The sequence below is a fragment of the Comamonas humi genome, assembly GCF_054782535.1.
In genome coordinates, this window is sequence record NZ_BAAGSH010000013.1 from 112026 (window position 1) to 166650 (window position 54625).

At 68.5% G+C, this 54625-nt stretch carries 55 protein-coding genes (1 of these 55 running past the window's edge); 23 read left to right on the forward strand and 32 right to left on the reverse strand.

Annotated elements, in window-relative coordinates:
- Positions 1 to 129 precede the first annotated feature (129 nt).
- Positions 130 to 2523, reverse strand: coding sequence for a phosphoenolpyruvate synthase (gene ppsA, locus ACYVKR_RS14615; protein ID WP_460481646.1), 2394 nt, complete (start codon positions 2521 to 2523; stop codon positions 130 to 132).
- Positions 2524 to 2718: 195 nt separating this feature from the next.
- Between ppsA and ppsR the strand changes: the two genes are divergently transcribed.
- From ppsR to ACYVKR_RS14645, 6 genes are all read left to right on the forward strand, one after another.
- Positions 2719 to 3540 carry a pyruvate, water dikinase regulatory protein gene (gene ppsR / locus ACYVKR_RS14620; protein WP_460481647.1) on the forward strand — a complete coding sequence of 274 codons (822 nt, stop codon included), beginning with the start codon at positions 2719 to 2721 and terminating at the stop codon, positions 3538 to 3540.
- Entirely contained in the window at positions 3540 to 3989 is a 450-nt protein-coding gene (locus ACYVKR_RS14625; RefSeq protein WP_460481648.1) for a hypothetical protein, read from the forward strand. The genes ppsR and ACYVKR_RS14625 overlap by 1 nt, the downstream gene beginning before the upstream one ends.
- A gap of 122 nt (positions 3990 to 4111) precedes the next feature.
- Complete coding sequence (locus tag ACYVKR_RS14630) at positions 4112 to 4915, forward strand: Clp protease/crotonase-like domain-containing protein (RefSeq protein ID WP_460481649.1); 804 nt, start codon at positions 4112 to 4114, stop codon at positions 4913 to 4915.
- Between the two features lie 2 nt (positions 4916 to 4917).
- A complete protein-coding gene (locus tag ACYVKR_RS14635) occupies positions 4918 to 6054 on the forward strand; it encodes a CaiB/BaiF CoA transferase family protein (protein WP_460481650.1) in 1137 nt (378 codons plus the stop codon).
- The gene (locus ACYVKR_RS14640) at positions 6051 to 6971 is read left to right on the forward strand and encodes a LysR family transcriptional regulator (protein WP_460481651.1); all 921 of its coding nucleotides are present in this window, start codon (positions 6051 to 6053) and stop codon (positions 6969 to 6971) included. The genes ACYVKR_RS14635 and ACYVKR_RS14640 overlap by 4 nt, the downstream gene beginning before the upstream one ends.
- A 99-nt stretch (positions 6972 to 7070) precedes the next feature.
- The gene (locus ACYVKR_RS14645; protein WP_460481652.1) at positions 7071 to 8054 is read left to right on the forward strand and encodes a Bug family tripartite tricarboxylate transporter substrate binding protein; all 984 of its coding nucleotides are present in this window, start codon (positions 7071 to 7073) and stop codon (positions 8052 to 8054) included.
- Positions 8055 to 8138: 84 nt separating this feature from the next.
- Here the strand turns inward: ACYVKR_RS14645 and ACYVKR_RS14650 are convergent, their stop codons facing one another.
- The gene (locus ACYVKR_RS14650; protein ID WP_460481653.1) at positions 8139 to 9071 is read right to left on the reverse strand and encodes a LysR family transcriptional regulator; all 933 of its coding nucleotides are present in this window, start codon (positions 9069 to 9071) and stop codon (positions 8139 to 8141) included.
- Positions 9072 to 9172: 101 nt separating this feature from the next.
- On the opposite strand from ACYVKR_RS14650, the gene ilvD reads away from it, so the two are divergent.
- Positions 9173 to 11029, forward strand: a complete 1857-nt coding sequence (gene ilvD / locus ACYVKR_RS14655) for a dihydroxy-acid dehydratase (RefSeq protein WP_460481654.1) — start codon at positions 9173 to 9175, stop codon at positions 11027 to 11029.
- A gap of 94 nt (positions 11030 to 11123) precedes the next feature.
- On the opposite strand, the gene ACYVKR_RS14660 is transcribed toward ilvD, so the two are convergent.
- On the reverse strand, positions 11124 to 11363 hold the full coding sequence (locus ACYVKR_RS14660; protein WP_460481655.1) for a TIGR04438 family Trp-rich protein: 240 nt from the start codon (positions 11361 to 11363) through the stop codon (positions 11124 to 11126).
- 96 nt (positions 11364 to 11459) lie between these two features.
- Between ACYVKR_RS14660 and ACYVKR_RS14665 the strand changes: the two genes are divergently transcribed.
- Positions 11460 to 11765: a c-type cytochrome gene (locus ACYVKR_RS14665; protein WP_460481656.1), complete on the forward strand. Its 306-nt coding sequence runs from the start codon at positions 11460 to 11462 to the stop codon at positions 11763 to 11765.
- 73 nt (positions 11766 to 11838) lie between these two features.
- Here the strand turns inward: ACYVKR_RS14665 and ACYVKR_RS14670 are convergent, their stop codons facing one another.
- From ACYVKR_RS14670 to coaBC, 5 genes are all read right to left on the reverse strand, one after another.
- Positions 11839 to 12618 carry a type 2 periplasmic-binding domain-containing protein gene (locus tag ACYVKR_RS14670; protein ID WP_460481657.1) on the reverse strand — a complete coding sequence of 260 codons (780 nt, stop codon included), beginning with the start codon at positions 12616 to 12618 and terminating at the stop codon, positions 11839 to 11841.
- A 59-nt stretch (positions 12619 to 12677) separates the two neighbouring features.
- Positions 12678 to 13235: a glycine zipper 2TM domain-containing protein gene (locus ACYVKR_RS14675; protein WP_460481658.1), complete on the reverse strand. Its 558-nt coding sequence runs from the start codon at positions 13233 to 13235 to the stop codon at positions 12678 to 12680.
- A gap of 58 nt (positions 13236 to 13293) precedes the next feature.
- The gene (gene dut / locus ACYVKR_RS14680; protein WP_460481659.1) at positions 13294 to 13743 is read right to left on the reverse strand and encodes a dUTP diphosphatase; all 450 of its coding nucleotides are present in this window, start codon (positions 13741 to 13743) and stop codon (positions 13294 to 13296) included.
- Between the two features lie 154 nt (positions 13744 to 13897).
- On the reverse strand, positions 13898 to 14344 hold the full coding sequence (locus ACYVKR_RS14685; RefSeq protein ID WP_460481660.1) for a hypothetical protein: 447 nt from the start codon (positions 14342 to 14344) through the stop codon (positions 13898 to 13900).
- Positions 14345 to 14346: 2 nt separating this feature from the next.
- The gene (gene coaBC / locus ACYVKR_RS14690) at positions 14347 to 15573 is read right to left on the reverse strand and encodes a bifunctional phosphopantothenoylcysteine decarboxylase/phosphopantothenate synthase (RefSeq protein WP_460481661.1); all 1227 of its coding nucleotides are present in this window, start codon (positions 15571 to 15573) and stop codon (positions 14347 to 14349) included.
- A 109-nt stretch (positions 15574 to 15682) separates the two neighbouring features.
- Here coaBC and ACYVKR_RS14695 point away from each other — a divergent pair, with 109 nt between their 5' ends.
- The 5 genes from ACYVKR_RS14695 to ACYVKR_RS14715 all read left to right on the forward strand — a co-directional run bounded on the left by ACYVKR_RS14695 (position 15683) and on the right by ACYVKR_RS14715 (position 20711).
- Positions 15683 to 17341, forward strand: a complete 1659-nt coding sequence (locus ACYVKR_RS14695) for a CTP synthase (RefSeq protein ID WP_460481662.1) — start codon at positions 15683 to 15685, stop codon at positions 17339 to 17341.
- A 115-nt stretch (positions 17342 to 17456) separates the two neighbouring features.
- Positions 17457 to 18314, forward strand: coding sequence for a 3-deoxy-8-phosphooctulonate synthase (gene kdsA, locus ACYVKR_RS14700; RefSeq protein WP_460481663.1), 858 nt, complete (start codon positions 17457 to 17459; stop codon positions 18312 to 18314).
- Positions 18315 to 18565: 251 nt separating this feature from the next.
- A complete protein-coding gene (eno, locus tag ACYVKR_RS14705) occupies positions 18566 to 19852 on the forward strand; it encodes a phosphopyruvate hydratase (protein WP_460481664.1) in 1287 nt (428 codons plus the stop codon).
- A 31-nt stretch (positions 19853 to 19883) separates the two neighbouring features.
- Positions 19884 to 20162, forward strand: coding sequence for an FtsB family cell division protein (locus ACYVKR_RS14710; RefSeq protein WP_460481665.1), 279 nt, complete (start codon positions 19884 to 19886; stop codon positions 20160 to 20162).
- A 69-nt stretch (positions 20163 to 20231) separates the two neighbouring features.
- Positions 20232 to 20711, forward strand: coding sequence for a hypothetical protein (locus tag ACYVKR_RS14715; RefSeq protein ID WP_460481666.1), 480 nt, complete (start codon positions 20232 to 20234; stop codon positions 20709 to 20711).
- Here ACYVKR_RS14715 and ACYVKR_RS14720 read toward each other — a convergent pair.
- From ACYVKR_RS14720 to ACYVKR_RS14735, 4 genes are read right to left on the reverse strand one after another with little or no spacing between them, the layout of a single operon-like run.
- Positions 20708 to 21178 (reverse strand): GNAT family N-acetyltransferase, encoded by a 471-nt coding sequence (locus ACYVKR_RS14720; RefSeq protein WP_460481667.1) that lies wholly within the window; start codon positions 21176 to 21178, stop codon positions 20708 to 20710. The two genes, ACYVKR_RS14715 and ACYVKR_RS14720, sit on opposite strands and share 4 nt — an antisense overlap.
- Positions 21175 to 21840 (reverse strand): VOC family protein, encoded by a 666-nt coding sequence (locus tag ACYVKR_RS14725; protein ID WP_460481668.1) that lies wholly within the window; start codon positions 21838 to 21840, stop codon positions 21175 to 21177. The genes ACYVKR_RS14720 and ACYVKR_RS14725 overlap by 4 nt, the downstream gene beginning before the upstream one ends.
- 5 nt (positions 21841 to 21845) lie before the next feature.
- On the reverse strand, positions 21846 to 22172 hold the full coding sequence (locus ACYVKR_RS14730) for an antibiotic biosynthesis monooxygenase family protein (RefSeq protein ID WP_460481669.1): 327 nt from the start codon (positions 22170 to 22172) through the stop codon (positions 21846 to 21848).
- Positions 22173 to 22217: 45 nt separating this feature from the next.
- Positions 22218 to 22634, reverse strand: coding sequence for a hypothetical protein (locus ACYVKR_RS14735; RefSeq protein WP_460481670.1), 417 nt, complete (start codon positions 22632 to 22634; stop codon positions 22218 to 22220).
- Positions 22635 to 22743: 109 nt separating this feature from the next.
- Here ACYVKR_RS14735 and ACYVKR_RS14740 point away from each other — a divergent pair, with 109 nt between their 5' ends.
- Positions 22744 to 23997, forward strand: coding sequence for an MFS transporter (locus ACYVKR_RS14740; RefSeq protein ID WP_460481671.1), 1254 nt, complete (start codon positions 22744 to 22746; stop codon positions 23995 to 23997).
- Between the two features lie 37 nt (positions 23998 to 24034).
- On the opposite strand, the gene folK is transcribed toward ACYVKR_RS14740, so the two are convergent.
- Genes folK through hda form a run of 4 tightly spaced genes read right to left on the reverse strand, consistent with a single transcriptional unit; the run spans position 24035 to position 27646 of the window.
- Entirely contained in the window at positions 24035 to 24610 is a 576-nt protein-coding gene (gene folK, locus ACYVKR_RS14745) for a 2-amino-4-hydroxy-6-hydroxymethyldihydropteridine diphosphokinase (RefSeq protein ID WP_460481672.1), read from the reverse strand.
- Positions 24607 to 26235: a polynucleotide adenylyltransferase PcnB gene (gene pcnB / locus ACYVKR_RS14750; RefSeq protein ID WP_460481673.1), complete on the reverse strand. Its 1629-nt coding sequence runs from the start codon at positions 26233 to 26235 to the stop codon at positions 24607 to 24609. The genes folK and pcnB overlap by 4 nt, the downstream gene beginning before the upstream one ends.
- Positions 26232 to 26933, reverse strand: coding sequence for an HAD family hydrolase (locus tag ACYVKR_RS14755; RefSeq protein ID WP_460481674.1), 702 nt, complete (start codon positions 26931 to 26933; stop codon positions 26232 to 26234). The genes pcnB and ACYVKR_RS14755 overlap by 4 nt, the downstream gene beginning before the upstream one ends.
- Before the next feature lie 17 nt (positions 26934 to 26950).
- The gene (gene hda, locus ACYVKR_RS14760) at positions 26951 to 27646 is read right to left on the reverse strand and encodes a DnaA regulatory inactivator Hda (RefSeq protein ID WP_460481675.1); all 696 of its coding nucleotides are present in this window, start codon (positions 27644 to 27646) and stop codon (positions 26951 to 26953) included.
- Positions 27647 to 27999: 353 nt separating this feature from the next.
- On the opposite strand from hda, the gene ACYVKR_RS14765 reads away from it, so the two are divergent.
- The 3 genes from ACYVKR_RS14765 (at position 28000) to ACYVKR_RS14775 (ending at position 32312) form a co-directional block, all read left to right on the forward strand.
- Positions 28000 to 29967 carry a gamma-glutamyltransferase family protein gene (locus ACYVKR_RS14765; protein ID WP_460481676.1) on the forward strand — a complete coding sequence of 656 codons (1968 nt, stop codon included), beginning with the start codon at positions 28000 to 28002 and terminating at the stop codon, positions 29965 to 29967.
- Between the two features lie 121 nt (positions 29968 to 30088).
- Positions 30089 to 31138, forward strand: a complete 1050-nt coding sequence (purM, locus tag ACYVKR_RS14770; protein ID WP_460481677.1) for a phosphoribosylformylglycinamidine cyclo-ligase — start codon at positions 30089 to 30091, stop codon at positions 31136 to 31138.
- A gap of 58 nt (positions 31139 to 31196) precedes the next feature.
- Positions 31197 to 32312 carry an AI-2E family transporter gene (locus ACYVKR_RS14775; protein ID WP_460481678.1) on the forward strand — a complete coding sequence of 372 codons (1116 nt, stop codon included), beginning with the start codon at positions 31197 to 31199 and terminating at the stop codon, positions 32310 to 32312.
- A gap of 13 nt (positions 32313 to 32325) precedes the next feature.
- Here ACYVKR_RS14775 and ACYVKR_RS14780 read toward each other — a convergent pair whose 3' ends face one another.
- Entirely contained in the window at positions 32326 to 33258 is a 933-nt protein-coding gene (locus ACYVKR_RS14780; protein ID WP_460481679.1) for a DMT family transporter, read from the reverse strand.
- Between the two features lie 118 nt (positions 33259 to 33376).
- Between ACYVKR_RS14780 and ACYVKR_RS14785 the strand changes: the two genes are divergently transcribed.
- The 3 genes from ACYVKR_RS14785 (at position 33377) to chrA (ending at position 37179) form a co-directional block, all read left to right on the forward strand.
- Complete coding sequence (locus ACYVKR_RS14785) at positions 33377 to 34309, forward strand: LysR family transcriptional regulator (protein WP_460481680.1); 933 nt, start codon at positions 33377 to 33379, stop codon at positions 34307 to 34309.
- A gap of 35 nt (positions 34310 to 34344) precedes the next feature.
- Complete coding sequence (gene cls / locus ACYVKR_RS14790; protein ID WP_460481681.1) at positions 34345 to 35802, forward strand: phospholipase D-like domain-containing protein; 1458 nt, start codon at positions 34345 to 34347, stop codon at positions 35800 to 35802.
- Between the two features lie 180 nt (positions 35803 to 35982).
- Entirely contained in the window at positions 35983 to 37179 is a 1197-nt protein-coding gene (gene chrA, locus ACYVKR_RS14795) for a chromate transporter (protein WP_460481682.1), read from the forward strand.
- 333 nt (positions 37180 to 37512) lie between these two features.
- Here the strand turns inward: chrA and ACYVKR_RS14800 are convergent, their stop codons facing one another.
- The 3 genes from ACYVKR_RS14800 to ACYVKR_RS14810 are packed head-to-tail and all read right to left on the reverse strand — an operon-like array spanning position 37513 to position 40615.
- Positions 37513 to 38769: an NAD(P)/FAD-dependent oxidoreductase gene (locus tag ACYVKR_RS14800; protein WP_460481683.1), complete on the reverse strand. Its 1257-nt coding sequence runs from the start codon at positions 38767 to 38769 to the stop codon at positions 37513 to 37515.
- Between the two features lie 20 nt (positions 38770 to 38789).
- Positions 38790 to 39626, reverse strand: a complete 837-nt coding sequence (locus tag ACYVKR_RS14805) for an NUDIX hydrolase (RefSeq protein ID WP_460481684.1) — start codon at positions 39624 to 39626, stop codon at positions 38790 to 38792.
- A gap of 8 nt (positions 39627 to 39634) precedes the next feature.
- Positions 39635 to 40615, reverse strand: a complete 981-nt coding sequence (locus ACYVKR_RS14810) for a quinone oxidoreductase family protein (protein WP_460481685.1) — start codon at positions 40613 to 40615, stop codon at positions 39635 to 39637.
- Positions 40616 to 40725: 110 nt separating this feature from the next.
- Between ACYVKR_RS14810 and ACYVKR_RS14815 the strand changes: the two genes are divergently transcribed.
- A complete protein-coding gene (locus tag ACYVKR_RS14815) occupies positions 40726 to 41619 on the forward strand; it encodes a DMT family transporter (protein ID WP_460481686.1) in 894 nt (297 codons plus the stop codon).
- Positions 41620 to 41733: 114 nt separating this feature from the next.
- On the opposite strand, the gene ACYVKR_RS14820 is transcribed toward ACYVKR_RS14815, so the two are convergent.
- The 8 genes from ACYVKR_RS14820 to ACYVKR_RS14855 form a co-directional block, all read right to left on the reverse strand.
- A complete protein-coding gene (locus ACYVKR_RS14820) occupies positions 41734 to 42561 on the reverse strand; it encodes an SDR family oxidoreductase (RefSeq protein WP_460481688.1) in 828 nt (275 codons plus the stop codon).
- A gap of 49 nt (positions 42562 to 42610) precedes the next feature.
- Positions 42611 to 43528 carry a DMT family transporter gene (locus ACYVKR_RS14825; protein WP_460481689.1) on the reverse strand — a complete coding sequence of 306 codons (918 nt, stop codon included), beginning with the start codon at positions 43526 to 43528 and terminating at the stop codon, positions 42611 to 42613.
- A gap of 77 nt (positions 43529 to 43605) precedes the next feature.
- Complete coding sequence (locus ACYVKR_RS14830) at positions 43606 to 44907, reverse strand: DUF3422 family protein (RefSeq protein WP_460481690.1); 1302 nt, start codon at positions 44905 to 44907, stop codon at positions 43606 to 43608.
- A 168-nt stretch (positions 44908 to 45075) separates the two neighbouring features.
- Positions 45076 to 46587: a tripartite tricarboxylate transporter permease gene (locus ACYVKR_RS14835; protein ID WP_460481691.1), complete on the reverse strand. Its 1512-nt coding sequence runs from the start codon at positions 46585 to 46587 to the stop codon at positions 45076 to 45078.
- Positions 46588 to 46606: 19 nt separating this feature from the next.
- Positions 46607 to 47095, reverse strand: a complete 489-nt coding sequence (locus ACYVKR_RS14840) for a tripartite tricarboxylate transporter TctB family protein (protein ID WP_460481692.1) — start codon at positions 47093 to 47095, stop codon at positions 46607 to 46609.
- Between the two features lie 145 nt (positions 47096 to 47240).
- Positions 47241 to 49085 (reverse strand): GspE/PulE family protein, encoded by a 1845-nt coding sequence (locus ACYVKR_RS14845; RefSeq protein WP_460481693.1) that lies wholly within the window; start codon positions 49083 to 49085, stop codon positions 47241 to 47243.
- 50 nt (positions 49086 to 49135) lie between these two features.
- A complete protein-coding gene (locus ACYVKR_RS14850) occupies positions 49136 to 49909 on the reverse strand; it encodes a class I SAM-dependent methyltransferase (RefSeq protein ID WP_460481694.1) in 774 nt (257 codons plus the stop codon).
- A 9-nt stretch (positions 49910 to 49918) separates the two neighbouring features.
- On the reverse strand, positions 49919 to 50821 hold the full coding sequence (locus ACYVKR_RS14855) for a LysR family transcriptional regulator (RefSeq protein ID WP_460481695.1): 903 nt from the start codon (positions 50819 to 50821) through the stop codon (positions 49919 to 49921).
- A 99-nt stretch (positions 50822 to 50920) separates the two neighbouring features.
- On the opposite strand from ACYVKR_RS14855, the gene ACYVKR_RS14860 reads away from it, so the two are divergent.
- Entirely contained in the window at positions 50921 to 51181 is a 261-nt protein-coding gene (locus tag ACYVKR_RS14860) for a DUF2798 domain-containing protein (RefSeq protein WP_460481696.1), read from the forward strand.
- A gap of 4 nt (positions 51182 to 51185) precedes the next feature.
- Here ACYVKR_RS14860 and ACYVKR_RS14865 read toward each other — a convergent pair whose 3' ends face one another.
- The 4 genes from ACYVKR_RS14865 to ACYVKR_RS14880 form a co-directional block, all read right to left on the reverse strand.
- Positions 51186 to 51689 carry a DNA-deoxyinosine glycosylase gene (locus ACYVKR_RS14865; protein ID WP_460481697.1) on the reverse strand — a complete coding sequence of 168 codons (504 nt, stop codon included), beginning with the start codon at positions 51687 to 51689 and terminating at the stop codon, positions 51186 to 51188.
- Positions 51679 to 52503, reverse strand: coding sequence for a TatD family hydrolase (locus ACYVKR_RS14870; protein ID WP_460481698.1), 825 nt, complete (start codon positions 52501 to 52503; stop codon positions 51679 to 51681). The genes ACYVKR_RS14865 and ACYVKR_RS14870 overlap by 11 nt, the downstream gene beginning before the upstream one ends.
- 104 nt (positions 52504 to 52607) lie before the next feature.
- Positions 52608 to 53291 (reverse strand): ABC transporter ATP-binding protein, encoded by a 684-nt coding sequence (gene lolD, locus ACYVKR_RS14875; RefSeq protein ID WP_460481699.1) that lies wholly within the window; start codon positions 53289 to 53291, stop codon positions 52608 to 52610.
- Positions 53284 to 54540, reverse strand: a complete 1257-nt coding sequence (locus tag ACYVKR_RS14880) for an ABC transporter permease (RefSeq protein WP_460481700.1) — start codon at positions 54538 to 54540, stop codon at positions 53284 to 53286. The genes lolD and ACYVKR_RS14880 overlap by 8 nt, the downstream gene beginning before the upstream one ends.
- A gap of 34 nt (positions 54541 to 54574) precedes the next feature.
- Here ACYVKR_RS14880 and ACYVKR_RS14885 point away from each other — a divergent pair, with 34 nt between their 5' ends.
- Positions 54575 to 54625, forward strand: partial view of a phosphoglycerate mutase gene (locus ACYVKR_RS14885; RefSeq protein ID WP_460481701.1) — the beginning only. The gene runs 882 nt beyond the window's last position; only the first 51 of its 933 coding nucleotides appear in the window; the start codon lies at positions 54575 to 54577; its stop codon lies off the right edge, out of view.

A 54625-nucleotide genomic window follows, 5' to 3' on the forward strand; every position in this document is an offset into this window, starting at 1 on the left:
GATATTCCTTGGTTTCAAATATATTTCATATTGAAACTCATACAAAACAAGCGCTAGCAGCTCTTTTTTCAGGAGCAAAAAAGCCCGCTTCGCAGCGGGCTTTGTGTTTGTTGGCTCAGCCTCTCGGCATCACTGCGCCGCGAGGCGCTGCCAGGTGTCGATCACGCTGTCGGGGTTCAGCGAGATCGACGAGATGCCCTGCTCGGCCAGCCACAGCGCGAAGTCGGGGTGGTCCGACGGGCCCTGACCGCAGATGCCCACGTACTTGCCCTGGTCGCGGCAGGCCTGGATAGCGCGCGACAGCATCTTCTTGACGGCGGGGTCGCGCTCGTCGAAGTCGGCCGCCAGCAGCTCCAGGCCCGAGTCGCGGTCCAGGCCCAGCGTGAGCTGGGTCAGGTCGTTCGAGCCGACCGAGAAGCCGTCGAAGTACTCGAGGAACTCATCGGCCAGGATGGCGTTGGACGGCACCTCGCACATCATGATCAGCTCCAGCCCGTTCTCGCCGCGCTTGAGGCCGTTGGCCGCCAGCAGTTCGGTCACGCGCTTGGCCTGGCCCAGCGTGCGCACGAACGGGATCATGATCTTGACGTTGGACAGGCCCATCTCGCCGCGCACACGCTTGAGCGCCTCGCACTCCATCTTGAAGGCCTCGCCGAACTCGGCCGAGATGTAGCGCGCCGCGCCGCGGAAGCCCAGCATCGGGTTCTCTTCCTCGGGCTCGTAGCGGCTGCCGCCGATCAGCTTGCGGTACTCGTTCGACTTGAAGTCGGACATGCGCACGATCACCGGCTTGGGGTAGAACGCCGCGGCGATCGTGGCCACGCCTTCGGTGATCTTGTCGACGTAGAAGGCGCGGGGCGATGCATGGCCGCGCGCCACCGACTCGACCGCCTTCTTCAGGTCGGCATCGACGGCCGGGTAGTCCAGGATGGCCTTGGGGTGCACGCCGATGTTGTTGTTGATGATGAACTCCAGGCGGGCCAGGCCCACGCCTTCGTTCGGCAGCTGGGCGAAGTCGAAGGCCAGCTGCGGGTTGCCCACGTTCATCATGATCTTGGTGGCGATCTCGGGCATGGTGCCGCGCTGCACCTCGGTGACCTCGGTTTCCAGCAGGCCGTCGTAGATGCGGCCGGTGTCGCCCTCGGCGCAGCTCACCGTCACCAGCGTGCCGTCCTTCAGGCGGCTGGTGGCGTCGCCGCAGCCCACCACGGCCGGGATGCCCAGCTCGCGCGCGATGATGGCCGCATGGCAGGTACGGCCGCCGCGGTTGGTGACGATGGCGCTGGCGCGCTTCATCACCGGCTCCCAGTTCGGGTCGGTCATGTCGGTGACCAGCACGTCGCCGGGCTGCACCTGGTCCATCTCGCTGATGTTGTGCACCAGGCGCACCGGGCCGGTGCCGATCTTCTGGCCGATGGCGCGGCCCTCGGCCAGCACCTGGCCTTCGCCCTTGAGCTTGTAGCGCTGCTCGGCCTGGCCCTTAGACTGGCTCTTCACCGTCTCGGGGCGGGCCTGCAGGATGTAGAGCTGGCCATCGGTGCCGTCGCGGCCCCATTCGATGTCCATCGGGCGGGCGTAGTGCTGCTCGATCACCAGCGCGTAGCGCGCCAGCTCCTGCACCTCGGCGTCGGTCAGCGAGTAGCGGTTGCGCAGCTCGGGGCTCACGTCGATGGTCTTGACCAGCTTGCCGGAGGCCGCCTTCTCCTCGGGCGTGGCGAACACCATCTGGATCAGCTTGGAGCCGAGGTTGCGGCGGATCAGCGCCTTCTTGCCGGCCTGCAGCATGGGCTTGTGCACGTAGAACTCGTCCGGGTTCACGGCGCCCTGCACCACTGTCTCGCCCAGGCCGTAGCTGGAGGTGATGAAGACCACCTGGTCGAAGCCCGATTCGGTGTCGATGGTGAACATCACGCCGGCCGCGCCCAGGTCGGAGCGCACCATGCGCTGCACGCCGGCGGACAGCGCCACCACGTCGTGCGCGAAGCCCTTGTGCACGCGGTACGAGATCGCGCGGTCGTTGTACAGCGACGCGAACACTTCCTTCATCTTGTGCAGCACGTCCTCGATGCCGACGACGTTCAGGAAGGTTTCCTGCTGGCCGGCGAACGAGGCGTCGGGCAGGTCTTCGGCGGTGGCCGACGAGCGGACGGCGAAGCTGGCCTGGGCATTGCCCGCCGACAGCGTGGCAAAGGCGTCGCGCACGCCCTGCTCCAGATCGGCCGGGAAGGGCTGGGCCTCGATCCAGCCGCGGATTTCGGCGCCGGCCACGGCCAGCGCGCGCACGTCCTCGATGTCCAGTGCGGCCAGGCGCTGGCTGATGCGCTCGGACAGGCCTTCGTGGGCCAGGAACTGGCGGAAGGCATGGGCGGTGGTGGCGAAGCCCGTGGGCACGCGCACCCCCTGCGGCAGCTGCGAGATCATTTCGCCGAGCGAGGCGTTCTTGCCGCCCACGACCTCGACGTCGCTCATTCTCAGGTTCTCAAACGGTACGACCAGGGCGGTCGGGCTGTAGAGGTTGGACATGTCAAAGCTCCGGAAGTTAAAAACTGGCCCGTGCGTCCATCCCCCTGCAGGCGATGGCACGCGCGCAGACACTCCTTCTGGCTTTGGATTTGTGGTTGTAGGCCGGAGTGCATGCTGGAAATTGGGAATAATGGGCGCCATTGTAGGCGCGGCAATCCCCGATTGCTTGTTTCTCGGTTAACCCCCTCTTTTCCCATGCACCAGCGCACGATTTTCTTCATCTCCGACGGCACCGGCATCACGGCGGAAACCTTTGGCCGCGCCATCATGAAGCAGTTCGACATCACCACCCGAGCGGTGCGCATGCCCTTCATCGACACCGAGGACAAGGCCCACCAGGCGGTGCGCCAGATCAACCACGTGGCCGACATCGAGGGCAAGCGGCCCATCGTCTTCACCACCCTGGTCAGCCCCGAGATCATGCAGGTGGTGCAGGACCACTGCAAGGCCAAGCTGCTGGACATGTTCGGCACCTTCGTGCAGCCGCTGGAGGAAGAGCTGGGCGAGAAATCGCTGCACCGCGTGGGGCGCTTCTCCGACATCAGCGAGAGCAAGGAATACTTCGACCGCATCGAGGCCATCAACTTCAGCCTGGCGCACGACGACGGCCAGACCAACCACGACCTGGCGGGCGCCGACGTGATCCTGGTGGGCGTGAGCCGCAGTGGCAAGACGCCGACCAGCCTGTACCTGGCCATGCAGTTCGGCCTGAAGGTGGCCAACTACCCGCTGATCCCCGAGGATTTCGAGCGCCAGCAGCTGCCGCCGGCGCTGGTGCCGCACCGCAAGAAGATCTTCGGCCTGACCATCCAGCCCGAGCGGCTCTCGCAGATCCGCAACGAGCGCCGGCCCGACTCGCGCTACGCCAGCCTGGCCAACTGCCGCATGGAAGTCTCCGAGGCCGAGGCGATGATGCGCCGCGCCGGCATCCAGTGGCTGTCCACCACGCACAAGTCCATCGAGGAGATCGCCACCGTGATCCTGCAGGACATCAAGCCCGAGGCTTCCAGCTATTGATGACCAAGACCGCCACCCATCGCCTGATCGCCATCGCCCTGCTCCTGGGGAGCGCCGCCGCAGCCCATGCGGCGCAGCCGGGTGCCTTCGAGGTGACCGAAACCCGCAGCGCGCTGGGCTCGGCCCAGCCCAAGCCGCCGCGCACCAAGAACCGCTGCATCGGCCCGGCGCTGATCGACAGGCAGGGCTTTCTGTACCCCGACCAACTGCTGGCCGCGCATTTCAAGAGCTGCAAGGTCACGCGCAGCAAGGCCAATGGCAAGCAGAGCAAGGAATGGACCGTGGCCTGCGGCCGCAGCCTCACGGCCGAGGCCGCGCAGGTCAACCGCGGGGCGAACTTCGACCTGACGGTGGATGCGAAGCTGTTCGGCTCGCTCAAGCAGACCCTGCGCTACCAGGCCCGCTCGCTGGGCCGCGCCTGCACCGAAGACGACTCGCCGCTGGAGTGAGGCGCGGTGGCGGGGGCGCCACTCATTCCATTTCAGACTGACTCCATGAAAATTATGCGTTTGTCGTGATCAATGTGCGGCGCTAGCATGCAGGTTTGTCCCCCTGCAGGAGCCTGCCCGAGATGACCGCCGCCCCTATCCCCAGTATTCCCGCCTTCGCCCACAGCCTCGTCACCCGCGACGCGCGCGGCGTCTACACCCTGCAGATCCACGATGCCAAGAGCCTGAACATTCTGGCCACGCCCGTCACCCGGGGGCTGACCGAGGCCGTGCGCTGGATCGCCGCACAGCCCGATGCGCGCGCCGTGGTGATCCGCGGCGCCGGCGACAAGGCCTTCGTGGGCGGCGCCAACATCTACGAGATGGCCGAGCTCGATCCCCAGGGCGGCCGCGAGTTCATCACCAACCTGCGCCGCCTGTGCGAGGCGGTGGCCGACATCCCGGTGCCGACGATCGCCCGCCTGTGCGGCTTCTGCCTAGGCGCCGGCATGGAGCTGGCCGCCGCCTGCGACATCCGCCTGGGCTCGCGCGACGCGGTCTTCGGCATGCCCGAGGTGCGCGTGGGCATCCCTTCGGTGATCCACGCCGTGCTGCTGCCCGCACTGATCGGGCCGGGCGCGACCAACTGGCTGCTGCTGACGGGCGAGAACGTGGATGCCGAGCAGGCGCTGCGCTGGGGCTACCTGCAGTTTGCCTGCGAGCCAGGCGAGCTGGACGCGCTGCTGGAGCGCACGCTGGCCCCCATCGTCCACAGCGGCCCGCGCGCCGTGCGCGCCCAGAAGGCGCTGCTGCGCTACTGGAGCCAGGCGACGGAAGAGGCCGGCCTGGACCGCAGCGTGGAGGTATTCGGCGATGCCTTCACCACCGCCGAGCCCCGCGAGTACATGGCGCCGTTCCTGGCTCGCCGCCACGCCAAGGGAGGCTGACCATGCCCGGTCCGCTGCAAGGCGTGCGCGTGGTTGACATGACCTCGGTGGGCATGGGCCCCTACGCGACGCAGATCCTCGGCGACATGGGCGCCGAGGTATTCAAGATCGAGCCGCCCGAGGGCGATGTGTTCCGCAGCTCCGCGCCCGCACGCCACGCGGGCATGGGCCATGCCTTCCTCAACCTCAACCGCAACAAGCGCGGCGTCACGCTGGATGCCAAGCAGCCCGAAGACCATGCCCGGCTGCTGGCGCTGATCGCCGATGCCGATGTCTTCGTCACCAACGTCCGCCCCAAGGCGCTCGCCCGGCTGGGGCTGGACGCGGACACCCTGTGCGCGCGCCATCCGCGCCTGGTCTATTGCTCGGCCGTCGGTTTCGGGCAGGACGGCCCGTATGCCGCCCAGCCCGCGTTCGACGACATCATTCAGGCCATGAGCGGGCTGGCCGACCTGCAGGGCCGCAACGCGGGTGCGCCCGCCTATGTGAACACCATCCTCGCGGACAAGGTGGCCGGGCTCACGCTGGCCTATGCCATTCCGATGGCGCTGTACGAGCGCGAGAAATCCGGGCGCGGCCAGGCGCTCGAGGTGCCGATGTTCGAGACCCTGGTGTCCTTCACCCTCGTCGAGCACCTGGGCGGGCACAGCTTCGTGCCGCCGCTCGGCCCCATGGGCTACAGCCGCGTGCTCTCGCCGCAACGGCGGCCCTACCGCACGCGCGACGGTTTCCTGGCGCTGCTGCCCTATACCGACGCGCAATGGCAGCGCTTCTTTGCGCTCGCGCAGCGCGAGGACCTGGCCCGGGATGCGCGCTACGCCACGGCCGCGGCACGCGCCGGGCACTTCGATGCGCTGTACCAGGACCTGGCCGACATCGTCGCGCTGCGCGGCACCCAGGAATGGCTGGACCTGCTGGCGCCGGCCGACATCCCGCACTCGCGCGTGAATGCGCCCGAGGACCTGTTCGACGACCCGCACCTGCAGGCCACCGGCTTCTTCCAGCAGGTCGAGCACCCGACGGAGGGCACGCTGCGCATGCCGTCCATTCCGGTGCGCTTCTCGCGCACGCCCGGGGCCATAGCCCGGCTGGCGCCGGCGCAGGATGCCGGCCCGGCCGCGCCCGGCACGGACCCGTGAAGAACCTCACGCTCAAGCAGCTGCGCGTGTTCTGCGCGCTCTACGAGCTGCGCAGCTTCACCGCCGCGGCGCGGGCGGCATTCGTTACCCAGTCCGCCGTCAGCAAGCTGGTGGCCGAGCTGGAGTCCGAAGTGGGCCAGCCCCTGTTCGAGCGCTCCACGCGCAGCGTCACGCCCTGCGAGGGCGCGGCGGACTTCTATGCCTATGCGCAGGAGATCCTGGGCACCGTTCGCGCCGCCGAGCGCAGCATGTCGGGCCTGCGCTCGCTGGAGCGCGGCACCGTGGGCGTCGCGGCATCGCCGCTGATGATGGTCGGCCTGCTGGGCGACGTGGTGGCTGCCTTCCACCGTGCGCACCCCAAGGTGCAGCTGGAGCTGTTCGAGCTGTCCACCGACGACACCATCGCCCACGTGCGCCACGGCCGCGCCGATTTCGGCATCGTCTCGCACCACCAGGCCGTGGAAGACCTTTCCGCACGGGTGATCTACCGCGACACCATGTTCGCGGCCTGCGCCCCTGGCCACGAACTGGCCGCACGCCAAGCCGTGCGCTGGGCCGACGTGGCCGCGCAGGACCTGATCATGCTGCGCAACGTCTACAGCGTGCGCAGCAGCCTCGACCGGGTTGCCCACGACCGCGGGCTGCGCTTTCGCTACCGCATCGAGGCCGGCATGCTGCTGTCCGTGCTGCAACTGGTGGGCGCGAACCTGGGCATCACCGTGGTGCCGGGCTATGCCTGCGCGCTCGCGCGCCAGCTGGGCCTGCAGGTGCTGCCCATCGGCGATGCGGACCGGCAGGGGCACGAGCTGCTGCTCATCCAGCGGCACACCGCGCGCCTGTCGCGGGCCGCCGCAGTGTTCGTGCAGCTCGCGGAGGCGCAGCTGCGCGCACGCGAGGCGCAGGACCAGCCGCATTGATCCGATTCCGGAATGGGTTCATGAATATTCATCCCTTGTTGGCATGAGCACCCCGGCGCATCATCCGGCCCCATCCCCGCCCCGCAGGAGACGAACCCCATGACCCAGCCATCCTTTCTTTCGCGCCGCGATGTACTGGCCGCCGGCACCCTGGCCGCGCTGGGTGCGCTGTCCGGCAGCGCCGCTGCCCAGTCGCCCTGGCCGAGCAAGCCCATCACCATCGTCGTGCCCTTCTCGCCGGGCAGCGCCACCGACACCAGCGCGCGCCTCATCGCCGAGAAGCTGGGCCCGCGGCTGAACGTGCCGGTCATCGTCGACAACAAGCCCGGCGCCTCGGGCACCATAGGCTCGCAGTTCGCCGCCCGCGCCCAGCCCGACGGCTACACGCTGATCCTCACCAGCAGCTCCACCCATTCGGCCACGCCCGCGTTGTTCCGCAAGCTCTCGTTCGACCCGACGGGCGACTTCGTCCACGTGATACGGATCGCCACCATCCCGATGATGCTGGTCGTGCGCAGCGAGGCGCCCTACCGCCAGCTGCAGGACTTGGTCGAGGCCTCGCGGACCAAACCGCTGGCCTACGCCTACGGTTCGCCGACGAGCCAGATCGCCGGCGCCACCTTCAACCGCCTGACCGGCGGCGACGCCAACGCCGTGCCCTACAAGAGCCAGCCGCCGGCGGTGACGGACCTGCTCGGCGGCCAGGTGGACTATTTGTTCGCCGACCTGTCGGTGGTCACCTCGTTCATGCAGGCCGGGCGCCTGCGCGGCCTGGCGTTCACCGGCAAGACGCGCGCCAAGGGCTTTCCCGCCGTGCCCACGCTGGAGGAGCTGGGCCACCAGAACTTCGACCTCGTGGTCTGGGTCGGCGTGGCCGTGCCCGCGAAGACGCCCGACGCCATCACCCAGCGCCTGAACCATGAAGTTGCCGCGATCCTGCGCGAGCCCGACGTGCTGCAACGCCTGGAGTCGCTGGGCATGCAGGTGGCGCCGAACACGCTGGCCGAGCATGCGGACTTCACCCAGGCCCAGCGCAGGATCTGGACCCAGCGCGCGATCGACGCCAGGATCGAGCCACAGTGAGCCTCGGCCCACTATAGAAAAAAGAGCTATTGGCGCTTGACTGGCGGGCGCTGGATGCCAATTTGACTCCAAATTCCTGTAGCCCTATCCATCCACGGCCTGCACCACCTGCAGCCAGCGCCGCAGCACCGGCGCGTCGTGGCCGGCCTGCCACATCACGCTGGTCTCGCAGACGGGCATGGCGGGCGCGCCCGGCGACTCCTTGAGCTCGCGGTAGACCACGCCGGCACGCTGCAACCGGCTCACACTTTGCAATACCCAGGCCAGGCCCAGCTCGGCCGACACGAGGTTGACGATGGTCTGCATCTGGATCGCCTCCTGCGCCACGTTCAGCGCCCGACCGGCCGCCGCGTAGCGGGCCTGCAGGCCGTCGTGCACGGCAGGCAGGATGGCGCGCGGGAACAGCACCAGCGGCTCGTCGCAGACCTGCTCGAAACGCAGCGCGCGCGCCTTGGCCTGCGCATTCACCAGCGGGTGCCGCTCGGGCAGCGCCAGCCACAACGGCTCCTGGCCGATCACCTGCCGCACCATGCCGGGCGGCGCAGGTTCGTCCCGGGCATGCAGCACGATGCCGGCGTCGATGCTGCCCTCGCGCAGCCATTGCAGCTGCACATCGCTGGTGGCCTCGGTCAGCTCCAGGCGCACGCCGGGGCTGGCGGCGCGAAAGGCCCGCACCCACTGCGGCAGCCCGCCAAAGCCCACGGTGGAGACAAAGGCCAGGCGCAGCCGCCCCACCTCGCCGGCGGCGGCGGCGCGCGCCTGCTCAGGCAGGGCCAGCGCGCGGGCGATCAGGTCCTGCGCCTGCGGCAGCAGCGCCGCGCCGGCCGGCGTGAGCTGCACGCTGCGCTTGTTGCGATCAAACAGGCGCACGCCGAGCTGCCGCTCCAGGCCGGCGATGGCCTGGGTCAGCGGCGGCTGGGTGATGTTCAGGCGCTGCGCCGCGCGGCCGAAGTGCAATTCCTCGGCCACCATGGCGAACTGGCGCCAGGCGCGGATGTCGATGAAGGGCTGACTCATATGCAAAACATATTAATCAAGAATTTGAAAGGTATTGGATCAAATTACACCAGCGTCGCATACTAGGAGCTGCTGTTTTTTACAACCATTCGAGACCCACGATGCCCGCCTACCGTTCCAAGACCTCCACCGCCGGCCGCAACATGGCCGGCGCCCGCTCGCTGTGGCGCGCCACCGGCATGAAGGACGACGACTTCTCCAAGCCCATCATCGCGGTGGTCAACTCCTTCACCCAGTTCGTGCCCGGCCACGTGCACCTGAAGGACCTGGGCCAGCTCGTCGCCCGCGAGATCGAGGCCGCCGGCGGCGTGGCCAAGGAGTTCAACACCATCGCGGTGGACGACGGCATCGCCATGGGCCACGACGGCATGCTGTACTCGCTGCCCAGCCGCGAGATCATCGCCGACAGCGTGGAATACATGGTCAACGCGCACTGCGCCGACGCCATGGTCTGCATCAGCAACTGCGACAAGATCACCCCCGGCATGCTGATGGCCGCGATGCGCCTGAACATTCCGGTGGTCTTCGTCTCGGGCGGCCCGATGGAGGCCGGCAAGGTGCGCCTGGCCGTGCCCGGCACCTCCACCATCCAGATCAAGAAGCTCGACCTGATCGACGCCATGGTGATGGCCGCCGACGACAAGGTCAGCGACGCCGACGTGGCCGAGGTGGAGCGCTCCGCCTGCCCCACCTGCGGTTCCTGCTCGGGCATGTTCACCGCCAACTCGATGAACTGCCTGGCCGAGGCGCTGGGCCTGGCGCTGCCGGGCAACGGCACCGTGGTGGCCACGCACGCCGACCGCGAGCAGCTCTTCAAGCGCGCCGGCCGCCGCATCGTCGAGCTGGCCCGCCAGTACTATGAGCAGGAAGACGCACGCGTGCTGCCGCGCTCGGTGGGCTTCAAGGCCTTCGAGAACGCGATCACGCTGGACATCGCCATGGGCGGCTCGACCAACACCATCCTGCACCTGCTGGCGATCGCGCAGGAAGCCGAGATCGACTTCGGCATGACCGACATCGACCGCCTCTCGCGCACCGTGCCGCAGCTGTGCAAGGTGGCCCCCAACACCAACAAGTACCACATCGAAGACGTGCACCGCGCCGGCGGCATCATGGCCATCCTGGGTGAGCTGGAGCGCGCCGGCAAGCTGCACACCGACGTGCCCACCGTGCATGCCGCCACGCTGGGCGACGCGCTGAACCAGTGGGACATCACCCGCACCAGCGACGAGGCCGTGAAGACCTTCTACATGGCAGGTCCCGCAGGCATCCCCACGCAGGTGGCCTTCAGCCAGAACACGCGCTGGCCCAGCCTGGACCTGGACCGTGCCGAGGGCTGCATCCGCTCGTACGACCACGCCTTCAGCAAGGAAGGCGGCCTGGCCGTGCTCACCGGCAACATCGCCAAGGACGGCTGCGTGGTCAAGACCGCGGGCGTGGACGACTCCATCCTGGTGTTCGAGGGCCCGGCCCATGTGGTCGAGTCGCAGGACGAGGCCGTGGAGAACATCCTGGCCGACAAGGTCAAGGCAGGCGACGTGGTCGTCGTGCGCTACGAAGGCCCCAAGGGCGGCCCCGGCATGCAGGAAATGCTCTACCCCACGAGCTACATCAAGTCCAAGGGCCTGGGCAAGGCCTGCGCGCTGCTGACCGACGGCCGCTTCTCGGGCGGCACCTCGGGCCTGTCGATCGGCCACTGCTCGCCCGAGGCGGCAGCCGGCGGCGCGATCGGCCTGGTGAAGAATGGCGACCGCATCCGCATCGACATCCCCAATCGCACCATCGACGTGCTGGTGAGCGACGAGGAACTGGCCAAGCGCCGCGAAGAGCAGAACGCCAAGGGCTGGAAGCCGGCCCAGCCGCGCCCACGCAAGGTATCGGCCGCGCTCAAGGCCTACGCCAAGCTGGTGATGTCGGCCGACAAGGGCGCGGTGCGCGACCTGTCGCTGCTGGACTGATGGCCGGCGGCTGACCGCCCCCACCGAAAACGCCAGCCCGCGGGCTGGCGTTTTTTATGGGCGAGGCGCCCGCCCGGCCGGAATAACAGATATCTCAGCGGCGGCGCACGCCCTGCCCCAGCGCCTTCTTGCTGCGGTCTATGCGCGCGGCCTTCTTGGCGTCTTCCTTTTCCATGGCACGGCGCTTGGTGTAGCCCGACCAGTCGGCCCAGGCCCACCACAGCGCGGCCAACGCGAACGGCACCAGCACGGCCACCCACGACCACTGCGCCACCGGTCCGAATTCCAGGACCTTCATCAGCAGCAACACCACTCCCAGACCCAGCAAATACATGGGCATCCTCCCTGTTTTCGACCGGTGCGCCTGCGCCACACCGGTCCGTTTGATGACGGTAGAATGCAATGTAACCCAAGCATAGGAGAACACACGATGAAGCGTATTTTGGTTGCCTCGGTTCTGGCCATTGCCGCATCGGCGCCCGCATGGGCCGACCAAGCCCTGGCGCAATCGAAGAACTGCATGGCCTGCCACGCGGTGGACAAGAAGGTGGTGGGTCCGTCCTACAAGGATGTGGCCGCCAAGTACGCCGGCCAGAAGGACGCCGTCGACAAGCTGGCCCAGAAGATCCTGAAGGGCAGTTCCGGCGTCTGGGGCCCGGTGCCCATGCCTGCCAATGCGCAGGTGAACGAAGCCGATGCGAAGAAGCTCGCCACCTGGGTGCTGACGCAGAAGTAAGCAGCAATGGAAGGCCCGCCGGCCTGCATGAAAAATGGCGCCTCGGCGCCATTTTTTTATGCCCTGAACCGCTTCATTTCAGCCACTGCTGCGCGGCCTTGCGCAGCTCGCCGCGGCTGTCCTGCAGGCCCCAGGCGAACTGCATCACGCGGGTGTAGTCCGCATCGTCCTTGGGCAGCATGAAGCCCAGCTGGTTGACCGGCGTGAGCGGCTGCTCGACGAAGGCCGCGGCCAGGCGCGGATCGGCCTTGCTGTAGTGCAGCGCCTCGTAGGTTTCGGTGATCATCACGTCGCCCTTGCCCTCGGCGATCAAGCCGGGGATCTCGGCGTTCTTGTCGTGCGTGCTGACCTGGGCGCTCTTGAGGTTCTCGAGCACATAGGCCTCATTGGTACCGCCGGGGTTCTTGATGACGCGCACGCCCGGCTGGTTCAGGCTTTGCGCCGTGGCGAACTTGTCCTTGTCGGCGGCGCGCACCAGCGCCACCTTGCCGAACGGCGCATAGCCCGGCAGCATCTCGGCCTTGGCGATGCGCGCCACGTTGCGCGTGATGCCGCCCACGGCCACATCAAACTTATCGGCCTGCAGGTCTTCCATCAGCTTGGGCCACGAGGTGTCCACGTACTGCACCTTCACGCCCATGTCCTTGGCCATGCGCTCGATCAGGTCGATGTCGTGGCCGCTGTAGGCGCCGTTGGCCTTGATGGCGAAGGGCCGGTAGTCACCCGGCGTACCCACGCGCAGCACCTTGGTCTCGAGGATGCGGTCAAGCCGCGGCCCGGCTTGCGCTGGCGCGGCCATCGCCATGACCACGGTTGCCACGGCCAGCGCCGCCCCTGCCATTTTTGCTTTCATCGTTTGCCTCCAAAAGCATCCATGGTAGCGGCGAACCCGGACAGCGCGGCGTGGCAGCGTCAGTAGCGCGAGATCTGGCCCTGATTGATCTGCACGCGGTCGCCCTGGCGCAGATCGCCCGGATGGGGCACGTCGTAGATGCGCTGGCCGCCGTTCTGCAGGTTGATGACGATGCGGTAGCCCTGTTGCTGCTGGTAGCGCGGGGTCTGCGACTGCTCGATGGCATTGCCCGCCACCGCGCCGCCCACGGCGCCCGCAGCGGTGGCCGCGGCACGGCCGAAACCGCCGCCGATCTGGTTGCCGACGACGCCGCCCACCACGGCACCCAGGATCGCCCCGATGCCGCTGCTGCCGCCGCGCGGGGCCTGGGCATTCAGCACCTCGATATTGGCCACATAGCCGTACTCAACACCCTGCGGCGCTTGCGCGGATGGCGGGTACGAGGGGTAGCCGGGCTGCCCCTGCTGCGGGTACTGCTGCTGCGGATAGTTGGGGTAGCTCTGCGGCTGGTTGGGATAGCCGCCAGGATATTGCTGGCGCGGCGCCTGCACGCAGGCGCTGAGGGCGGCGGCCAGCCCCAATGCGGCCACCAGGCGGGCGCTGCGTTTTGCTTGCATGTTATGGATCATCTTCTTCTCCTGTGCGATGCCTAAATGGGTTGGAAAGGCGCCGGGCCTACTTGGTTCCGGTGGAACCGTAACCGCCCTCGCCGCGCGCGGACACGTCGTCGAAGTCCTCGACCAGGTTGAAGCGCGCCTGCACCACCGGCACGATCACCATCTGCGCCAGCCGCTCCATGGGCTGCAGCACATAGGTCTCGGGGCTGCGGTTCCAGGCGCTCACCATCAACTGGCCCTGGTAGTCGCTGTCGATCAGCCCCACCAGGTTGCCCAGCACGATGCCGTGCTTGTGGCCCAGGCCCGAGCGCGGCAGGATCATGGCCGCGTAGCCCGGGTCGCGCAGGTGCATGGCCAAGCCCGTGGGCACCAGCTGCCAGGCGCCGGGCGCCAGCGTGAGCGGGGCATCCAGGCAGGCGCGCAGGTCCAGGCCGGCGCTGCCGGGGGTGGCGTACTGGGGCAGTTGGTCGCGCATGCGCGCATCCAGCACCTTGATATCAACGATCATGGATTTCTCTTGCTTTTAGGTTCAATCAAACAGACAACGCGCGAAGGCCGCGCCGCGTGCACGCAATGCTAGGGGCAATGCGGCAAGGCACCGCCGCACAGCCCCACTTTTACCGGTGCTTACGCCTGTGCGCGGCGCGCTTCACGCGCGCTTTTCACTTCTTCGCCGCGCGCAGGTGCTTGCCGACGAAGTGCAGGATCAGCAGGATGCCCACGGGCGGCAGTGCAATCGCCAGGCCCAGCATGAACAGCCAGCCCAGCAGCTTGGCCCAGTTGAACGATCCTGCGGGCGCCTGCGCCACGGGCTCGCGGCCCCACACCTCGGTGCGCGGCTTGCCTGCAGCCTCCTTGGCCTTGGCGGCCTGCTTGAGCCGCTCCAGCAGCTGCGTGGCCGCATCCACCGTGCTGCCGGCCTGCGGCTGGCGGATGGCGCCGGGCGACCGGGCGGCGGCAGGCAGCGATGGCAGCGTGGCCACCACACCCGCCTTGCGCGCATTGTCCGCCAGCAGCTGGTCCACATAGCGCACAAAGTCGCCGTTCTTCGGGCCCTCGTACATCCTGCCGATGACGGTGGAGGAATGGTTGTGCACGACCATGTTCATGCTCAGGCTCCCGCGCCACCCTTCAGCCGGGCGGCAATCTCCTGCACCAGCTGCTGCGCCAGCGCCTGCTTGCTGGCGCGCGGCAGCTCGCGGTGGCCATGCTCATCCACCAGCAGCAGCGCGTTGTCGTCCTGGCCGAAAGTGGCCGGGCCGATGTTGCCCACCAGCAGCGGCACTTGCTTGCGCCTGCGCTTGGCATCGGCGTTCGCCAGCAGGTCCTGGCTTTCGGCGGCGAAGCCCACGCAGTACAGCTCGCCGCTTTGCGCGCGGGGCAGCCGCGCCACGCCGGCGAGGATGTCGGGGTTCTCCACGAAGGCCAGCTGCGGCACCTGGCCGCTGCCGTCCTTCTTGATCTTGTGCTCGGCGGCGTTGGCGGGGCGCCAGTCGGCGACCGCAGCGGTGGCGATGAAGATGGTCGCCGCCGGCGCCTGCTGCATCACGGCGTCGTGCATGTCCTGCGCCGAGCGCACGTTGATGCGGCGCACGCCGCGCGGCGTGGGCAGATGCACCGGCCCGGCGACCAGGGTGACCTCGGCGCCCGCGGCGCTGGCGGCCTGCGCGATGGCGAAGCCCATCTTGCCGCTGGAAAGATTCGTGATGCCGCGCACCGGGTCGATGGCCTCGAACGTGGGGCCGGCCGTGACCAGCACCTGCTGGCCGCGCAACAGCTTGGGAGCGAAGAAGCGCTGCAGCTCCTCCTCGATCTCGGCGGCCTCGAGCATGCGGCCGTCGCCGGTCTCGCCGCAGGCCTGGTCGCCGTTGGCCACGCCCAGCACCTGCGCGCCGTCGGCCTGCACCTGGCGCAGGTTGCGCTGGGTGGCGGGGTGGGCCCACATCTCGCGGTTCATCGCCGGCGCCAGCAGCAGCGGCACGCGCTCGATGGGCCGGGCCAGGCACAGCAGGCTCAGCAGCTCGTCGGCGCGGCCCTGCACCAGCCGCGCGATGAAATCGGCGCTGCACGGCGCGATGACAATGGCGTCGGCCTCGCGGCTGAGGTTGATGTGCGGCATGTTGTTGGGCTCGCGCGTGTCCCACTGCGACAGGTAGACCGGCCGCCCGGACAGCGCCTGCATGGTCACCGGCGTCATGAACTGCTGGGCCGACTCGGTCATCACCACCTGCACCGTGGCGCCTGCCTTGATGAGGCGCCGGCACAGTTCGGCCGACTTGAATGCCGCCACGCCGCCGCTGAGGCCGAGAACGATGTGTTTGCCGCTGAGCTGGTTCATGGCGCCGAATGTAGCAGACGCCGAGAGGCCTTCCGGCCGCCACATGCCCCCGAGGCATGCGGGTGATCGGCGGGCATCTATAATCGCAATTTCCCACCACCTCAAAGACATGACCAAATTTGTCTTCGTTACCGGCGGTGTGGTGTCTTCCCTGGGCAAGGGAATCGCCTCTGCCTCGCTCGCCGCGATCCTCGAATCGCGCGGCCTCAAAGTCACCCTCATCAAGCTGGATCCGTACATCAACGTCGATCCCGGCACCATGTCCCCCTTCCAGCACGGCGAGGTGTTCGTCACCGACGACGGCGCCGAGACGGACCTGGACCTGGGCCACTACGAGCGTTTCATCGAAACGCGGATGAAGCAGTCCAACAACTTCACCACGGGCCGCATCTACCAAAGCGTGCTCGAGAAGGAGCGCCGCGGCGACTACCTGGGCAAGACGGTGCAGGTGATCCCGCACGTCACCAACGAGATCCAGGAGTACATCAAGCGCGGCGCCGGCCTCGGCACGCCCGATGCCGTGGACGTGGCCATCTGCGAGGTGGGCGGCACGGTGGGCGACATCGAGTCGCTGCCCTTCCTGGAGGCCGTGCGCCAGCTGGCGCTCAAGCACGGCCCGAACAACTCGGCCTTCGTGCACCTGACCTACCTGCCCTACATCGAGGCGGCCGGCGAGCTCAAGACCAAGCCCACGCAGCACACGGTGCAGAAGCTGCGCGAGATCGGCATCCAGCCCGATGCGCTGCTGTGCCGCGCCAAGCATGCCGTGCCGGGCGACGAGCGCGACAAGATCTCGCTGTTCACCAACGTGCCGGCCTGGGGCGTGATCTCCATGTGGGACGTGGACACGATCTACAAGGTGCCGCGCATGCTGCACGAGCAGGGCCTGGACGGCCTGATCTGCGACAAGCTGCGTCTGAACACCCCGCCCGCCAGCCTCAAGCGCTGGGACGACCTGGTCTACGAGACCGAGCACCCGCAGGGCGAGGTGCAGATCGCCATGGTGGGCAAGTACGTCGAGCTGTCGGACGCCTACAAGTCGGTCAACGAGGCGCTCAAGCACGCCGGCATGCAGAGCCATGTGCGCGTGAAGATCACGCACGTGGACTCGGAGACCATCTCCGACGCCAATGCCCGGGAGCAGCTGTCGAAGTACGACGCCATCCTGGTGCCCGGCGGCTTCGGCAGCCGCGGCGTGGAAGGCAAGATCTCCACCGCCCGCTACGCCCGCGAGCAGAAGATTCCCTACCTGGGCATCTGCCTGGGCATGCAGGTGGCGACCATCGAGTATGCCCGCCACGTGGCCGGTCTGGACGGCGCCAACTCCACCGAGTTCGATGCGCGCTGCAAGCACCCGGTCATCGCCCTCATCACCGAGTGGAAGGACGAGGACGGCACGATCAAGACGCGCAACGAGAACTCCGACCTGGGCGGCACCATGCGCCTGGGCGCGCAGTCCTCGGATGTGCAAAAGGACACGCTGGCCCACAGCATCTACGGCGACGTGGTGACCGAGCGCCACCGCCACCGCTACGAGGCCAACACCCAGTACCTGGACCAGCTGCGCGAAGCCGGCCTGGTGATCTCGGCGCTGACCCAGCGCGAGCACCTGACCGAGATCGTCGAGCTGCCGCAGGCCGTGCACCCCTGGTACATCGGCGTGCAGTTCCACCCCGAGTTCAAGTCCACGCCCTGGAGCGGCCACCCGCTGTTCAACGCCTTCGTGAAGGCGGCGGTACAACACCACAAGGCCGGTAAAAAAGCCTGAAAAAAGTGAGCTGCCAGCGCTTGTATTGCAAAGGTTTCCAATACTTTTCATATTGAAACCCTCCAACAGCAATCGCCAGCAGCTATTATTTTTTTAATCTCCCGAGGAACCCACCATGAAACTCTGCGGCTTCGACGTCGGCCTCGACCGGCGCTTTTTCCTGATCGCCGGACCCTGCGTCGTCGAGTCCGAGCAGCTCCAGATGGACGTGGCCGGCCAGCTCAAGGAGATGACGGCGGCGCTCGGCATCAACTTCATCTTCAAGAGCAGCTACGACAAGGCCAACCGCAGCTCGGGCACGAGCTTCCGTGGCCCGGGCATGGACAAGGGGCTGGAGATCCTCGCCAAGGTCAAGAAGGAACTGCAGGTGCCCATCCTCACCGATGTGCACACCGAGTCCGAGATCCCGGCCGTGGCCGCCGTGGTCGACGTGCTGCAGACCCCCGCCTTCCTGTGCCGCCAGACCGACTTCATCCGCGCCGTGGCGCAGTCGGGCAAGCCGGTCAACATCAAGAAGGGCCAGTTCCTCGCGCCGCACGACATGAAGAACGTGATCGACAAGGCGCGCGCGGCCGCCAAGGAGGCTGGCCTGCCCGAGGACAGCTTCATGGCCTGCGAGCGCGGCGCGAGCTTCGGCTACAACAACCTGGTCTCCGACATGCGCAGCCTCTCCATCATGCGCGAGACCGGTGCGCCGGTGGTGTTCGACGCCACCCACAGCGTGCAGCTGCCCGGCGGCAACGGCACCAGCAGCGGCGGCATGCGCGAGATGGTGCCGGTGCTGGCCCGCGCGGCCATCGCCGTGGGCGTGGCCGGCGTGTTCATGGAAACGCACCCCAACCCGCCCTGCGCGCTGTCCGACGGCCCCAACGCCGTGCCGCTCAGGCACATGAAGGCGCTGCTCGAAACCCTGGTGGCGCTGGACGACGTGACCAAGAAGAACGGCTTCCTCGAAAACGACTTCCAACCCTGAGAGCAACGACCATGCCGTCCGCCTTCGCCCGCCATCCCGGGCCGCACCCGGACTGCGCCGGAGGCGCACATAAGTTTTATAACCCGCCGGAATGCACCAAGGCATGCTCCACAAGGGAAGGTGCCGCTATCATGCGCATGGTTCCGGTCGAGGGCCCGCAAACCCGTTTTCAGCCCTGATCCCATCGCTTTCCGTTGACCCGGCCGTGGTGTGCACGGCGCTCCCGTTTTCAAAACTCTGAAAGGCTCAAAGTGAGTGCAATCGTTGATATCGTAGGTCGTGAAGTCCTGGACAGCCGCGGCAACCCGACCGTGGAATGTGACGTGCTGCTGGAATCCGGCGTGATGGGCCGCGCCGCCGTGCCGTCGGGCGCCTCCACCGGTTCGCGCGAAGCCATCGAGCTGCGCGACGGCGACAAGAGCCGCTACCTGGGCAAGGGCGTGCTCAAGGCCGTCGAGCACATCAACACCGAGATCTCCGAAGCCATCCTGGGCCTGGACGCCGCCGAGCAGGCCTTCCTGGACAAGACCCTGATCGACCTGGACGGCACCGACAACAAGAGCCGCCTGGGTGCCAACGCCATGTTGGCCGTCTCCATGGCCGTGGCCCGCGCCGCCGCTGAAGAAGCCGGCCTGCCGCTGTACCGCTACTTCGGCGGCATGGGTGGCGTGCAACTGCCCGTGCCCATGATGAACGTCATCAATGGCGGCGCCCACGCCAACAACAGCCTGGACCTGCAGGAATTCATGATCGTGCCCGTGGGCGCGCCGAGCTTCCGCGAAGCGCTGCGCTGGGGTGCCGAGGTGTTCCACGCGCTCAAGAAGATCATCGACAGCCGCGGCATGCCCACCGCCGTGGGTGACGAGGGCGGGTTCGCTCCGTCCGTCGAGAACCACGAAGCCGCGATCCAGCTGATCCTCGAAGCCATCGACAAGGCCGGCTACACCGCCGGCGAGCAGATCGCCCTGGCCCTGGACTGCGCCGCGAGCGAGTTCTACAAGGACGGCCAGTACGTGCTGGAAGGCGAAGGCGGCATCAAGCTCAGCGCCGAGCAGTGGACCGACATGCTGGCCGCCTGGTGCGACAAGTACCCGATCATCTCGATCGAAGACGGCATGCACGAAGGCGACTGGGACGGCTGGAAGGTGCTGACCGAGCGCCTGGGCAACAAGGTGCAACTGGTGGGCGACGACCTGTTCGTCACCAACACCAAGATCCTGAAGGAAGGCATCGACAAGAAGATCGCCAACTCCATCCTGATCAAGATCAACCAGATCGGCACGCTGAGCGAGACCTTCGCCGCCATCGAGATGGCCAAGCGCGCCGGCTACACCGCCGTGATCTCGCACCGCTCGGGCGAAACCGAGGACAACACCATCGCCGACATCGCGGTGGGCCTGAACGCCGGCCAGATCAAGACCGGCTCGCTGTCGCGCTCGGACCGCATGTCCAAGTACAACCAGCTGCTGCGCATCGAGGAAGACCTGGGCGACGTGGCCGTGTACCCCGGCCGCGCGGCGTTCTACAATCTGCGCTGATTGATTTAGCAAATCGCCCTGACCGCTTCCCATGACTTCGCGCATCGTCCCCTTCGTGCTGCTGGCTCTGCTGGTGACGGTGCACGCGCAACTGTGGAGCGGCCGCGGCAGCGTCCCCTACGTCCACGACCTGAAACAGCAGATCGCCGAGCAGAAGACCTCCAACGAGGCCGCCAAGCGCGAAAATGCGCGCCTGGAGACCGAGGTGCAGGACCTGAAGCAAGGCATGGACATGGTGGAGGCCAAGGCCCGCGCCGAGCTGGGCATGGTCAAGCCCAACGAGGTTTTTGTGCAATACACGCGAAAATAAGCATCATTTTCGCCAACAGCCCAATAACTACCAGCGCCAAACGCTCCTGAATCAGGAGCGTTTTTTCATATGCACAGCCCACCCGCCGTCTTTCTTCTCGGAGCCAGCCCCGGCCCGCTGCAGGCCTTTGCCGCCGGCGTGCGCACGCACCTGGCAAGCGGGCGGCAGGCGCAGCTGCACTGCACTGCCGAAGCGGCGCAGGTCGCTCCCCAACCCGGCGCTCTGTACCTGCTGCTGGGCCAGGCGCTGCGCCCCGGTGCGGCATCTGCCGAAGCCGCCCGCGACCTGGCGCTGCGCGCAGCGCTGCAGCGGCACGGCCTGGGTTTCCAGGTGATCCACGCCGCGCCGCCGGAACGGCAGCTGCACCAGGCGCTGTCGGTCATTGCGCAGCAGCTGGGTGCCGACTGGGTGCAATCCTGGCCCGCGCAGCCGCAGGCCGAAGCGCCCCGACGGCGCTGGACCGGCCCCTGCGAGAAATGCAGCGACCCCGACTGCGAGCACCAGCTCTTCCAATCGCTGCTGAAGGAGCGGCCGCCGGCCGGCGGCTAGCCTCCGAGATCGAGCGCCAGAAACTGCGTGCCCGGCACCGGGTTGTGGCTGACCGGCTCGGCCGGCACAAAGCCCAGCGACGCATACAGCGCGCGGGCGGCCGTGAACTCCGGCAGTACATCCAGGCACATGCGGCGGTAGCCCGCGGCCCTGGCCTCCTGCAGCATGCGCTCGACCAGTTGGCGGCCCGCCTGGTGGCCGCGCGCCGCCGGCCGCACATACACCCGCTTGAGCTCACAACGCTGTTCATCCACGCGCCGCAGGGCCGCGCAGCCCACGACCTGCCCGCCCAGCCAGGCCAGCAGCAGCCGGCCCTGGGGCTCGGCGTACTTGCCGGGCAGCGCGGCGAACTCGGTTTCGTAATCCTGGAAGCCCAGGTCGGCCGTCGGGCTCAGCACGTATTCGCGGAAGATCGAGACGACCTCGGGCAGGTCGTCGGGGATGCGGGCGGATTGGATGGCAATCATGGATAGGGAGCCAGGGCGGAATCTGTGGAGAGCACCCGCAGCCCCTGGGGCGTACGGATATGTGCACGCAAGCGGACGCCGCCCTGCGGCGCAGCAGCCTGCACCGTCACCGGCGCATCCAGATGAAGCGACGCCAACAGCTGGGAGACACGCTGGGGGTCCGGGTGCAGGATTTCCAGGTGGTCCAGCGACAGGCCCTGGTCCTTCAGGCCTGCAGCGGGATGTTGATCGGTCTGCCATTCGATCAATGCCGGACCCGCGCCATTCAAGGCAATAGTCCCGTCAGAAGGAAAACCCATCAGCCAGCGAAGATTGCCCCGGCTCACCGGCACCATGGCGCCCAGTGGCTCGGATGCCGCCGCCATGGATGCCTGCATATCGGTGGTGCGAACCACCCAGGTGGAAAGCGATGCGGGTGAGCCCGGTTTCAAATCGTCCAACGCAAACCAGCGGGGCCGCGCAGGAGGCGGCATGGTCGGATGCGGCGCAATGACCTCCAGGAACATGGCATCACCCAGGCGCAACAGGAGGTTGTGGGTGGCCATGCTGGGATGCTCGCCTCCCACCTGCGGGGTAGCGCCCAGGGTTTCGCGCAGCAAGGCGGCTCCGGCATCCAGCGAGAACGCGGTCACCGTGATGTGATCGAGAAACGAGTGCTGCATCGTCTCTATCCGCCGGCCCGATTAGACAAAGGCAGCCCGGTGAGCCTGCCGTCACCATAGGTCTTGAGGATCTGCGAGATCACCACCTGGTAGCCGGCCAGCCACTCGCCCTGGCGGGCCTTGGCCTCCAGGTGCCGCGGGTGCTGCATCAGCGCCTGCAGGGCTTCGAGGCTGTCCCAGTAGTACACATTGGAGACCAGCCCGGCGCTCTCCCAGGCCTCTTCGCCCAGGTAGCCGGGAATGAGCCGGGCCACCTCGGCAATGGCCTGGTCCAGGCGGTGGAAGTCGTCGTCGTACTGTTTCTTGGCAAAGATGAAGGTCGAGGAGTACATGCAGTCCCTGAAAATCAAATAGCGGTGCCTGGCTCGCCGCGGCGCTCAATACGAACGCAGGGCAATGCCCCAGGTGCCCTGGCTGCGGACCACGATCCACAGATTGGTGTGGCGGCTCAGCTCCTCGCCCTGCTGCGAGCGGCGCGTGTAGCTGACCACCAGGTGCACCTTGTCCGCGCTCGCCAGCACCGGCACGCGGGATTCGTAGCGGGTGGAGGCCCAGCCGGTGCTGCGCAGCTGCTCGAAGAAATCCAGCGGATGGCAGCCCGCCTGCGGCCACACCAGCGACCCGGCACCCGAGAGCATGGTGTGGGGAAAGTGCAGTTGCGCGTCCATGCCGGCCAGGTCCTGCGCATTGAAGGCTGCGGTGAAGCGGTCCAGACAGGCCAGCGCCTGCTCGACGCTGCCGGCATGGTCTGTGCCGCTGCCCTGGGGGCTGACAAAGGCGAGAAGCGAATCCATGGATGCAGTATGCCCGCCCTTGCTCGCCATTGGTTCACCACGTGCTCGCCCATTCGACCGCAAAAAACGGGATGAACGCGCCGCGCCGCCCTGCCACACTGCCGGCACCATGCAAGCCCCCCATCCCCTTCCCAGCAGCTTCCGTCCCCTGGCCTGGTCGAATCTGGCCGCGCAGTCCGCTGAGCAGCTGGGCCTGGCGGCCGCGCCGCTGATCGCGGTGCTGGCCTTGGGCGCGGGCGCCGGCGGGATCGGCGTGCTGGCCGCGCTGCAGACCCTGCCCTTCCTGCTGCTGGCGCTGCCGCTGGGCGTGCTGGCCGACCGGCTGCCGCGCCGCCGGCTGATGCTCTGGGGCGAAGGGCTGCGCCTGGCCTCGCTGCTGGCCATGCTGCTGTTGCTGCAGACCGGGACGCTGGGCATGGGCGGGCTGGCGGCGCTAGGCTTTCTGGGGGCCGTGGGCACCGTGGGCTTCAGCGTGTCGGCGCCGGGCCTGGTGCCGTCGCTGGTGCCGCGCGAGTTGCTGGCGCGGGCCAATGCCCGGCTGGAGCTGGCGCGCAGCGCGGCCTATGCCGGCGGCCCGGCGGTGGCGGGGGCGCTGGTATCGTGGGCCGGCGCCTCGGCGGCCTTTGTGCTCGCGGCGATGCTGTCGGCCGGCGCCATCGCGCTGCTGCTGCGGCTGCAATTGCCGGCCACAGAGCCCACCGCCCCGGTGCGGCGGCATCCGCTGCGCGAGATGGCCGACGGCGCGGGCTTTGTCTGGCGCAGTGCGCTGCTGCGCCCCATCCTGCTGACCGGCGTGGTCTTCAACCTCGCCTGGTTCGTGCTGCAGGCGGCCTATGTGCCCTATGCGATACGCACGCTGGGGCTGGATGCCGCGGCCGTCGGCACCACGCTGGCGCTGTATGGCGCGGGCATGGTCGCGGGGGCGCTGCTCAGCGCGCGCATCGCGGCGGCGCTGCCGCTGGGGCGCGCCATCCAGATCGGCCCGGTGGCCGGCGTGCTGGCTGCCGCCAGCCTGGCGGCCACGCTGGTATGGCCCGGCGCCTGGCTGGCGGGGCTGTGCTTTGCGCTGCTGGGCGCCGGCCCCATGGTCTGGACCATCACCACGACCACGCTGCGCCAGAGCATGACGCCCGCGCCGCTGCTGGGCCGGGTGTCCGCGGTGTTCCTCTGCGCCAATGCCGGGGCGCGCCCGCTGGGTGCGGCGCTGGGCGCGTGGATAGGCGCGGGCTGGGGAGAAGCGGCTTGCTTGCTGGCGGCGCTGGCCGGCTTCCTGCTGCAGGCGGTGCTGATCCTGGGGGCCGGCAGCGTGTCCGGGCTGCGGCGCCTGCCGGAACAGATGCCGGCAGATATTCAAAAAATATAGCTACTAGCGCTTACTGCATAAGCGCTAGAGGCCATTTTCACTGCAAAATCTGCGCCACCGTACCATCCCATACGCCATCGCGCACCTGCTGCACGCCCTGCCCGGCCACGGCGGCCAGCCGCTCGGCCGGCACCAGCTCGGGCCGCAGCTCGGCCAGCGGGGCCAGCACAAAGGCGCGCTCCCACATGCGGGGGTGCGGCACCAGCAGGTCGGGCATGGCGATGCGTTGGTATGGGGGTTCGAGTCCCCCCCCGCGCACCATATCGCCATACAGCAGCAGGTCGAGATCGAGGGTGCGCGGCGCGTTGCGGTAAGGCCGCTCGCGGCCGGCCTGCAGCTCCAGCTGCTGCAGTTGCAGCAGCAGCGCGTGGGCCGACAGGCTGGTGGCCACTTCGGCCACGGCATTGCGGTAGTCCGGCCCGCTCGAATCGATGGGCGCGGTGACGTAGAGCGACGACACGGCCTGCAGCCGCACGCCCGGCGTGGCCTGCAGGGCCCGCAGCGCGCCGAGCATGGCCGCCACCGGCTCGCCCAGGTTGGCGCCCAGGCCTATGTAGGCACGGACGCTGCCGCCGGGCGGCGGCGCCACGTCGCCGTCGGCGAGCAGGATCATGCTTCGCCGGCGGGCGCTTCGCCACCGGCTGCACCGCCGCCCGCGGGCTTGCGGCGGCGGCGGCGGCGCTTCTTGGCCGGCGCCGTCATGATCTCGTCGATGCTGGAATCTTCGGCGGATTCGTCCTGCTCATCGGCCGGCTCGGCCGTGGGCTGGGTCGCCGGCTGGGTGATGGGCTTGGGTGCGGGCTTGCGCTTGGCGGCGGGCTTGTCCGTGCCTTTGTCCGCGCCCTTTTCGGCGCGCTGGCGGCTGCGCTGCTCGTCGCGCGCCTGGGCGATCAGGTCCTCGCGCCGCGCCTCGTCGGCCTGCTGGAACTCCTGCCACCAGTTGGCCAGCGCCTCGTCCACCTCACCGATGTCGGCGCGCAGCCGCAGGAAGTCGAAGCCGGCGCGGAAGCGCACCTGCGCCACCATGCCGAACGGCGTGCTGCCGGTGCGCTTCTCGAAGCGCGGCTGCATCACCCAGATCTCGCGCATGTCGGCGGCCAGCTTGCCGCGGCCGGACACGTCGCCGATGCGCTCGTTGAAGACCTCGTCGATGGCATCCTGCAGCGCCGGGAACGGGTGCTCGCCGCGCGCCAGGTGCGCGTCCCAGCCCTGCTTCACGTCCTGCCACAGCACGCAGGCGAGCAGGAAGCTGGGCGCCACGCTCTTGCCCTCGCCCACGCGGCGGTCGGTGTCCATCAGCGCCGCCTGCACGAAGGGCGTGTCGGCGCGATCGACCACCACGTCGAGCAGCGGGTAGATGCCCTTGGCCAGGCCGAGCTTGCGCAGCTGCTCCACCGAGGCCAGCGCGTGGCCGGTCTGCAGCAGCTTAAGCATTTCGTCGAACATGCGGCTTTGCGGCACCTCGCGCAGCAGCGCGGCGGATTCGACCAGCGGCTTGGCGGTCTTGGCGTCGAGCGCGAAGCCCTTCTTGCTGAGCTTGGCCGCGAAGCGCACCGCACGGATGATGCGCACCGGGTCTTCGCGGTAGCGCGTGGCCGGGTCGCCGATCATGCGCAGCACGTGCTTCTGCGCGTCGCGGATGCCCTTGTGGTAGTCCACGACGATCTGCGTCTCGGGGTCGTAGTACATGGCGTTGACGGTGAAGTCGCGCCGCGTGGCGTCCTCGTCCTGCGGGCCCCAGACGTTGTCGCGCAGCACGCGGCCGCTCTCGTCCACCGCATGCTTCATGCCGGCCAGCGCCGCCTTGCTGGTCTTCTCGTTGCCCTGCACCTGCTCGGCCGCGGCGTTGTCCAAGTGGGCGCGGAAGGTGGAGACCTCGATCACCTCGTGCTCGCGCCCGCGGCCGTAGACCACGTGCACGATGCGAAAGCGCCGCCCGATGATGAAGGCGCGGCGGAACAGGCTCTTGACCTGCTCGGGCGTGGCATTGGTGGCCACGTCGAAGTCCTTGGGGCGCAGGCCCAGCAGCAGGTCGCGCACGGCGCCGCCGACGATGTAGGCCTCGAACCCGGCCTGCTTGAGCGTGCTGACCACGTCGATGGCGCGGCGGTCCACCAGCTGCGGGTCGATGCCGTGCACGGACACGGGCACCTCCTCGCGCTTGCCGAAGCGATTGGCGCGTGCACGCGCGCCGCCGGTGGCCTTGCCGATCAGTTTGTCGATGATGTTCTTGATCATGGTTGCGCGTTGAAGAGGTCCAGAATGCGCCAGCCGCGCTCGGCCGCCAGCACCCGCAGGCGGCCGTCGGGGTTGGTGGCGACGGGGTGGTTCACCTTCTCGAGCAGCGGCACGTCGTTCATCGAGTCGCTGTAGAAAGTGGTGTCCACCGCGCCCCAGTCCCAGCCGCGCTCGGCGAGCCAGGCTTCCATGCGGGTGACCTTGCCGGCGCGCATGGTGGGCGTGCCGTCGATCTCGCCGGTGATCCAGCCCGAGGCGTCGCGCTCCAGGTTCACGGCCAGCAGCTCGGCAACGCCCAGCGCCTCGGCGATGGGGCGGGTGATGAATTCGTTGGTGGCGGTGATGATGACGATCTCGTCGCCGGCATCGCGGTGGCGCTGCAGCAGCGCCCGCGCCTGCGGGCGGATGGCGGGTGCGATCACCTCCTGCATGAACTCGGCGTGCGCGGCATCGGCCGCGGCCTGCCCGCGCTCGCGCGCGGCCTGCGTGGCAAAGCGCACGTATTCATGGATGTCGAGGGTGCCGCTCTGGTAGTCGGAGAAGAACTCGGCATTGCGGCGGCCGAATTCGGCGCTGTCGCACCAGCCCTTGCGGATGGTGAATTCGCCCCATTCGTAGTCCGAATCCAGCGGCAGCAGCGTATGGTCCAGATCGAACAGCGCCAGGCGCGGGCGGGTGGAGGAAGAGGTGTCAGTCATGAATAGGGGTGTGCCGGTTATTCGGTCTCCAGCATGTTCTTGAGCAGCGGGATGGTGATCGCCCGCTTGTTGCGCAGCGCAAAGTCGTCGAGGTGGTCCAGCAACTGCACCAGGCTGCCCAGGTCGCGCGAGAAGCGCCGCAGCATGAAGTCCATCACGTCGTCGGGCAGCGCCAGGCCACGCGTCTGCGCCTCGCGCTTGAGCACGGAACGGCGCTGCTCCTCGTCCAGCACGTGCAGCTGGTAGACCTCGCCCCAGCCCACGCGGCTGCGCAGGTCCTCGCGCAGCTTCATGTCGTAGGGCGGCACGGTGCCGGCGGCCAGCACCCAGCGCTGCGCACCGGTGGCCGGGCTGGTGGCATTGACGAACCAGTTGAACGCCGCCGCCTGCTGGGCCGGGTTGTACAGATCGACCTCGTCCAGGATCACCGCCGCCCAGCGCTCGTCGAAAGCCACCGGAAAGCGCGTGGACGCATCCATCCAGCCGACGATGCCGCCCTGCTCGCGCAGGGCCTCGCGCACGGCGCGCAGCAGGTAGGTCTTGCCGCTGGCGGTCTCGCCCCACAGGTAGGTCGGCACGGGCGAGCGATGCACGCCGCCATCGCCTTCGATCTGCAGGCGCAGGTGCCGCAGCGCGGCCTCGTTGGGCCCGGCAAAGAAGCGGTGCAGGCCGGGGCCCGGGGCCAGACCCAGGTCGAGCGCCATCTGCTTCATGGCTGGATTGCTCCCAAATAGATAGCACGCAGCGCACATCCATAGCCGGATTGCGGCACAAAACGGCCATCAATCACAGGCAGGCGACGGGGCTGCAGGAGCAAAGGGGGGGACACAACGGAATCGCGCAACAGGCTATGGCTTTCGCCAGCAAAGGTAAAGCAAAGCGGGGATTTTAGACCGAGCCGCGTGGCTTGCCGGGATGCCCGGCACGAATCTCGCCAGGGACACCGTGCGCGGGTATTTACCAACCGGGGTCGTGTATACCCATGGTTAACCTTTGCAAAGTCATGCGGCGCCCCGAATTCGCGCGGCTTCGCACTGGCCACGACAACCCACACCAAGGACGGAATATGCGCAAAAGAATACTAGGAGTCATGGTGCCGCTGGCAGCGGCGGCCTTTCTGGTGAGCTGCGGCGGCAGCGGTGGCAGTGGCAGCGGGATCGGCGGCCTGATCGTCGACAACGACCCCACCAGCTGCTCGGTGAAGGGCAGCAACGGCGGCTCGGTGGTCGTCGGCTCCGGCGTGAATGGCGACCCTGCCGCGCCCGAGAAGGCCTCGGGCTACCGCCTGGGCCTGACCGCCAAGCATTCGAGCAAGTACATGGCGATCGCCAACACGCCGCTGGCCACCAAGGCCGGCTGCGATGTGCTCAAGGCCGGCGGCTCGGCCGTGGATGCGGCCATCGCCATGCAGGCCGTGCTGGGCCTGGTCGAGCCGCAGTCGAGCACGGTCGCGGGCAGCGCGTTCATGGTCTATTACGACGCCAAGACCAAGAAGGTGACGGCCTATGACGGCCGCGAGGCCGCGCCCGCGGCCGCCACCGGCTACTACCTGGCACGCCAGGACCAGGCCGATCCCAACTCGCCCGCCCCCGTGCCCTCGGCACGGCGCAGCGGCCGCTCCATCGGCGTGCCGGGCGTGATGCGCATGCTCGACCTGGCGCACAAGGAGCATGGCAAGCTGGCCTGGGGTGGCCTGTTCGACTACGGCATCAAGCTCTCGACCGACGGCTTCCAGATCCCCGGGCGCATGGGTGCCGCCATCGCCAGCAATGCCAGCAGCCTGGCGCTGGACGCCAATGCCATGGCGGCCTACTTCCATGCCGACGGCTCGCCGCGCCAGACCGGCGAGACCATGACCAACCTGCCCTATGCCAAGACACTGAAGGCGCTGGCCACGCAGGGCGCGGACGCCCTCTACACCGGCGACATCGCCAAGGCCATCGTCGCCAAGGCCGGCCAGACCGTGGGCGACGACGCCGCCAAGACGCCTATCACCCCCGGCCTGATCACGCTGAGCGACCTGGCCAACTACCAGGCCAAGAAGCGCGATCCGGTCTGCACCAACTACCGCAGCACCTACCATGTGTGCACCATGTCGCCACCCTCGTCCGGCGGCATCGCGATCGCGCAGTCGCTGGGCATCCTCGGCCAGTTCAACCTGGCGCAGTACGCCCCCACCAATCCTGCCAACGAAGGCGGCGTGCCCAGCGTGATGGGCGTGCACCTGGTGTCCGAGGCCGAGCGCCTGGCCTACGCCGACCGCGACAAGTACGTGGCCGACACCGACTTCGTGCCACTGCCGGCCCAGGGCCTGGCCTCGATGCTCAGCACCAGCTACCTGCAGCAGCGCGCCAGCCTGATCAACCCGGACAAGAGCATGGGCACGGCTGCCGCGGGCGACTTCGGCCCGGTGCCGCAGGGCGTGGACAAGACCGTGGAGCACGGCACCACGCATATCTCGGTGGTGGATGCCTACGGCAACGCGGTGTCGATGACGACGACGGTGGAGTCGAGCATGGGCTCGTTCCACATGGTCGAGGGCTTCCTGCTGACCAACCAGCTCACGGACTTCTCCGCCGCGCCGGTGGACGGCAGCGGCAATCCCGTGGCCAACCGCGTGGCCCCCGGCAAGCGCCCGCGCAGCACCATGGCGCCCACGCTGGTGTTCAAGGGCAATGCGCCGGGCGAGTTCGTGATGGCCACCGGCTCGCCGGGCGGCGGCGCCATCATCCAGTACGTGATGAAGACCGTGGTCGGCGCGCTGGACTGGGGCCTGGACGCCCAGCAGGCCACGTCGCTGGTCAACTTCGGCGCCTCCAACAGCCCCACCACCGGCGTGGACGGCTCCAACACCACGCTGGACCTGACGGGCCTGGTCGATGGCCTCAAGGCCAAGGGCCACACCGTCTCCAGCGGCGCGCAGTCGAGCGGCGTGGCCACCATCATGCGGGTGACCAAGGATGGCAAGCCGATGCTGCAAGGCGGCGCCGACCCGCGGCGCGAAGGCATCGTGCTGGGCGACGGCGCGCTCTGACCCTGCCCCTGCCGCAGCAACAGCCCTGCCCCGGTGGCAGGGCTTTTTCTTGGGGCGGGCCGCGCCGCCGCCTTAAAATCCCCCCCTTGTGCCGACCTGCCGACCTGGCTTTGCAAACCCCATGAGCTCTTCCCATTCCTCTACCCCCATTTCCTACAAAGACGCCGGCGTGGACATCGACGCGGGCGACGCGCTGGTCGAACGGATCAAGCCGCTGGCCAAGAAGACGCTGCGCGAAGGCGTGATGGCGGGTATCGGCGGCTTCGGCGCGCTGTTCGAAGTGCCCAAGCGCTACAAGGAGCCGGTGCTGGTCTCGGGCACCGACGGCGTAGGCACCAAGCTCAAGCTGGCCTTCGAGTGGAACATGCACGACACCGTGGGCATCGACCTGGTGGCCATGAGCGTGAACGACGTGCTGGTGCAGGGCGCCGAGCCGCTGTTCTTCCTGGACTACTTCGCCTGCGGCAAGCTGCACGTCGACACCGCCGCCGCGGTGGTGGGCGGCATCGCCACGGGCTGCGAGCTGTCGGGCTGCGCGCTGATCGGCGGCGAGACCGCCGAGATGCCGGGCATGTACCCCGACGGCGAATACGACCTGGCCGGCTTTGCCGTCGGCGCGGTCGAGAAATCCAAGATCCTGGCCGGCCAGAACGTGCAGGCCGGCGACGTGGTGCTGGGCCTGGCGTCGAGCGGCGTGCACTCCAACGGCTTCTCACTGGTGCGCAAGTGCATCGAGCGCGCCGGCAGCGACCTGCCCGCCACGCTGGACGACAAGCCGTTCAAGAACGCCATCATGGAGCCCACCCGCCTGTACGTGAAGAACGTGCTGGCCGCGCTGGCCGCCCATCCCGAGCAGATCAAGGCCCTGGCCCACATCACCGGTGGCGGCCTGCTGGAGAACATCCCCCGCGTGCTGCCGGACGGCCTGGCCGCGCACCTGGCCAAGGACAGCTGGCCCCAGACCGAGCTGTTCGCCTGGCTGCAGAAGACGGCGGGTATTGACGATATCGAAATGAACCGCACCTTCAACAACGGCATCGGCATGGTCGTGGTCGTGTCGCCCGAGGCAGCGGCCGCCGTGCAGGCCACGCTGGCCCAGGCCGGCGAGAAGGTGTACGCCATCGGCGCGATTGCGCCGCGCGGCGACGGCGCAGCGGTCGTCGTGCGCTAAGCTCCTGGTACCGGCCACTCACCTGCCGCCTGGCTCTTTTTCTGACTGGCCGTTTTTGATGCAACAGGATTCTTCTTCCGCTCCATCCCACAGCCCGGCCTCCGAAGGCGAGCACACCGCCCGCCCCTGGCGGCCGCCGGCCTCGCACTGGGGCGTGCGGCTGGCGTCGTACCTGCTGATGGCGGGGGGCCTGTTCATCATCATGCGCTACGGCCTGCTGGTAGGCCTGCTCAGTGCCTGCGTGGGCTATGCGCTGACGCAATTCCTGGCGCGCAAGCTCTCGCGCACGCCCAGCACCACGGGCACGGCCCATGTGCGGGCGCTGGCCACCATCCCCCGCTGGGCCGAGTACGCGGCCGTCACCATCGTGCTGCTCGCGCCGCTGCTGCTGCTCACCGTGGGCCTGATGCATTCGCAGGGCTACCTGCTGAATGCGCCGGCGCAGTACCGCGAGATGCTGGACTCGATGGCCAAGACCCTGCTGGACCTGCGCTCCAAGCTGCCGCCCGAGATGGCCGGCATGCTGCCCGACGGCGCGCAGGAGCTGCAGCAGCGCGCCGCCGACTACCTGCGCACCAAGTCGGGCGCGCTGGCCAATGCCGGCCGGGCCTGGCTGGGCGGCCTGCTGTATGCCTTCGTCGGCCTGCTGATCGGCTCGCTGGCCGCCGTCTACCACGGCCGCCAGTCGCATGCGCCGCTGGCGGTGCAGCTGTCGCTGCGCGTGCAGCGCTTCGGTGACGCCTTCCGCCAGATCGTCGCGGCGCAGTTCTGGATCGCGCTGTTCAACACCTGCCTGACGGCGTTGTTCCTGCTGGCGGTGCTGCCGATGATGGGCACGCGGCTGCCCTACAGCGGTGCGCTGATCCTGCTCACCTTCATCGGCGGGCTGATTCCCATCGTCGGCAACCTGATCTGCAATGCCGTCATCACCACCGTGGGGCTGTCGGTGTCGCCGCTGACGGCCGTGGCCTGCCTGGCCTTCCTGATCCTGATCCACAAGGCCGAGTACGTGATCAATGCCAAGGTGGTTGGCGCACGCACGCACATGGGCGTGTGGGAGCTGCTGGCGGTGATGTTCGTGTCCGAGGCCATCTTCGGGCCCGCCGGCCTGGTGGCAGCGCCGCTGTTCTACGCCTACCTGAAGAAAGAGCTGTACGCGGCGCGGATGATCTGAGCCGCCCAGGCCGTTACCGCCCCAGCCGGTGCACTAGCACCGCCACCACGATGCCGCCCATGCCCAGCCACTGCGCCGGAGTGGGTACATGCCCGAACCACAGCAGGTCCACCGCCAGCGCCACCGCCGGGTAGACGAATGACAGCGCCGCGATGGCCGGTGCCGCCAATCGTTGGTAAGCCGCATACATCAGCGTGTACATGAAGGCCGTATGCACCAGGCCCAGCACCAGCATCAGCGCGCCCACCCTGGCCGAGAGCTGCAGCGCACCCTGCTCCGAACCGGCCAGCAGCATCGGGGCGGCGGCCAGCGCCAGCACCCCACCACCGAGCGCCATCTGCAGCATCGCCACCTGTGCCGGCGGGATGTGGGCCACGCGACGCGTGGCCACGGTGGTCACCGTATAGAGCGCGGCCGCCAGCAGGGCCAGCAAGGCCCCCGTCCACGAACCGGCAGCCATGCCATCCGCCGTGACCGCGCCGCTGGCCAGCGCCACGCCCAGCAGCGCCAGCAGCAGCCACGGCAGCTTGCGCGCCTGCACCGGCTCGCCCTGCCAGGCTGCCACCGCCAGCAGCATCAGCGGCTGCACGTGGTAGACCACGGTGGCCACGGCGATGCTGGTGTAGCGGTAGGCACTGAACAGGGCCACCCAGTTGAACACCAGGGCCAGGCCGCCCGCGGCGATCCACAGGGCATCGCCGCGCCCCACCGCCACCCACTGGCGGCGCCACCATACCCAGGCGCCCAGGCCCAAGGCGCCGAGCACGCAGCGCGCCAGCACCACCAGCGGCGGCGGCAGGCCGCTTTCGACCACCACCAGCCCGATGGTGCCCGACAGCACCATCGCGGCCAGCATGCGCCAGGCGCCGCCGGACAAGGCCTGCCGTGGGCCGGCGGGAGCGGTTGCGGCCGCAGCGGCCGGGCCGCACGATTGCATCGCTGTCATGTCGAATCTCCTGTGAACCATTGCATGTCGATGGCTCCCATGATTCAGTAAAGCGATATAAACAACAATACGGTTACCATTCAACGAAGTATTGATCCACAAGCAACAATCAATCGCCATGCCCCATGACCACCTGCTGCTGACCGAGATGCTGGTCTTCGCCCGCGTGGTGGAGCAGCAGAGCTTTGCCGGCGCCGCGCGCGAGCTGCAGCAGACCACCTCGGCGGTGAGCCGCAGCGTGGCGCGGCTGGAGGCGCACTTCGGGCTCAAGCTGCTGCACCGCACGACCCGGTCGCTGTCGCTGACCGAGGCCGGCGCCGAGATCTACCAGGGCTGCGCCCAGCTGCTGGCCACCGCCGAGCAGGTGCAGTCGCTGGCCAGCCAGCACCGCCAGCAGCCGCGCGGGCAGTTGCGCATCAGCGCGCCGGCGGTCTGGGGCGACCTGTGGCTGGCGCCGCGCCTGCCCGCCTTCTGCCGGCGCTGGCCCGAGGTGCGCGTGCAGGTCGACCTGACCGACCGCATCGCCGACCTGGTGGCCGAGGGACTGGACCTGGTGCTGCGCATCAGCACGCCGGGCCAGGTAGCGCCGGGCCTGGTGGCGCGGCCGCTGCACACCATCCGCTACGTGCTGGTGGCCGCGCCCGGCTACCTGGCACGGCATGCGCCCCTCACCGAACCCGGGCAGCTGCTGGAGCACCCGCTCTACAGCCTGGGCTATGGCCAGTTCCAGAACGAGCTGGAACTGCTGCCCGCGCAGGCCCCAGCCGGCTCGCGCCAGCGCCCCGTGCGGCTGCTGGTGAAGACGCCGCTGACCATCTCCAGCAGCCTCGGGCTGATCCAGGCCCTGCAGGCCGGCGAGGGCATAGGCATGGTGGCCGATTTCGCTGCCGCGCAGGCGCTGCAGGCCGGGCAGCTCGCGCCCGTGCTGCCCGGCTGGGCACTGTGCGGCAAATATGCGCCGCGCGTGGTGCATGCGGTGTACGCGCCCACACGCCATGTGCCGCTGAAGGTGCGCGCACTGATCGACCACCTCGCCGCGGCCGCCGAATAGCTATCATGCAGCAGCCCCACTCTCCGCGCTGAACCATGCTGCTGCTTGCGCTGCACACCCTGATCGTCCTGGGCTTCGGCTCGCGCGTGCTGCTGCGCAACAACCTTTCGCCCGACGTGCGCATGGGCTGGCTGATGGTGATCGTGGTGCTGCCCTATGCTGGCGCCGTGCTGTACTGGCTGCTGGGCGAGGTGGACATCGGCCACCGCGTGCTCGGGCGGCGCAAGCGCTTCGAGGACTTCATCACCAGCCGCCTGCCCGACGATCCGGTGGCCATGCAGCTGCTCGGGCGCCCCGCCGACGTGGCGGCGCAGATCGCCCCCGCGTGGCAGGCGGCGTTCCGCTATGCCACCTCGGTCAATGGCTTTCTGCCGGTGCCGGGCAACCGGGCCGAGCTGATGGACGACGGCGCCGTGGCCCGCGCCCGCATGCTGGCCGACATGGACGCCGCCCGGCGCGAGATCAACGTGCTGTACTACATCTGGCTCGACGACGACACCGGCCAGGGCATCGCCGAGGCGCTGATGCGCGCGGCGCGCCGCGGCGTGACCTGCCGCGCCATGGTGGACGGCCTGGGCTCGCGCGCCTTCCTGCGCTCGGCCCGCTGGCGCGCGATGCGCGAAGCCGGTGTGCAGCTGGCCGTGGCCCTGCCCATAGACCACCTCGCCAAGGTGCTGCTCACCAGCCGGCTCGACCTGCGCAACCACCGCAAGATCACGCTGATCGACGGCGCCATCACCTACTGCGGCAGCCAGAACTGCGCCGACGAGGCCTTCCGCGTCAAGGCCCGGTATGCGCCCTGGGTGGACATCATGCTGCGGCTGCAGGGGCCGGTGGTCACGCAGATGCAGCTGCTGTTCGCCAGCGACTGGATGCAGTCCACCGGCGAAGAGTACGACCCGTTCACGCCCGCGCCGGCCGCCATGGCCGAGCCGCACGGCGGCGGCTTTCCCGCGCTGGTGGTGGCCGATGGCCCCACCGAGCGCCCGCGCGCCACGCCGCACCTGGTGTCCACGCTGATTGCCAGCGCGCAGCGCGAGCTGCTGGTCTCCACGCCCTATTTCGTGCCCGACGCCACGGTGCTCGAGGCGCTGTGCGCCGCCGCCTGGCGCGGCGTGCAGGTAACGCTGGTCCTGCCGCAGCGCAACGACTCGTGGATCGTGGCCGCCGCCAGCCGCAGCACCTACTACCAGCTGCTGCGCGCGGGCGTGGCCATCGCCGAATACCGCGGCGGCCTGCTGCACGCCAAGACCCTGTGCGTGGACGGCGAGGTGGCCATGCTCGGCTCGACCAACCTCGACCTGCGCAGCTTCGACCTGAACTTCGAGAACAACGTGCTGCTGCAGGACCACGCCACCACCGCCGCCATCCGCCAGCGCCAGCTCGCCTACCTCGCGCAGTCGCAGCCCGTGACGCTGGCCGAGGTGCGCCAGTGGCCCTGGCCCCGCCGCATGTGGAACAACCTGATGGCCACGCTGGGGCCGGTGCTTTGAAACCGGGGCCTGCTCTTTTCCCCATAGCCCGGGCAAAAGCCTGTGGACATCCTGCTGCAGCTCTGTCGATAACCAGGTTAAGTCATTGATCTGCAAGGCAACGCCAACCCCTGCCCAAAAAACAGGCAAACCCGGCACTTCCTCCGCTTACGATCACGGCTTCGCCTTCGCTCCACCGCCATGCCACCGCACCGCTGCACCTCCGAGGTTTTCTGGACTTTCCTGCGCCTGGGGCTGACCTCGTTCGGCGGGCCGATCGCGCACCTGGGCTACTTCCGCGAGGAGTTCGTCGTGCGGCGCGGCTGGATGGGCGAGCGCGCCTATGCCGACCTGGTGGCGCTGTGCCAGTTCCTGCCCGGCCCGGCCAGCAGCCAGGTGGGCATGGGCATAGGTCTGCAGCGCGCCGGCTGGCGCGGGGCGCTCGCGGCGTGGCTGGGCTTCACGCTGCCGTCAGCGCTGCTGATGCTGGCCATCGCGCTGGGCCTGGAGCACGCATCGGCCCGCGTCCCCGCCGGGCTGCTGCACGGGCTCAAGCTCGCCGCGGTGGCCGTGGTCATCCAGGCCGTGTGGGGCATGGGCCGGCAGCTGTGCCGCGGCCCGGCGCGCCTGGCCCTCATGCTGGCCGCCGCCGCCACGGCGCTGTACTGGGCCTCGCCCGCGACACAGATCGTGGTGATAGCCGCCAGCGCCCTGCTGGGCGGCCTGCTGCTGCGGCCACGGCCCGGCACCACACCGGCCGATGCCAGCGAGACGCCCGCCGCGCCGCGCGCCGGCATCGCGCCCTGGCTGTGGCTGGTGCTGTTCGCGGCGCTGCTGCTGGGCCTGCCCTGGCTGGCGCAGGCCAGCGGCAATACTGCGGCGCAGATGGCGGCCATCTTCTTTCGCGCCGGGGCGCTGGTGTTCGGCGGCGGCCATGTGGTGATGCCGCTGCTGCAGGAGTCGGTAGTGGCCGGCGGTCACATCGGCGCCGACACCTTCCTGGCCGGCTACGGCGCGGCGCAGGCCATGCCCGGCCCCTTGTTCACGTTCGCGGCCTTCCTGGGCGCGCTGTGGCCCACTGCGCCGCAGAGCATGGCCGGCAGCGCGCTGGCGCTGGCATGCATCTTCGCGCCCGGCTGGATGCTGCTGGCCGCGGCCCTGCCCTGGTGGGAGCGCCTGAAGCGCTACACCGCCGCGCAGATGGCCCTGGCCGGCATCAACGCCGCCGTGGTGGGCCTGCTGCTCGCGGCGCTGTGGAACCCGCTGTGGACCTCCTCCGTGCATGGCGCGGCCGATGTCGCGGTCGTTGCGGTGGCCGGCGCAGCGCTGATGAAGCTGAAGCTGCCACCTTGGGTGGTGGTGCTGGGCTGTGCGCTGGCCGGCTGGGTTCTGGCCTGAGTCTTCTTTCTCCAGCATCAAAGGCCGAGCAACGCGACGGCCCGTATGGTTTGCCCACCCCTTCTGTCTGCGCCTGTGGCGGGGCGTTTGCGGTGTGGGCATGCGCGTCGGAGCGCGCATGCTTCGTCATCTGACTCGCCGGGGATGTTCGAACGGAGCGCCTTGGCGCGCAGTGAGTTCCACGGCGCACCCCGCAAACGTCACGCCGCAGGTTGCCCCGCTGCTGAGCAGCGGGGTCGCAGACAGTCGGGGCGCTTTCTTTGCCTACTTTCTTGTGCGAACAAGAAAGTAGGTCGCCCGCCGGGGCGAGTCCCGGCCTCCACCCTCAAAAACTCAGCGCTGCGGCAAGGCCCAGAACGGCTCCCCCTGCCCGCCGCACAGCGCATTGGCAATGCGCTGCGCCGTCGGCAGCGAGCCGGTCAGCCCCAGGTGCCCATGCCCCACGGCCAGCCACAGGCCCGGCAGCGCATCGACATGCCCCACCACCGGCACCGAGTTGGGAAGGCAGGGCCGGTGCCCCATCCACGACTCGGCCGGCTGGCTGCCCAGCGCCGGGAAAGCCTCGCGCGCGATGCGCTCCAGCAGCATCGCGCGGCGCTGGTTCGGCGGCGCCTTCAGCCCGGCGATCTCCACCGTGCCGCCCACGCGCAGGCCGCCCTCCATCGGCGCGACGAAGACCTTCTTGTCGGCCAGCACCACGGTGCGCTGCACCAGCGACTGCGCGCCGGCGAACTGCACGTGGTAGCCGCGCTGCGACTCCAGCGGCAGCCACATGCCCAGCGGATGGACGAGCTGCGCCGCCCAGGCACCGTTCGCCACCACCACATGGCTCCAACGCTGCTCCTTGGGCCAGGCCGGCGCGCCGGCCGTGTCGATGCGCCAGCCCTCGGCCTCGGGCCGCAGCCTCCGCACCTCGGCCTGCACTAGCTGGCCGCCCCGGCGCACAAAGGCCTGCACCATGGCCTGCACATAGCGGTAGGGGTTGAGGATGGTGCCGTGGTCCGCCAGGAAGCGGCCGTGCGCATAGCCAGGCGGCGCCTGCGGCTCCAGCGCCTCGATGCCGGCGCGGTCGAGCTGCTGCACCGCGTAGCCGTACTGCTCGCGCAGCTGCCAGCCCATCGCGTCCTTGGCGGCGGCCGCCGCATCCGGGTACAGGTGCAGGTGGCCGTGGCGCACAAAGAGCTCGGGCACACCCAGCGCGCGGGCCATGCTTTCGTGCGCATCGACGGCACCGTGGTACAGCTCGTTCAGCACCGCAGCCGCGGCCTTCACCTTGGCGGGGTCAGCCGACTGCGCGAACGCGATCAGCCACGAGGCCGCCTTCGGCAGATAGCGCAGCGGCAGCGACAGCGGCCCGTCGGCATCGAGCAGCATGCCCGGCACGGTCTTGAGCACGCCGGGCAATGCCAGCGGCGCCACCGAACCGGGGCTGATCGCGCCCGAGTTGCCCCAGCTGCAGGCCATGCCCGGCTCGCCGCGCTCCAGCAGCGTGACCTCGACGCCCCGGCTGCGCAGCGCCAGCGCCGTGCTCACGCCCACCACGCCGGCGCCGATGACCGCGACGCGCGACGGCCCGTTTTCTCCATTCACCACATTCACCCCCACCCCGATCACCATCCGAAATGCCCGGCCCACACCAAGGTGGCCTCGGGCGTGAAGGCATCCGCCGCCAGCTGCTCCAGCAGCCGGTCGCGCGGCCAGCAGGCGAACTGCTGCACCTCGCCGTCCTGGTTGTCCGGCACCAGGCCATCGGGCACCGTGCAGCGGTACCAGTGGATGTCCTCGTGCATGTAGCTCAGGCCCCGCCCATCGCGGTCGCCATCGGTGGCGGGCTGGCGAAAGCGCAGCACGCCGCCCCAGTGCAGCGCCTGCAGCTCGGCCACGCGCAGGCCGGCCTCCTCCCAGGTCTCGCGCGCCAGCGCCTGCTCCAGCGTGTCGCTGGCCGAGACCATGCCGCCCATCAGCGTGTCCCAGCGGTTGGGGTAGCTGTCCTTGCGGGCCGAGCGCTGCTGCACCCAGCCGTCGCCTTGCGACGCCAGGCCCACCAGGTGCACCGCCTGCGTGGCAATGCCCAGCGGGCGCACCGCGCCGCGCTCCACCGTGCCCACGATGTGGCCATCGGCCGAGCGCACCAGCAACTGCTCGCTGCGCCAGGCGCCGCTGCGACCGGCCTCGTGCAGGGCTTTCGCCAAGTGATTCAGCGCGGCCGTCGCATCGCCGCGTTCATATTCCAGCACCCATACGGCCTGGCCCGCATGCTCGCGCTTGATCAGCAGCACGCCTTCGGCCAACCGGCCGGGCAGGCCGGTTTCGAGCAGGAAGTGCTCGAGCAGCGAGCCCACCACATGGCCGTCTACCACGAAGGGAATGCGCGGCTGCAGCGGCGCGGCCTGCAGGGTCTGGCGGGCCTGCACGGCCCAGGCGGGCGCGGCGTTCACATCGCTCATGAAGTCCTTCACGGGATCAGGATGGTGCTGCCCGTGGTCTGGCGCGCCTCGAGCGCGCGATGGGCCGCCTGCACATCGGCCAGCGCAAAGCGCTGCTCGATGTGGATCTTGACCTGGCCCGATTCGACCACCGCGAACAGGTCGTCGGCCATGGCCTGGCAGGCCTCGCGCGAGGCCAGGTGGGCGAACAGCGTCTGGCGCGTGACGTACAGGCTCTTGGGGCCCAGCGTCGCGGGCGCGAACGGCGGCACCGGCCCCGAGGCGTTGCCGAACGACACCATCAGCCCGAAGCGGCGCAGGCACTGCAGCGAGCCTTCCCAGGTATCCTTGCCGACCGAGTCGTACACCACCTTCACGCCCTGGCCGCCGGTGATTTCCTTCACGCGCTCGGCGAAGTTCTCGGTGCGGTAGTTGATGGCATGGGCCGCGCCGTTGGCCAGCGCCAGTTGGCATTTCTCATCCGAGCCGGCGGTGGCGATCACCTGCAGGCCCAGCGCCTTGCCCCACTGGCAGGCGATCAGCCCCACGCCGCCCGCGGCCGCGTGGAACAGCACATGGTCACCGGCCTCCAGGCCCTCGACCGGCTTGCAGCGCTTGAGCAGGTACTGCGCCGTCATGCCCTTGAGCATCATCGCCGCGCCGGTCTCAAAAGCTATGCCGTCGGGCAGGCGGCAGACGAACTGCGCGGGCATGGTGCGCTGCTCGCTGTAGCTGCCGGGCGGGTTGGTCGCATAGGCCACGCGGTCGCCCACGCCGAGGTGCGCAACGCCCGGGCCCACGGCCTCGACCACGCCGGCGGCTTCCATGCCCAGCTGCAGCGGCAGCGGCAGTTGGTACAGGCCGGTGCGCTGGTAGACGTCGATGAAGTTCAGCCCGATGGCATGGTGGCGGATGCGCACCTCGCCCTGCTGCGGCTCGGCCACCGGCACCTGCACGAGCTGCATGGCCTCGGGGCCTCCGGTCTGCTGGATCTGTACGGCTAAAGGCATGGGTTGGCTCCTTGGGGAAAGTGGCGGCGAGGCGGCGGCTCCGTCGCGTGCGTGTCGCATCCTGCCACGATTCGCACGCGCCTGCAGCGCTCCCGGTTTACAGTGCGGCCATGCGATTGACTCCTTCCACCGTCCTGCTGCTGGCCTTTGCGCCGCTGATGTGGGCGGGCAATGCGGTGACGGGCCGCCTGGTGCACGACCTGGCCTCGCCGATGACGCTCAACTTCATCCGCTGGACGCTGGCGCTGGCGCTGCTGCTGCCGTTCAGCTGGCGGGTCTTGCGCCGTGACAGCCCGCTGTGGCTGCACTGGCGCCGCTACACGCTGATGGGGCTGCTGGGCATCGGCTGCTACAACGCGCTGCAGTACCTGGCGCTGAAGACCTCGGGGCCGATCAACGTCACGCTGGTGGCGGCGAGCATGCCGCTGTGGATGCTGGCCTTCGGCACGCTGCTGTTCGGCGTGCGCATCACCGGCGCACAGATGCTGGGCGCGCTGCTGTCGGTAGCCGGCGTGCTGACGGTGCTGAGCCACGGCGACTGGGAGCAGCTGATGGCGCTGCGCCTGGTGCCGGGCGACCTGTACATGCTGCTGGCCACGGCCTGCTGGTCGCTGTACAGCTGGCTGCTGGTGCGCACACAGGAGCCCGCGTCCATACGTGGCGACTGGGCCGCCTTCCTGACCGCGCAGCTCGCCTTCGGCTGGCTCTGGTCGGGCGCTTTCAGCGCCGGCGAATGGGCCGTGGGCCAGCTGCATTTCGAGTGGACGCCGGTGCTGCTGGCCGCCGTGGCCTACATCGCCATTGGCCCGGCCGTGCTGGCCTACCGCGCCTGGGGCGCCGGCGTGCAGCGCGTGGGGCCGACGGTGGCGGGCTTCTTCGCCAACCTCACGCCGCTGTTCGCGGCCGTGCTGTCGGCGGCCTTCCTCGGCGAGCCGCCGCGGCTGTACCACGGCATCGCCTTCGTGCTGATCGTCGGCGGGATCGTGGTGTCGTCGCGGCACTGAGGGCTATCCATTTTGATAGCTACTGGCGCTTTCCAATTGTGGTTTTCAGATATAAAAATAGCTGAATCTCAGCAATAGCAAGCGCCAGCAGCTATCAAATTCAATAACCCCAGATCAGAACGTGCCCGGGTACGAGCCGCCGTCGGGCAGGATGTTCTGCCCCGTCAGGTAGGCCGCCTGCCGGCTGCACAGGAAGGCGCAGATCGCACCGAACTCGTCGGGCGTGCCAAAGCGGCCGGCGGGAATCTGCTTTTGCTGGCTGGCGCGGATCTCGGCCTCGGGCTTGCCGGTCTTGCTCGCCGCCGCGGCGATGGTGCTGGCAATGCGGTCGGTGTCGAACTTGCCGGGCAGCAGGTTGTTGATGGTCACGCCACGCGCCGCCAGCGGGCTGCGCGCGATGCCAGCGACAAAACCCGTCAGGCCGCTGCGCGCGCCGTTGGACAGGCCCAGGATGTCGATGGGCGCCTTGACCGAGCTGGACGTGATGTTGACGATGCGCCCGAAGCCGCGCGCGGCCATGCCGTCCACCAGCGCCTGGATCAGCGCGATCGGGGTCAGCATGTTGGCGTCCAGCGCCTTCACCCAGGCCTCGCGGTTCCAGTCGCGGAAGTCGCCGGGCGGCGGGCCGCCGGCGTTGTTGACCAGGATGTCGAAGTCGCGCCCTGGGCCGCCCGGCGCGGCCAGCACGGCCTCGCGCCCGGCCTCGGCGGTGATGTCGGCCGCCACCGCGATCACCAGCGGCGCCGCGCGGCCCGCACCGGCCGCGGCCCACTCGGCGGCCAGCGTGCGCAGCTGCGCGGCCGTGGCCTCCAGCGCCTCGGCGCCGCGGGCGTTGATGACCACGTTCACGCCCTCCTGCACCAGCGCCTGGGCGCAGCCCCGGCCCAGTCCCTTGCTCGCCGCGCACACCAGCGCCCACTTGCCTGCAATGCCCAAGTCCATGCTCAACTCCTTGTAATCTGCAAAGCCTTCGTTTGTAGCCCAAACCCGCCTAGCCTGCCGGCCTGCGGGAAAAGACATAGATCCCCGCCAGCACCAGCAGGGTACCCACAGCGATGGCCGGCGTGAACGGCTCGCCCAGCAGCCACACGCCCATCAGGATGGTGGACAGCGGCCCGACCATGCCGGTCTGCGCCACGGCGGCCGCGCCCAGGCGCTCCACCGCCATCATCACCATCAGCACCGGCACGGCGGTGCACAGCACGGCATTGAGCACCGACAGCCCGATGACCGGCGCGGGCACCAGCGCCGCCGACAGCGGCCGCAGCAGCAGGAACTGCGCGATGCACAGCACGCAAGCAACCGAGGTGGCCAGCCCCACCAGCCGCAGCGAACCGAGCCGCTGCACGAACTGCCCGCTGCAGACCAGGTAGACCGAGTAGCTGACCGTGCTGAGGAAGACCAGCAGCGAACCCCACAGCACCTGCGGGCCCTCAGCCTGCAACTCGATGCCGAACACCAGCAGCATGCCCGCGTAGCCGAGCGCCAGGCCCGCGATCTGCCGGCCGCTGGGCGCGCGGCGGTACAGCAGCCAGCCCAGCAGCAGCACCAGCGTGGGGTTGAGGTAGAGGATCAGCCGCTCAAGGCTGGCGCTGACGTAGGCCAGCCCGGCGAAATCGAGGTAGCTCGACAGGTAGTAGCCGCTGAAGCCCAGGCCCAGCACGCCCAGCCAGTCGCGGCCGGTGAGCGCCGCCTTGCCGCGCCCGGCCCACCAGGCCATGGCCATGAACAGCGGCAGCGCGAACAGCATGCGGTACATGATGAGCGTAGTCGCGTCCACGCCGTGGCGGTAGGCCAGCTTGACGATGATGGCCTTGGCGCTGAAGGCGATGGCGCCGAGGAAGGCCAGCAAGAAGCCGGCCCGCTGCGAGGCAGGCGCCGCGGCGCCGGTGGTCAGGGATGCAGTCACGGCAAGCGAGGAAAAAAGCCAGGCGCCGGCGTATGCCGCCGCCTGTGGTGCCATGCGCTGCCGCGCGATCCCGTGCGTCAATGCATGTGCGACCCGCCCAGCAGCTTCTGGTGCGTCTTGCGGATCGACCACCACACGCCAAAGGCTACCAGCGGAATGGCCAGCGCCGCCGTCGTTTCTGGCGACAGCGGCCATCCCCATTTCTGCGCCGCCTTGGCGACATAGCTGACCAGGCCGACGATGTAGTAGGTGATCGCCGCGACCGACAGCCCCTCGACCGTGGACTGCAGCTTGAGCTGCAGCCCCTGGCGTTCGTTCATAGCGGCCAGCAGCGCCTGGCGGCCCTGCTTCTGGTTGATGTCCACGCGGGTCTGCAGCAGGTTGCTCATGCGCGAGACGCGCTGCGACAGCGCCTCCAGCCGCAGCAGCGCCGAGGCGCAGGTGTTTCGCGCCGGGCTGAGGCGCCGCTCCATGAAGTCGCCGATGGTCTGGTTGCCCTCCAGCCTCTGCTCGTGCACGTCGGCCACGCGCTGCTCCACTAGCGCGAAGTAGGCGGCGCTGGCCGACAGGCGCGAATGGCAGGCGGCGTACTGGCTCTCGACCTGGCCAGCCAGGCGCGTCAGCCGGTCGAGCAGTTGCGGCTCGCTCTCGGGCTCGGCGCTGCGGATGGCGCCGGCGAGCTGCGCCAGCTCGCCCTCCAGCCCGGCCAGCGCATGCATGCTATCGCGCGCGGCCGGCAGGCCCAGCAGCGCCGCCATGCGGTAGGTCTCGATCTCGAGCAGGCGCTGCACCAGCCGGCCCATGCGCCGCGGCGGCAGGCCCTTGTTGCAGACGAAGATGCGCGAGGCCCCATCGGGGTAGACGGTGAAGTCGGTGTAGACGTTAGCCAGCTCGCCCGCCGCGCGCGAGGCGACGAGCTTGTCCTCCTGCAGCCATGGCGGTACGCCGCGCGCGGGCTGCGACTCGCCGCCCAGCACCCACAGGTGCTGCGCCAGGATGCACTGGCCGGGCAGCGACGCCAGCCACTGCACCGGCGCGGCATCGCTGGCCTGCGGCAGCGCGGTGACGTCGCCCAGCGGCGTGGGCAGCGGGCGGATCCAGGTCCACGAGACGAACTCGGTGTGCAGCTCCCAGCGCAGCCGGCAGCTGCCCAGGTCGATGCGCAGGTGGGTGGCATCGGGTGCCGGCACCGGCAGGCGCATCTCGTGCAGCAGCTGATGCAGTACGGCCCGGCTGGCCTCGCGCTGCGCCGCGTCGGCCCACATCACGATGCAGGAGACAGCCGTGTGCTGCTCCACCGGCTCGGGCGGGCGGGCGTGCACCTCGTTGTGCAGCGGCAGGCGTTGGGGATGCTGGGTCAGCGAGGCCAGGGTGCTCATGGGATCTTCCGTACTATCGCGCGATGGTATCGCGCCTGCGGACCGCGCCTGGCCACCCCGGCCGCCGGCGGGCAAAAAACAGTTATTCCATCCTGGTATGCGCGCGGCGGGACGAAAAAAAACGGCACCCGAGGGTGCCGCTCTGAAGGGAGTGTGCAGAAACGCTTGTCAATCTTCCACGAAGGCCTCGTCGCGCTTCTTGCTCACGGCAGGCAGGCAGACGATGATCAGCAGGATCAGGGCCGCGATCAGCAGGCCGGCGGAGATCGGACGGGTCAGGAACACGCTCCAGTCGCCGCGCGACAGCAGCAGCGCACGGCGCAGGTTCTCTTCCATCATCGGGCCCAGGATGAAGCCCAGCAGCAGCGGTGCAGGCTCGGTGCCCAGCTTGTAGAACATGTAGCCGACGAAACCGAACACGCCCACCAGCCACACGTCGAACGTGTTGTTGTTGGTGGAGTACACCCCCACCGCGCAGAACAGCACGATGGACGGGAACAGCCAGCGGTAAGGCACGGACAGCAGCTTGATCCACATGCCGATCAGCGGCAGGTTCAGGATCACCAGCATGGCGTTGCCGATCCACATCGAAGCGATCAGGCCCCAGAACAGCTCGGGGTTGCTGGTCATCACCTGCGGGCCGGGCTGGATGTTGTGGATGGTCATGGCACCCACCATCAGCGCCATCACGGCGTTGGGAGGAATACCCAGCGTCAGCAGCGGGATGAACGAGGTTTGCGAACCAGCGTTGTTGGCGGATTCCGGAGCGGTCACGCCGCGGATGTTGCCCTGGCCGAACGGCACTTCACCGGGCTTCAGCTTGGTCTTCTTCTCGATGGTGTAGGCAGCGAAAGCCGACAGCATGGCGCCACCGCCGGGCAGGATACCCAGTGCGGAGCCCAGCGCCGTGCCGCGGATCATCGCGGGGAACATGCGCTTGAAGTCTTCCTTCGTCGGGAACAGGCCGGTCACCTTGGCTGCGAACACTTCGCGCTCGTCTTCGGACTTCGACAGGTTGGCGATGATTTCGCCGTAGCCGAACACACCCATGGCCACCACGGTGAAGCTGATGCCATCGGTCAACTCAGGGATGTCGAAGCTGTAGCGGGCGACACCGGAGTTCACGTCGGTACCGACCAGGCCCAGCAGCAGGCCCAGCACGATCATGCCCACGGCCTTGAGCAGCGAGCCCGAAGCCAGCACCACGGCGCCGATCAGGCCCAGGGTCATCAGCGAGAAGTACTCGGCGGGGCCGAACATGAAGGCCACTTCGGTCAGCGGCGGCGCGAACGCAGCCAGGATCAGCGTGCCCACGCAGCCCGCGAAGAACGAGCCTATGCCCGCCGCGGCCAGCGCCGGACCAGCCCGGCCCTTGCGCGCCATCTGGTAGCCGTCGATCACGGTCACCACCGACGAGGATTCGCCCGGCAGGTTCACCAGAATCGCAGTGGTCGAGCCGCCGTACTGCGCACCGTAGTAGATGCCGGCCAGCATGATCAGCGCAGCCACCGGGGGCAGCGCGTAGGTGGCGGGCAGCAGCATGGCGATGGTCGCCACGGGACCCACGCCGGGCAGCACGCCGATCAGCGTGCCCAGCAGGCAGCCGACGAAGCAGTAGATCAGGTTTTGAAAAGTGAAGGCGACGCCGAAGCCAATCGCCAGATGATCAAGCAGTTCCATGGTTCAAAAACCCTCCAATTCAGCCCGTGATGAAGCTGGGCCACACGGGGAACTGCAGATTCAGCGCCCACACGAATGCCACGTAGCTGCCCGCTGCAAGCACGGCGGACAGAATGAATACTTCCAGGAACTTGAAGCTATGGCCTGCCAGGCTGGCCACGAAGGTCAAGCCGAAGATGGCGATGATCAGGCCCATGGCCGGTACGCCGAACGAGGGCAGGCCCGCGAGCAGCACGCCGAACAGCAGGTTGGCGCCGATGACGAAGAAGATCTGCTTCCAGGCCCACTTGCCGATGGGGTCGCCATCCTTGGGACCCGAGGTCAGGCTCTTGGCCGAAATGAGTGCCCCGATCACGGTCAACAAGATTCCCAGCAGCAGCGGGAAATAACCGGGCCCCATGCGGGCGCCTGAGCCAATGGTGTAGTTCTGCGCGCCTACGGCGAACGTAATGCCTACTGCCATGTACATCAGGCCAGCCCAAAAGTCTTTCTGGCTCTTGATTTTCACGAACACGTCTCCAAGTGGATACAACGACACGGCATTGTCCCTGCCGAAGGCACCAGATCGGATGTGGATACCACCTACATTTCGACACAGGAAAACCCTGACGTGGTGCTTACATGCCATGCGCCGCGCATGCAGTGGCAAAGGCCTACGCAGGCTTGTCGGGCAGGTCGATGGGCGGCGTGTTGGCCAACACCTCGTCGAGCGTGGTCAGGCCCTCGGCCACGCGCAGCGCACCGGCCAGCCGCAGCGGATGCATGCCATCCTTCACCGCCTGGCGGCGCAGCGCCGAGATCGACGGCGCGCCGTTCACCAGTTCCTTGGCCGGCTCGGTCATCATCAAGAGTTCATAGAGACCCAGGCGCCCGCGAAAGCCGGTGCCGCGGCATTCGTCGCAGCCCACCGCGCGGTACGGGCTGTGCTCACGGCTCACGCGCCAGGGCTTGATGGCGTCGTTCAGCGGCTGCAGCTGCGCCTCGCCGTCGGGCTCGCGGCAGGCCACGCACAGCGTGCGCACCAGGCGCTGCGCCAGCACACCGAGCAGCGTGGCATTGATCAGGTAGGCAGGCACGCCCAGCTCCATCAGCCGGCTCACCGCGCTCGGGGCATCGTTGGTGTGCAGCGTGGAGAACACGAGGTGGCCGGTGAGCGCCGCCTGCACGGCCATCTCGGCCGTTTCCAGGTCGCGGATCTCGCCGACCATGATGATGTCCGGGTCCTGGCGCATCAGCGCGCGCAGCCCCTCGGCAAAGCTGAAGCCGATCTGCGGCTGGGCCTGGGTCTGGTTGAAGCTGGGCTCGATCATCTCGATCGGGTCTTCCACCGTGCTCACGTTCACCGCCTCGGTGGCCAGGCGCTTGAGCGTGGAGTACAGCGTGGTGGTCTTGCCCGAGCCGGTGGGCCCGGTCACCAGGATGATGCCGTGCGGCCGCGCGGTGAGCTGCTCCCAGCGCCGCGCGTCGTGCGGCGTGAAGCCCAGTTCGGCCAGTTCCTTGACGGTGTTCTCGGGGTCGAAGATGCGCATCACCATCTTCTCGCCGAAGGCCGTGGGCAGCGTGGACAAACGCATCTCCACCTCATCGCCCAGCGTGTTGCGCGTCTTGATGCGGCCGTCCTGCGGGCGGCGCTTCTCGACCACGTCGATGCGGCCCAGCAGCTTGATGCGCGAGATCATGGCGCTGTGCACGCCCAGCGGCATCTGGTAGACCTTGTGCAGCACGCCGTCGATGCGAAAGCGGATCACCGACTGGTCGCGCCGCGGCTCCAGGTGGATGTCGCTGGCGCGCTGCGCGAAGGCGAACTGCCATAGCCAGTCGACCAGGCGCACGATGCCCTGGTCGTTGGCGTCGTACTGCTGGTTGGTGTTGCTCAGGTCGACCAGCTGCTCGAAGTTACCCATGCCGCTGAGCGAGCCGCCCAGCTTGTTGGCAGCCTTGACGGAACGGGCCAGCGAGAAGAACTCGGCGCGGTAGCGGTCGATGTCCTTGGGATTGGCCAGCACGCGGCGCACCTTGCGCCGCGCCTGGCGCTCGACCTCGGCGACCCAGTCGTCCAGCCACGGCTCCTTGGTGGCAACCATGATCTCCTGCGGCGTGATCTGCACCGGCAGGATGCCGTGGCGCTGCGCATAGGGCGCGCCCATGGACTCGGCCACCTTGGCCGCATCGACCTTCAGCGGATCGATGCGGTAGTACGGCAGGCCGCAGCGCTTGGCGACGAACTCGGTCAGCATCTCGACGTCCAGCGCCTTGCCGTCCTGCGCGCGCGGCACGACCACGGCGGCCAGGCGCACGATGGGATGCTGGCTGCTGTGCGCGTGGGTGCAGCGGGCAATGGTGTCGTGCGCCACCTCGGCCGTCACCCAGCCGTCGGCCTGCAGCCAGTGCACGATCTGCACCAGCTCCAGCGGGCGCTGCGCCAGCGTGGCAGGCCCGGCCTCGGCGGGCACCGACGCGGGGCCGCCCTGCACGATCTTGCGCTGTGGTGAAGTCATGGTGTGCTGCGCCCCTCTCTGTATTTATCTATCTGTCTCGCTACCTTACCTCAAGCCGGCTCCAGGGGCTTGAACACGCGCAGCCATTTGTGCGCCGGCAGCCCCGTGGCCTCGTGGACCTGGCGCGCGCGCAGGTCCAGCTGCTCGCGCGTGAGCCGCAGCGGCTGGCGCCCAGCCAGCACCACGGTGTTGCCCTCCTTCGTTGGCCGGAAGGCCCAGACCGCGTCGCGGCCGAAGGCCTGCACGATGTGCTCCAGGCTGCGTTCGTAGCTGCTGGTGCGGCCGAAGAGGTTCACCGTCATGCAGCCGTCGTCCGTCAGCAGCGCGCGGCAGTGGGCGTAGAAGTCGGCATCGTCGAGCACCGGCGCGGCGGCCTCGTGGTCGTACAGATCAACCTGCAGCGCATCGACGCTGGCCAGCCGCTCGGCGCGCTGCACCTCGGCGCCCGCATCGCCCTGCACCACCTGCAGCAGGCCGCCGTCAGGCGGCAGCTTGAACCACTGGCGGCACACCGCGATCACCTGCGGGTTCAGCTCGATGGCCGTGGTGCGCATGTGCAGCTGCTTGCAGCAGAACTTGGTGATGGCGGCCGCGCCCAGGCCGAGCTGCATCGCATGCCGCTGGGGCACCGAGTCCCATTCGACGAACAGCAGCCACGCCATCATGCGCTGCACGTACTCCAGGTCGATGTCGAAAGGCTTCTTGATGCGCATCGAGCCCTGCACCCAGGGCGTGCCCAGGTGCAGATAGCGCACGCCGTCGTAGTCCGAAATGGTGACTTCGGGAAATTCGTCTGCCGCCGTAGCGGGTTTTCTTTTGGCCATGGGCCGGGATTATCGGCCCTGCAGCAGCGGCTCGGCCTGGGCGCAGTGGTCCAGCATGTCGACCAGCGCGCGCACGCGGGCCGGCAGCTGCCGCTGCTGCGGCCAGACGGCGTAGATGGGGTTGGCGTCGGCCTGCCACTGGCGCAGCACTCGCACCAGCGCGCCCGAGCGCAAGGGCTCGTCGCCCACCCACAGCGGGCACCACAGCAGCCCCTGGCCCGCCTGCGCCAGCTCGATCGCCAGCGCCACGTCGTTGACAACGCAGCGCCGCGTCGGCGGCACGGTGAATTCGAGGCTTTCGCCGCTGGACACATGGCGGATCCGCACCGAATGCAAGGGGTCGGACACGATCCAGGCGTGCGGGTCGAGCTCGTCCGGGTGCGCGGGCTCGCCCATGCGCGCCAGGTAGTCGGGCGAGGCGACCAGGCCGATCGCCGTCATCCCCAGGCGGCGCAGCGCCAGGTTCGAGTCCGGCTGCTCGCCTATGCGGATCGCCAGGTCGGCGCCCTGCTCGTACACGTCCTCGCGCACGTTGGACAGCCGCAGGTCCAGGCGCACGCCGGGGTAGCGCGTGAGGAAGTCGCCCCACACCTGCTTGAGCAGGCCCTTGGCCAGGTTCATCGGCGCCAGCACGCGCACCAGGCCCTGCACCTCGGTCAGCGTGGCCTCCAGGCTTTGCGTGGCCTGCTGCAGCGACTGCAGCAGCGGGCTGCAGCGCTCGTAATAGGCCAGGCCCTCGGGCGTGGGCTGCAGGCGGCGGGCGCTGCGGTGCAGCAATTGGCAGTTCAGCTGGCGCTCCAGTTGCTGCAATCTGCGCGTGACGGTGGCCGCCGGCAGTTGCAGGCGCCGGGCCGCGGCGCTGAGGCTGCCGCACTCCACGATCACGGCAAACAGGGCCAAATCATCGAGCATGATTTCAAAAATGGAATTTAAGAATCTTATTTCTCATATTTTCTCATTTTTGATATGTGTATACACTATGGTTTTTACTGGTTATCTGTGCAATTCAATATGTCCCCCGCTCTGCAACAACGGTTGCTCGTGTCCTCCATCATGTCCATCACGCTCTCGACACTGATGACGGCCTGGGTGATCTGGCTGAACGTGGGCTTCACCGCGGACTTCCTCTCCCGCTGGCAGCATGCGTTCCTCATGTCCTGGCCCGCAGCCTTCACCATCGTGATGCTGATCGGCCCCTCGGTGCAGCGCCTGGCCCAGTGGCTGCTGACGCGCAGCGGCAGCCTGCCCGCCACCGGCCACAAGGCCGCCTGAAGCCCTAAAGCAACTCCAGCTCCGCCAGCACTTCGCGCCAGCCGGCGAGCTTGCGCTCGAAACTCCACGAGGCATTCGCCGGGCTGGTCGATGGCACGCGCCACACCGGCAGGCCCAACACGGCGCGCACCGCCTTGGCGTGGCGAAAGCTCTCGCCGCCGTTGTGCAGCGCGCCGCGCAGCTGCGGGCTGTGCGCCTTCAGCGCCGCAAAGTCGTTGAGCACGGCGTTGCGGATATTGCTGTCCAGGCTGCCTTCGCGCTCGCAGCTCGCGTACACATCCCACAAGCCCAGGCCGCGGTCCAGCAGCCAGGCGCAGCGGCCGGCGTAGTCGGCCGGCTGCGGGTGCTGCGGCCACAGCGCGGCCAGCAGCGGCCAGAAGTGGTTGCGCGGATAGGCGTAGTACTGCCGCTGCGCCAGCGACATGCCGCCCGGAAAGCTGCCCAGCACCAGCGCGCGCGTGCCCGCGCCCACTACCGGCGGCAGGCCCTGCAGCATTTCAGCGGCCATCGAGCAGCGCCCCCAATCGCGGCAGCACGCGGCAGGCATTGGCCGTGGTCTGCCGCCGCCAGCCGTCCAGATCGACGCGCCGCAGCTGCGCCAGTTCGGCGGCGATGCGCGGCAGCTCGGCCGGTGTGTTGCGGCCCTGCGCTGCGCCCTGGGCGCGCTGTTCGGCCGTGGTGTAGAGCCAGTGCGGCGGGATGTCGGGCGCGTCGGTCTCCATCACGATGCTGTCGGCCGGCAGGTCCTGCGCCAGCCGGCGCAGGTGCAGCGCACGGTCGTAGGTGAGCGCGCCGCCGAAGCCCAGCGCAAAGCCCTGGTCCACGAAGTGCGCTGCCTGCTGCGCGCTGCCGTTGAAGGCATGGGCGATGCCGCCGATGGCGGGGCGCGCGCGCAGCGCCTTCAGCAGCTGGTCGCTGGACTTACGCACGTGCAGCAACACCGGCAGCCCGTGGCGCCGGGCGAGGCCCAGCTGCTGTTCGTAGAACCAGGTCTGCCGCTCGGCATCGAGCCCCGGCACGAAGAAGTCCAGCCCGATCTCGCCCACGGCTACCAGGCGTGGGTCGTCATGGCACTCGTGCAGCAGCGCGTCGAGCGCGGCAATGTCGTCCTCGTGCGCACGGCCGGTGTACAGCGGGTGGATGCCCAGCGCATAGCTGTCGCCAAAGCGCTGGGCCAGCTCGCGCACCGTCTGCCAGTTGCCGCGCTCCACCGCCGGGATCACGCAGTGCCCCACGCCCACGGCGCGCGCCTGCTCGCGCAGCGCGTCGCGGTCGGCGTCAAGCTCGGGGGCGTCCCAGTGGCAGTGGGTGTCTATCCACATCGCTTTTCAAAAACAGGAGCTGGCAGCGCTTTTCACATCTTATTTTTCAGATGATTTCATACTGAAACCCATGAATGGCAAGCGCTAGCAGCTATCAAATTCAATCACTCCACCAGGCGGCCCTGGTCCATGCGCAGCATGCGGTCGCAGCGCTGGGCCAGGCCTTCGTCGTGGGTGACGACGACAAAGGCCGTGCCCTGCTCGCGGGCCAGGCGCATCATCAGCGCGAACACGCCGTCGGCGGTGGCGCGATCGAGGTTGCCGGTGGGCTCGTCGGCCAGCACGCAGGCGGGCTGCGTCACCAGTGCGCGCGCAATCGCCACGCGCTGGCGCTCGCCGCCCGACAGCTCGGCCGGCCGGTGCTGCACGCGGCTTTCCAGCCCCACGGCGGCCAGCATGGCGCGTGCCTGCTCCTGGCACTGCGCATAGGGCATCCGGCGGATGCGCAGCGGCATGGCCACGTTGTCCAGTGCGCTGAACTCGGGCAGCAGGTGGTGGAACTGGTAGATGAAGCCCAGATACCGGTTGCGCAGGTCGCCCTGGCGCGCGGGGCTGAGCCGGTTCATCTCCAGGTCCTGCAGCCAGACACTGCCGGCCGTGGGCGCATCGAGCCCGCCCAGCAAGTGCAGCAGCGTGCTCTTGCCCGAGCCCGAGGCGCCGACGATGGCCAGCGTCTCGCCCGCGTGCACCTGCAGCGAGATGCCCTTGAGCACCTCGACGTCGAGCCGCCCCTCGGTGAAGCGCTTGGTCAGGCCCTGGGCCCGCAGAACAACGGTCGAATCACTCATAGCGCAGGGCTTCCGCAGGGTTCACTCGGCTGGCGCGCCAGCTCGGATACAGCGTGGCCACGAAGGACAGGATCAGCGAGATGACGATCACCGGCGCGATGTCGCTGCTCTGCGGATCGCTGGGCATCTTGCTGATGAGGTAGATGTCCTTGGGCAGGAAGGTGGTGTGCAGCAGCTGCTCGATAGCCGGCACGATCACGTCGATGTTGCAAGCAATGAGCAGGCCCAGCAACAGGCCGCCGAAGGTGCCGATCACGCCCACCATCGCGCCCTGCACCATGAACACGCCCATGATGCTCTTGGGGCTGGCGCCCAGCGTGCGCAGGATGGCGATGTCGGCGCGCTTGTCGGTCACCGTCATCACCAGCGTCGAGACCAGGTTGAAGGCCGCCACCGCCACGATCAGCGTGAGGATGATGAACATCATGCGTTTCTCGACCTGCACCGCGGCGAACCAGGTCTTGTTCTGCTGCGTCCAGTCGCGGATCAGCAGGTCGCCGCTGAGCGTGCGTGCCAGTTGCTGCGCCACCTCGGGTGCCTGGTGCAGGTCCTTGAGCTTGAGGCGGATGCCGGTGGGCCCGCCCAGGTGGAAGAGGCGCGCCGCGTCCTCGTGGTGCATCAGCACCAGGGTGGAGTCGTACTCGTAGTGGCCGGAGTTGAACACGCCCGCCACGTTCATCTGCTTGAGGCGCGGCACGATGCCGGCGGGCGTGACCTGGCCGCTCGGCGCGATCAGCGTCACCTGGTCGCCCTTTTGCACGCCCAGCAGGCGCGCCAGCTCGCTGCCCAGCACCACGTTGAAGCTGCCCGGCGTGAGCGCCTGCAGGCTGCTCGCGGCTAGGCCGGTGGCCATGTCGGTCACCTCGGGCTCCAGCGCCGGGTCGATGCCGCGCAAGAGCGCGCCGCGCATATCCTCGCCGCGCGCCACCAGCGCCTGGGCCGCCACGAAGGGCGCGGCGCCCACCACGTTGGGGTTGGCGCGCGCCTCGCGCATGGTGCGCGCCGGGTCGGGCAGCGCCTCGCCGGTGGGCGTGAAGATCTCGACGTGCGAGACCACGCTGAGCATGCGGTCGCGCACTTCCTTCTGGAAGCCGTTCATCACCGACAGCACCACGATCAGCGCCGCCACCCCGAGCGCGATGCCCAGCATGGACACGCCCGAGATGAACGAGATGAAGCCATTGCGCCGCGTGGCCCGCCCCGCCCGGGTGTAGCGCCAGCCCAGGGCCAGTTCGTAGGGAATCTGCATAGCCCCGCATTGTGGCATCCCCGACAATAGCCGCATGCCGGAATTCGCCCATTTCATCGTTCCCTATGCCAACGCCCCAGATCCC

What these genes read in the sequence shown, in the direction of transcription:
- ACYVKR_RS14725 (WP_460481668.1), bottom strand. Translation starts at nt 21,840, where the DNA reads ATGCAGCACTCGTTTCTCGATCACATCACGGTGACCGCGTTCTCGCTG.
- dut (WP_460481659.1), bottom strand. Translation starts at nt 13,743, where the DNA reads ATGATCGTTGATATCAAGGTGCTGGATGCGCGCATGCGCGACCAACTG.
- ACYVKR_RS14715 (WP_460481666.1), top strand. Translation starts at nt 20,232, where the DNA reads ATGCACAGCCCACCCGCCGTCTTTCTTCTCGGAGCCAGCCCCGGCCCG.
- coaBC (WP_460481661.1), bottom strand. Translation starts at nt 15,573, where the DNA reads ATGAACCAGCTCAGCGGCAAACACATCGTTCTCGGCCTCAGCGGCGGC.
- ppsR (WP_460481647.1), top strand. Translation starts at nt 2,719, where the DNA reads ATGCACCAGCGCACGATTTTCTTCATCTCCGACGGCACCGGCATCACG.
- ACYVKR_RS14685 (WP_460481660.1), bottom strand. Translation starts at nt 14,344, where the DNA reads ATGAACATGGTCGTGCACAACCATTCCTCCACCGTCATCGGCAGGATG.
- ppsA (WP_460481646.1), bottom strand. Translation starts at nt 2,523, where the DNA reads ATGTCCAACCTCTACAGCCCGACCGCCCTGGTCGTACCGTTTGAGAAC.
- ACYVKR_RS14850 (WP_460481694.1), bottom strand. Translation starts at nt 49,909, where the DNA reads ATGGCCAAAAGAAAACCCGCTACGGCGGCAGACGAATTTCCCGAAGTC.
- ACYVKR_RS14860 (WP_460481696.1), top strand. Translation starts at nt 50,921, where the DNA reads ATGTCCCCCGCTCTGCAACAACGGTTGCTCGTGTCCTCCATCATGTCC.
- ACYVKR_RS14735 (WP_460481670.1), bottom strand. Translation starts at nt 22,634, where the DNA reads ATGGATTCGCTTCTCGCCTTTGTCAGCCCCCAGGGCAGCGGCACAGAC.
- ACYVKR_RS14695 (WP_460481662.1), top strand. Translation starts at nt 15,683, where the DNA reads ATGACCAAATTTGTCTTCGTTACCGGCGGTGTGGTGTCTTCCCTGGGC.
- ACYVKR_RS14660 (WP_460481655.1), bottom strand. Translation starts at nt 11,363, where the DNA reads ATGTATTTGCTGGGTCTGGGAGTGGTGTTGCTGCTGATGAAGGTCCTG.
- pcnB (WP_460481673.1), bottom strand. Translation starts at nt 26,235, where the DNA reads ATGATCAAGAACATCATCGACAAACTGATCGGCAAGGCCACCGGCGGC.
- ACYVKR_RS14665 (WP_460481656.1), top strand. Translation starts at nt 11,460, where the DNA reads ATGAAGCGTATTTTGGTTGCCTCGGTTCTGGCCATTGCCGCATCGGCG.
- ACYVKR_RS14820 (WP_460481688.1), bottom strand. Translation starts at nt 42,561, where the DNA reads ATGGACTTGGGCATTGCAGGCAAGTGGGCGCTGGTGTGCGCGGCGAGC.
- hda (WP_460481675.1), bottom strand. Translation starts at nt 27,646, where the DNA reads ATGAAGCAGATGGCGCTCGACCTGGGTCTGGCCCCGGGCCCCGGCCTG.
- ACYVKR_RS14855 (WP_460481695.1), bottom strand. Translation starts at nt 50,821, where the DNA reads ATGCTCGATGATTTGGCCCTGTTTGCCGTGATCGTGGAGTGCGGCAGC.
- ACYVKR_RS14835 (WP_460481691.1), bottom strand. Translation starts at nt 46,587, where the DNA reads ATGGAACTGCTTGATCATCTGGCGATTGGCTTCGGCGTCGCCTTCACT.
- ACYVKR_RS14880 (WP_460481700.1), bottom strand. Translation starts at nt 54,540, where the DNA reads ATGCAGATTCCCTACGAACTGGCCCTGGGCTGGCGCTACACCCGGGCG.
- ACYVKR_RS14740 (WP_460481671.1), top strand. Translation starts at nt 22,744, where the DNA reads ATGCAAGCCCCCCATCCCCTTCCCAGCAGCTTCCGTCCCCTGGCCTGG.
- ACYVKR_RS14625 (WP_460481648.1), top strand. Translation starts at nt 3,540, where the DNA reads ATGACCAAGACCGCCACCCATCGCCTGATCGCCATCGCCCTGCTCCTG.
- purM (WP_460481677.1), top strand. Translation starts at nt 30,089, where the DNA reads ATGAGCTCTTCCCATTCCTCTACCCCCATTTCCTACAAAGACGCCGGC.
- ACYVKR_RS14845 (WP_460481693.1), bottom strand. Translation starts at nt 49,085, where the DNA reads ATGACTTCACCACAGCGCAAGATCGTGCAGGGCGGCCCCGCGTCGGTG.
- ACYVKR_RS14785 (WP_460481680.1), top strand. Translation starts at nt 33,377, where the DNA reads ATGCCCCATGACCACCTGCTGCTGACCGAGATGCTGGTCTTCGCCCGC.
- chrA (WP_460481682.1), top strand. Translation starts at nt 35,983, where the DNA reads ATGCCACCGCACCGCTGCACCTCCGAGGTTTTCTGGACTTTCCTGCGC.
- lolD (WP_460481699.1), bottom strand. Translation starts at nt 53,291, where the DNA reads ATGAGTGATTCGACCGTTGTTCTGCGGGCCCAGGGCCTGACCAAGCGC.
- ACYVKR_RS14635 (WP_460481650.1), top strand. Translation starts at nt 4,918, where the DNA reads ATGCCCGGTCCGCTGCAAGGCGTGCGCGTGGTTGACATGACCTCGGTG.
- cls (WP_460481681.1), top strand. Translation starts at nt 34,345, where the DNA reads ATGCTGCTGCTTGCGCTGCACACCCTGATCGTCCTGGGCTTCGGCTCG.
- ACYVKR_RS14865 (WP_460481697.1), bottom strand. Translation starts at nt 51,689, where the DNA reads ATGGCCGCTGAAATGCTGCAGGGCCTGCCGCCGGTAGTGGGCGCGGGC.
- ACYVKR_RS14730 (WP_460481669.1), bottom strand. Translation starts at nt 22,172, where the DNA reads ATGTACTCCTCGACCTTCATCTTTGCCAAGAAACAGTACGACGACGAC.
- folK (WP_460481672.1), bottom strand. Translation starts at nt 24,610, where the DNA reads ATGATCCTGCTCGCCGACGGCGACGTGGCGCCGCCGCCCGGCGGCAGC.
- ACYVKR_RS14765 (WP_460481676.1), top strand. Translation starts at nt 28,000, where the DNA reads ATGCGCAAAAGAATACTAGGAGTCATGGTGCCGCTGGCAGCGGCGGCC.
- ACYVKR_RS14830 (WP_460481690.1), bottom strand. Translation starts at nt 44,907, where the DNA reads ATGAGCACCCTGGCCTCGCTGACCCAGCATCCCCAACGCCTGCCGCTG.
- kdsA (WP_460481663.1), top strand. Translation starts at nt 17,457, where the DNA reads ATGAAACTCTGCGGCTTCGACGTCGGCCTCGACCGGCGCTTTTTCCTG.
- ACYVKR_RS14675 (WP_460481658.1), bottom strand. Translation starts at nt 13,235, where the DNA reads ATGCAAGCAAAACGCAGCGCCCGCCTGGTGGCCGCATTGGGGCTGGCC.
- ACYVKR_RS14870 (WP_460481698.1), bottom strand. Translation starts at nt 52,503, where the DNA reads ATGTGGATAGACACCCACTGCCACTGGGACGCCCCCGAGCTTGACGCC.
- ACYVKR_RS14710 (WP_460481665.1), top strand. Translation starts at nt 19,884, where the DNA reads ATGACTTCGCGCATCGTCCCCTTCGTGCTGCTGGCTCTGCTGGTGACG.
- ACYVKR_RS14815 (WP_460481686.1), top strand. Translation starts at nt 40,726, where the DNA reads ATGCGATTGACTCCTTCCACCGTCCTGCTGCTGGCCTTTGCGCCGCTG.
- ACYVKR_RS14720 (WP_460481667.1), bottom strand. Translation starts at nt 21,178, where the DNA reads ATGATTGCCATCCAATCCGCCCGCATCCCCGACGACCTGCCCGAGGTC.
- ACYVKR_RS14670 (WP_460481657.1), bottom strand. Translation starts at nt 12,618, where the DNA reads ATGAAAGCAAAAATGGCAGGGGCGGCGCTGGCCGTGGCAACCGTGGTC.
- ilvD (WP_460481654.1), top strand. Translation starts at nt 9,173, where the DNA reads ATGCCCGCCTACCGTTCCAAGACCTCCACCGCCGGCCGCAACATGGCC.
- ACYVKR_RS14630 (WP_460481649.1), top strand. Translation starts at nt 4,112, where the DNA reads ATGACCGCCGCCCCTATCCCCAGTATTCCCGCCTTCGCCCACAGCCTC.
- ACYVKR_RS14775 (WP_460481678.1), top strand. Translation starts at nt 31,197, where the DNA reads ATGCAACAGGATTCTTCTTCCGCTCCATCCCACAGCCCGGCCTCCGAA.
- ACYVKR_RS14780 (WP_460481679.1), bottom strand. Translation starts at nt 33,258, where the DNA reads ATGACAGCGATGCAATCGTGCGGCCCGGCCGCTGCGGCCGCAACCGCT.
- ACYVKR_RS14650 (WP_460481653.1), bottom strand. Translation starts at nt 9,071, where the DNA reads ATGAGTCAGCCCTTCATCGACATCCGCGCCTGGCGCCAGTTCGCCATG.
- ACYVKR_RS14805 (WP_460481684.1), bottom strand. Translation starts at nt 39,626, where the DNA reads ATGAGCGATGTGAACGCCGCGCCCGCCTGGGCCGTGCAGGCCCGCCAG.
- ACYVKR_RS14755 (WP_460481674.1), bottom strand. Translation starts at nt 26,933, where the DNA reads ATGACTGACACCTCTTCCTCCACCCGCCCGCGCCTGGCGCTGTTCGAT.
- ACYVKR_RS14810 (WP_460481685.1), bottom strand. Translation starts at nt 40,615, where the DNA reads ATGCCTTTAGCCGTACAGATCCAGCAGACCGGAGGCCCCGAGGCCATG.
- ACYVKR_RS14645 (WP_460481652.1), top strand. Translation starts at nt 7,071, where the DNA reads ATGACCCAGCCATCCTTTCTTTCGCGCCGCGATGTACTGGCCGCCGGC.